This is a genomic window from Streptomyces sp. NPDC006544 (assembly GCF_040611715.1).
Lineage (GTDB): Bacteria > Actinomycetota > Actinomycetes > Streptomycetales > Streptomycetaceae > Streptomyces.
In genome coordinates this window covers 1-55,661 of sequence record NZ_JBEXOV010000005.1, presented here as the reverse complement: position 1 = coordinate 55,661, position 55,661 = coordinate 1, and the positions used below count along the sequence as shown (strand labels likewise).

49 protein-coding genes and 1 pseudogene are annotated in these 55,661 nt (G+C 73.0%); 21 read left to right on the top strand and 29 right to left on the bottom strand.

Annotated elements, in window-relative coordinates:
* Nucleotides 1-143 precede the first annotated feature (143 nt).
* Entirely contained in the window at nt 144-1,631 is a 1,488-nt protein-coding gene (locus tag ABZY44_RS03835) for an Ig-like domain-containing protein (RefSeq protein WP_356649960.1), read from the top strand.
* Nucleotides 1,632-1,703: 72 nt separating this feature from the next.
* Here ABZY44_RS03835 and ABZY44_RS03830 read toward each other — a convergent pair whose 3' ends face one another.
* The 6 genes from ABZY44_RS03830 to ABZY44_RS03805 form a co-directional block, all read right to left on the bottom strand.
* Nucleotides 1,704-2,585, bottom strand: coding sequence for a glycosyltransferase (locus ABZY44_RS03830; protein WP_356650075.1), 882 nt, complete (start codon nt 2,583-2,585; stop codon nt 1,704-1,706).
* A gap of 96 nt (nt 2,586-2,681) precedes the next feature.
* On the bottom strand, nt 2,682-3,641 hold the full coding sequence (locus ABZY44_RS03825) for an aldo/keto reductase (protein WP_356649959.1): 960 nt from the start codon (nt 3,639-3,641) through the stop codon (nt 2,682-2,684).
* A gap of 9 nt (nt 3,642-3,650) precedes the next feature.
* Entirely contained in the window at nt 3,651-5,663 is a 2,013-nt protein-coding gene (locus ABZY44_RS03820; protein ID WP_356649958.1) for a peroxidase, read from the bottom strand.
* A 268-nt stretch (nt 5,664-5,931) separates the two neighbouring features.
* Nucleotides 5,932-6,081: a hypothetical protein gene (locus ABZY44_RS03815; protein WP_356649957.1), complete on the bottom strand. Its 150-nt coding sequence runs from the start codon at nt 6,079-6,081 to the stop codon at nt 5,932-5,934.
* A gap of 3 nt (nt 6,082-6,084) precedes the next feature.
* Nucleotides 6,085-6,438 carry a hypothetical protein gene (locus ABZY44_RS03810; RefSeq protein ID WP_356649956.1) on the bottom strand — a complete coding sequence of 118 codons (354 nt, stop codon included), beginning with the start codon at nt 6,436-6,438 and terminating at the stop codon, nt 6,085-6,087.
* A 138-nt stretch (nt 6,439-6,576) separates the two neighbouring features.
* A complete protein-coding gene (locus tag ABZY44_RS03805; RefSeq protein WP_356649955.1) occupies nt 6,577-7,071 on the bottom strand; it encodes a GNAT family N-acetyltransferase in 495 nt (164 codons plus the stop codon).
* A 215-nt stretch (nt 7,072-7,286) separates the two neighbouring features.
* Here ABZY44_RS03805 and ABZY44_RS03800 point away from each other — a divergent pair, with 215 nt between their 5' ends.
* Nucleotides 7,287-8,108, top strand: a complete 822-nt coding sequence (locus ABZY44_RS03800; protein WP_356649954.1) for a hypothetical protein — start codon at nt 7,287-7,289, stop codon at nt 8,106-8,108.
* Nucleotides 8,109-8,220: 112 nt separating this feature from the next.
* Here ABZY44_RS03800 and ABZY44_RS03795 read toward each other — a convergent pair whose 3' ends face one another.
* Nucleotides 8,221-10,122, bottom strand: coding sequence for an ABC transporter ATP-binding protein (locus ABZY44_RS03795; protein ID WP_356649953.1), 1,902 nt, complete (start codon nt 10,120-10,122; stop codon nt 8,221-8,223).
* A gap of 392 nt (nt 10,123-10,514) precedes the next feature.
* Here ABZY44_RS03795 and ABZY44_RS03790 point away from each other — a divergent pair, with 392 nt between their 5' ends.
* Nucleotides 10,515-12,485 (top strand): bifunctional metallophosphatase/5'-nucleotidase, encoded by a 1,971-nt coding sequence (locus ABZY44_RS03790; RefSeq protein ID WP_356649952.1) that lies wholly within the window; start codon nt 10,515-10,517, stop codon nt 12,483-12,485.
* Nucleotides 12,486-12,630: 145 nt separating this feature from the next.
* Here ABZY44_RS03790 and ABZY44_RS03785 read toward each other — a convergent pair whose 3' ends face one another.
* A complete protein-coding gene (locus tag ABZY44_RS03785; RefSeq protein WP_356649951.1) occupies nt 12,631-14,058 on the bottom strand; it encodes a HAMP domain-containing sensor histidine kinase in 1,428 nt (475 codons plus the stop codon).
* Nucleotides 14,051-14,728, bottom strand: a complete 678-nt coding sequence (locus ABZY44_RS03780; protein ID WP_356649950.1) for a response regulator transcription factor — start codon at nt 14,726-14,728, stop codon at nt 14,051-14,053. The genes ABZY44_RS03785 and ABZY44_RS03780 overlap by 8 nt, the downstream gene beginning before the upstream one ends.
* Nucleotides 14,729-14,862: 134 nt before the next feature.
* Here ABZY44_RS03780 and ABZY44_RS03775 point away from each other — a divergent pair, with 134 nt between their 5' ends.
* Entirely contained in the window at nt 14,863-15,504 is a 642-nt protein-coding gene (locus tag ABZY44_RS03775; RefSeq protein WP_356649949.1) for a hypothetical protein, read from the top strand.
* 129 nt (nt 15,505-15,633) lie between these two features.
* Here the strand turns inward: ABZY44_RS03775 and ABZY44_RS03770 are convergent, their stop codons facing one another.
* Nucleotides 15,634-17,328 carry an AMP-binding protein gene (locus tag ABZY44_RS03770; protein ID WP_356649948.1) on the bottom strand — a complete coding sequence of 565 codons (1,695 nt, stop codon included), beginning with the start codon at nt 17,326-17,328 and terminating at the stop codon, nt 15,634-15,636.
* Between the two features lie 462 nt (nt 17,329-17,790).
* Between ABZY44_RS03770 and ABZY44_RS03765 the strand changes: the two genes are divergently transcribed.
* Entirely contained in the window at nt 17,791-18,420 is a 630-nt protein-coding gene (locus ABZY44_RS03765) for an RDD family protein (RefSeq protein WP_356649947.1), read from the top strand.
* Nucleotides 18,421-18,505: 85 nt separating this feature from the next.
* Here ABZY44_RS03765 and ABZY44_RS03760 read toward each other — a convergent pair whose 3' ends face one another.
* Entirely contained in the window at nt 18,506-19,021 is a 516-nt protein-coding gene (locus tag ABZY44_RS03760; RefSeq protein ID WP_356649946.1) for a DUF4188 domain-containing protein, read from the bottom strand.
* Nucleotides 19,022-19,110: 89 nt separating this feature from the next.
* Here ABZY44_RS03760 and ABZY44_RS03755 point away from each other — a divergent pair, with 89 nt between their 5' ends.
* Nucleotides 19,111-19,752, top strand: coding sequence for a MerR family transcriptional regulator (locus ABZY44_RS03755; RefSeq protein WP_356649945.1), 642 nt, complete (start codon nt 19,111-19,113; stop codon nt 19,750-19,752).
* 149 nt (nt 19,753-19,901) lie between these two features.
* On the opposite strand, the gene ABZY44_RS03750 is transcribed toward ABZY44_RS03755, so the two are convergent.
* The gene (locus tag ABZY44_RS03750) at nt 19,902-20,741 is read right to left on the bottom strand and encodes a serine protease (RefSeq protein WP_356649944.1); all 840 of its coding nucleotides are present in this window, start codon (nt 20,739-20,741) and stop codon (nt 19,902-19,904) included.
* Between the two features lie 459 nt (nt 20,742-21,200).
* Here ABZY44_RS03750 and ABZY44_RS03745 point away from each other — a divergent pair, with 459 nt between their 5' ends.
* The 6 genes from ABZY44_RS03745 (at nt 21,201) to ABZY44_RS03720 (ending at nt 28,696) form a co-directional block, all read left to right on the top strand.
* Complete coding sequence (locus ABZY44_RS03745; RefSeq protein WP_356649943.1) at nt 21,201-22,652, top strand: glycoside hydrolase family 16 protein; 1,452 nt, start codon at nt 21,201-21,203, stop codon at nt 22,650-22,652.
* Between the two features lie 290 nt (nt 22,653-22,942).
* Nucleotides 22,943-24,019 (top strand): LacI family DNA-binding transcriptional regulator, encoded by a 1,077-nt coding sequence (locus ABZY44_RS03740; protein WP_356649942.1) that lies wholly within the window; start codon nt 22,943-22,945, stop codon nt 24,017-24,019.
* A 177-nt stretch (nt 24,020-24,196) separates the two neighbouring features.
* Nucleotides 24,197-25,507 (top strand): extracellular solute-binding protein, encoded by a 1,311-nt coding sequence (locus ABZY44_RS03735; protein ID WP_356649941.1) that lies wholly within the window; start codon nt 24,197-24,199, stop codon nt 25,505-25,507.
* Nucleotides 25,504-26,412 (top strand): sugar ABC transporter permease, encoded by a 909-nt coding sequence (locus ABZY44_RS03730; protein WP_356650074.1) that lies wholly within the window; start codon nt 25,504-25,506, stop codon nt 26,410-26,412. The genes ABZY44_RS03735 and ABZY44_RS03730 overlap by 4 nt, the downstream gene beginning before the upstream one ends.
* Nucleotides 26,409-27,242, top strand: a complete 834-nt coding sequence (locus tag ABZY44_RS03725; RefSeq protein WP_356649940.1) for a carbohydrate ABC transporter permease — start codon at nt 26,409-26,411, stop codon at nt 27,240-27,242. Before ABZY44_RS03730 ends, ABZY44_RS03725 begins: the two co-directional genes overlap by 4 nt.
* Before the next feature lie 41 nt (nt 27,243-27,283).
* Complete coding sequence (locus ABZY44_RS03720; protein ID WP_356649939.1) at nt 27,284-28,696, top strand: GH1 family beta-glucosidase; 1,413 nt, start codon at nt 27,284-27,286, stop codon at nt 28,694-28,696.
* A gap of 3 nt (nt 28,697-28,699) precedes the next feature.
* Here ABZY44_RS03720 and ABZY44_RS03715 read toward each other — a convergent pair whose 3' ends face one another.
* The 3 genes from ABZY44_RS03715 to ABZY44_RS03705 are packed head-to-tail and all read right to left on the bottom strand — an operon-like array spanning nt 28,700 to nt 31,448.
* Nucleotides 28,700-29,560 carry a hypothetical protein gene (locus tag ABZY44_RS03715; protein WP_356649938.1) on the bottom strand — a complete coding sequence of 287 codons (861 nt, stop codon included), beginning with the start codon at nt 29,558-29,560 and terminating at the stop codon, nt 28,700-28,702.
* The gene (locus ABZY44_RS03710) at nt 29,557-30,213 is read right to left on the bottom strand and encodes a response regulator transcription factor (RefSeq protein WP_356649937.1); all 657 of its coding nucleotides are present in this window, start codon (nt 30,211-30,213) and stop codon (nt 29,557-29,559) included. Before ABZY44_RS03710 ends, ABZY44_RS03715 begins: the two co-directional genes overlap by 4 nt.
* On the bottom strand, nt 30,201-31,448 hold the full coding sequence (locus ABZY44_RS03705; RefSeq protein WP_356649936.1) for a histidine kinase: 1,248 nt from the start codon (nt 31,446-31,448) through the stop codon (nt 30,201-30,203). The genes ABZY44_RS03710 and ABZY44_RS03705 overlap by 13 nt, the downstream gene beginning before the upstream one ends.
* Before the next feature lie 175 nt (nt 31,449-31,623).
* Here ABZY44_RS03705 and ABZY44_RS03700 point away from each other — a divergent pair, with 175 nt between their 5' ends.
* Nucleotides 31,624-32,025: a hypothetical protein gene (locus ABZY44_RS03700; protein ID WP_356649935.1), complete on the top strand. Its 402-nt coding sequence runs from the start codon at nt 31,624-31,626 to the stop codon at nt 32,023-32,025.
* 77 nt (nt 32,026-32,102) lie between these two features.
* On the opposite strand, the gene ABZY44_RS03695 is transcribed toward ABZY44_RS03700, so the two are convergent.
* The 7 genes from ABZY44_RS03695 to ABZY44_RS03665 form a co-directional block, all read right to left on the bottom strand.
* Nucleotides 32,103-32,435, bottom strand: coding sequence for a TcmI family type II polyketide cyclase (locus ABZY44_RS03695; RefSeq protein ID WP_356649934.1), 333 nt, complete (start codon nt 32,433-32,435; stop codon nt 32,103-32,105).
* Nucleotides 32,436-32,458: 23 nt separating this feature from the next.
* Complete coding sequence (locus ABZY44_RS03690) at nt 32,459-32,938, bottom strand: SRPBCC family protein (RefSeq protein ID WP_356649933.1); 480 nt, start codon at nt 32,936-32,938, stop codon at nt 32,459-32,461.
* 1 nt (nt 32,939) lies between these two features.
* The gene (locus tag ABZY44_RS03685; protein ID WP_356649932.1) at nt 32,940-33,197 is read right to left on the bottom strand and encodes a phosphopantetheine-binding protein; all 258 of its coding nucleotides are present in this window, start codon (nt 33,195-33,197) and stop codon (nt 32,940-32,942) included.
* An 18-nt stretch (nt 33,198-33,215) separates the two neighbouring features.
* Nucleotides 33,216-34,451 (bottom strand): beta-ketoacyl synthase N-terminal-like domain-containing protein, encoded by a 1,236-nt coding sequence (locus tag ABZY44_RS03680; protein ID WP_356649931.1) that lies wholly within the window; start codon nt 34,449-34,451, stop codon nt 33,216-33,218.
* Nucleotides 34,448-35,722, bottom strand: coding sequence for a beta-ketoacyl-[acyl-carrier-protein] synthase family protein (locus ABZY44_RS03675; protein WP_356649930.1), 1,275 nt, complete (start codon nt 35,720-35,722; stop codon nt 34,448-34,450). The genes ABZY44_RS03680 and ABZY44_RS03675 overlap by 4 nt, the downstream gene beginning before the upstream one ends.
* Complete coding sequence (locus tag ABZY44_RS03670; protein ID WP_356649929.1) at nt 35,719-36,165, bottom strand: cupin domain-containing protein; 447 nt, start codon at nt 36,163-36,165, stop codon at nt 35,719-35,721. The genes ABZY44_RS03675 and ABZY44_RS03670 overlap by 4 nt, the downstream gene beginning before the upstream one ends.
* Before the next feature lie 73 nt (nt 36,166-36,238).
* Nucleotides 36,239-37,351, bottom strand: a complete 1,113-nt coding sequence (locus ABZY44_RS03665; RefSeq protein ID WP_356649928.1) for a SchA/CurD-like domain-containing protein — start codon at nt 37,349-37,351, stop codon at nt 36,239-36,241.
* 222 nt (nt 37,352-37,573) lie between these two features.
* On the opposite strand from ABZY44_RS03665, the gene ABZY44_RS03660 reads away from it, so the two are divergent.
* Entirely contained in the window at nt 37,574-39,208 is a 1,635-nt protein-coding gene (locus ABZY44_RS03660) for an FAD-dependent monooxygenase (RefSeq protein ID WP_356649927.1), read from the top strand.
* A 76-nt stretch (nt 39,209-39,284) separates the two neighbouring features.
* Here the strand turns inward: ABZY44_RS03660 and ABZY44_RS03655 are convergent, their stop codons facing one another.
* The gene (locus ABZY44_RS03655) at nt 39,285-39,560 is read right to left on the bottom strand and encodes a hypothetical protein (RefSeq protein ID WP_356649926.1); all 276 of its coding nucleotides are present in this window, start codon (nt 39,558-39,560) and stop codon (nt 39,285-39,287) included.
* A 253-nt stretch (nt 39,561-39,813) separates the two neighbouring features.
* Between ABZY44_RS03655 and ABZY44_RS03650 the strand changes: the two genes are divergently transcribed.
* Together ABZY44_RS03650 and ABZY44_RS03645 are read left to right on the top strand one after the other, a co-directional pair.
* Nucleotides 39,814-40,173 (top strand): DUF6204 family protein, encoded by a 360-nt coding sequence (locus ABZY44_RS03650; RefSeq protein ID WP_356649925.1) that lies wholly within the window; start codon nt 39,814-39,816, stop codon nt 40,171-40,173.
* A gap of 196 nt (nt 40,174-40,369) precedes the next feature.
* Nucleotides 40,370-42,181, top strand: a complete 1,812-nt coding sequence (locus ABZY44_RS03645) for a galactose oxidase-like domain-containing protein (RefSeq protein WP_356649924.1) — start codon at nt 40,370-40,372, stop codon at nt 42,179-42,181.
* Between the two features lie 205 nt (nt 42,182-42,386).
* Here the strand turns inward: ABZY44_RS03645 and ABZY44_RS03640 are convergent, their stop codons facing one another.
* The 3 genes from ABZY44_RS03640 to ABZY44_RS03630 form a co-directional block, all read right to left on the bottom strand.
* Nucleotides 42,387-43,001: a HutD family protein gene (locus ABZY44_RS03640; RefSeq protein WP_356649923.1), complete on the bottom strand. Its 615-nt coding sequence runs from the start codon at nt 42,999-43,001 to the stop codon at nt 42,387-42,389.
* 99 nt (nt 43,002-43,100) lie between these two features.
* On the bottom strand, nt 43,101-44,645 hold the full coding sequence (locus ABZY44_RS03635; protein ID WP_356649922.1) for an aldehyde dehydrogenase family protein: 1,545 nt from the start codon (nt 44,643-44,645) through the stop codon (nt 43,101-43,103).
* 360 nt (nt 44,646-45,005) lie between these two features.
* Entirely contained in the window at nt 45,006-46,607 is a 1,602-nt protein-coding gene (locus ABZY44_RS03630) for an MFS transporter (RefSeq protein ID WP_356649921.1), read from the bottom strand.
* A gap of 141 nt (nt 46,608-46,748) precedes the next feature.
* Here ABZY44_RS03630 and ABZY44_RS03625 point away from each other — a divergent pair, with 141 nt between their 5' ends.
* From ABZY44_RS03625 to ABZY44_RS03610, 4 genes are all read left to right on the top strand, one after another.
* Complete coding sequence (locus ABZY44_RS03625; RefSeq protein ID WP_356649920.1) at nt 46,749-47,192, top strand: MarR family transcriptional regulator; 444 nt, start codon at nt 46,749-46,751, stop codon at nt 47,190-47,192.
* Between the two features lie 81 nt (nt 47,193-47,273).
* Entirely contained in the window at nt 47,274-47,468 is a 195-nt protein-coding gene (locus ABZY44_RS03620; RefSeq protein ID WP_356649919.1) for a DUF5302 domain-containing protein, read from the top strand.
* 294 nt (nt 47,469-47,762) lie between these two features.
* Nucleotides 47,763-48,173, top strand: coding sequence for a rodlin (locus tag ABZY44_RS03615; protein ID WP_356649918.1), 411 nt, complete (start codon nt 47,763-47,765; stop codon nt 48,171-48,173).
* A gap of 190 nt (nt 48,174-48,363) precedes the next feature.
* Nucleotides 48,364-49,248, top strand: a complete 885-nt coding sequence (locus tag ABZY44_RS03610; RefSeq protein WP_356650073.1) for a glycoside hydrolase family 19 protein — start codon at nt 48,364-48,366, stop codon at nt 49,246-49,248.
* Nucleotides 49,249-49,287: 39 nt separating this feature from the next.
* Here the strand turns inward: ABZY44_RS03610 and ABZY44_RS03605 are convergent, their stop codons facing one another.
* The 3 genes from ABZY44_RS03605 to ABZY44_RS03595 all read right to left on the bottom strand — a co-directional run bounded on the left by ABZY44_RS03605 (nt 49,288) and on the right by ABZY44_RS03595 (nt 55,258).
* Nucleotides 49,288-52,068, bottom strand: coding sequence for a LuxR family transcriptional regulator (locus ABZY44_RS03605; RefSeq protein ID WP_356649917.1), 2,781 nt, complete (start codon nt 52,066-52,068; stop codon nt 49,288-49,290).
* A gap of 222 nt (nt 52,069-52,290) precedes the next feature.
* Nucleotides 52,291-54,069 carry a S8 family serine peptidase gene (locus tag ABZY44_RS03600; protein WP_356650072.1) on the bottom strand — a complete coding sequence of 593 codons (1,779 nt, stop codon included), beginning with the start codon at nt 54,067-54,069 and terminating at the stop codon, nt 52,291-52,293.
* A 451-nt stretch (nt 54,070-54,520) separates the two neighbouring features.
* On the bottom strand, nt 54,521-55,258 hold the full coding sequence (locus ABZY44_RS03595; RefSeq protein WP_356649916.1) for a DUF1838 family protein: 738 nt from the start codon (nt 55,256-55,258) through the stop codon (nt 54,521-54,523).
* A 216-nt stretch (nt 55,259-55,474) separates the two neighbouring features.
* Here ABZY44_RS03595 and ABZY44_RS03590 point away from each other — a divergent pair.
* Nucleotides 55,475-55,661 (top strand): annotated as a pseudogene (locus ABZY44_RS03590) (hypothetical protein); the annotation flags it as partial.

Sequence of the window (55,661 nt, the reverse complement as noted above, 5' to 3'; positions counted from 1 at the left end):
GGCCGCAGGGACGACGGATGCCACCGCGAAGGGGCCGGGTGTGCTCCGTACGAGTTCTCTTCGGCGCCCGTTCGGCCCCATCGGCCGAGTTCATGATCATCCGCTCGCCCGGAAATCGTTTTGATGCTGCCGTCCGGCCGTGGGTGAACTGGGAGAGCTACGTGGAGCAGATGCCGTCGACGAAGCGAGCACGAATGCGGCGACAGGGCAGGACCTGGACCGCGGCCGGGGTGGCGGCGGGGGCGCTGCTCGTCGTCTCCGCCGCGCCCCCACCGGACGGCGGGCAATCACCGGGCACCGACCCGACGGCCTCCGTGGAACTGCTGGTCGGCCGCGTCGTGGACAAGGGTGCCCAGCGGTGCGCGGTGGAGGCCTTCCGGGCCCAACTGTGCGGCGGACTGGAGCAGCGGCTGGTGCGGGCCACCGCGCGCGGCGCCGGCTCGGTGGTGCGCGACGCCTCCTCCCGCGGTGCGGCCGGGACGTCCGCGCACACGGTCCTGCTGCCCACCGACGCCGCCAGCCCCCTGGTCATCACCCTCGCCGGGCCGGGCCTGCTCACCTACGTCACCGTCCACGACGGGCACGGGCGCTACGTGGGCGGCGTGCTGGGGGCCAAGGGGCACCGCTGGGCCAACACCGAGCCGCTGCGGGCCGGTGAGTCCTACACCGTCCGGGTCGGCGCCCAGGACGCCGCGGGCACACCGGTCGGTGTGACCATGGCGTTCCGGACGGCTCCCCCGACACAGGACGGCAGGCTGACCGCCGAGTTCGGTCCGAAGCCCGGCACGTACGGTGCCGGGCAGATCGTCACCGCCTCCCTCAGTCACCCCGTACCCGCCAGCGACCCGGCCGCGCGGGCCCGGGTCGAGCGGGCGCTGCAGGTCACTTCGGAACCGGCGGTCGAAGGGTCCTGGCACTGGGTCGACGACTCGACGCTGCACTACCGGCCGCGTACGTACTGGCCCGCCCACGCCGAAGTGCGCGTACTGAGCGGCCTCGACGGGGTCGAGGTGGGGGAAGGGGAGTACGGCGGGCCTTCGGAGTCCCTGCGGTTCACCGTCGGGGAGCGGATCGAGGCGGTCACCGACGCCGCCACCCACGAGATGACCGTACGGCGCAACGGCAAGGTCGTCCGGACGATCCCGGTGACCACCGGAAAGGCCGGTTTCCTCACGCGCAGCGGGGTCAAGGTCGTCCTCGGCAAGGAGTACAAGGTCCGGATGCGCGGGGACACCGTGGGGATCAAGCGCGGCACGAGCGAGTTCTACGACCTCCCGGTCTTCTACGCGACCCGCGTGACGTGGAGCGGGGAGTACGTGCACGCGGCGCCCTGGTCGGTCGAGGCGCAGGGCGAGGAGAACGTCAGCCACGGCTGCACGGGCATGAGTACGGCCGACGCGGCCTGGTTCTTCGACATGGTGCGCGAGGGAGACGTGGTGGAGGTCCTGAACAGCGGCGGCGAACGGATGGCGCCGTTCGACAACGGCTTCGGGGACTGGAATCTGGACTGGGCGACGTGGCGGGCGGGCAGCGCCCTGGCTCGCGCGGCCGAGTCCCCGCTCGCGCCGCCGGCCCCCTCCGCGGTGTCCGCCTCGGCACACGGACCGTCGCGCCTGCGTCCCCTGACGTAGGAGCGGGATCGGGGGGAAGGGGCCGCCGGAGGTCGGCGGAGGTCGGCGGAGGTCGGCGGAGGTCGGCGGAGGTCAGAGGATCGGCGGCCGGCCCAGCCGGGTCATGCGCCACACCGTGCGCCACTTCATCGGTTCGCGCGGGCCGCACGGTGTCCGCATCCCCTCGACGAAGCCGCCGCACCACGCCTTCAGTCCGGGCACGGAGCGGATGCGTGCCAGGGTGAGCGAGATCCACACGCCGAGATAGACCGGAACCAGGGGGGCGGGGAGCCGGCGGCGGGCGAGCCACACCCGATTGCGGGCGGTGAACCGGTAGTGCACCGCGTGCCGGGCGGGCGACGTACGCGGATGCTGGAGGACGAGCTCCGGTTCGTACAAGATCTTCCATCCCGCGTCGAGCGCCCGCCAGGCCAGATCGGACTCCTCGTGCCCGAAGAAGAACTCCGCCGGCCACAGGCCGATCTCGTCGAGCATGGGCATCGAGAAGGCGTGTCCCCCGCCGAGGAACGCGGTCACGAGCCCACGGCGCATGGGATCGTCGGCACGGAGCCTGGGCACCCAGCGCCGCTCGGTGTGCCCCTGCGGGTCGGCGACCCGGAACCCCGTGATGCCGAGGCGGGCGTCCGCGGCGAACAGCTCCTGGACCGTGCGGAACACGTCGTCGGCGATGAGGAGGCCGTCGTCGTCCAGCTCGATGACGACGTCCACGTCACCCGAGGCCCGGAGCTCCCGAAGGCCGACGTTGCGGCCCCCCGGACAGCCCAGGTTGTCGTCGAGCGGGACCTTGACCACGTTCGGCGCTACGTCGCACGCGGTGAGAGGCGTCGCGTTGCCGACCAGTACCACTCTCGTCGCCGGCACGTCCTGCCGCTCCACCGAGGCGAGCAGCGCCCGCAGCTCCACGGGGCGCGTGCCCATCGTCACGATGACCACTCCGATGCGCGGCAACGGCATGTCGGCGAACTCCATGGTCGGAAGGAGAGGTTGATGTTGGCTGCGTGACCTGCCGGTCGAGGCGGGTCGGACCAGGTCCGTCCCGTCCCGTCCGCGCTACGGCAGCCGTTCGCCCCGGGCCGTCAGCCACAGGGAGTACCACTCCTCGTGGCTGAGGTCGGGGGCGCGCAGGGCCGCGTCGCGGCAGGCGCGGATGCGCTCCGGGCGGCCGGTTCCGAGGACGGGGGCGATGCGGGCCGGGTGGCGTTGCAGCCACCACAGCAGGATCGTCTCGGGTGTCGTGTCCTTGGCCTTCGCGAGCGCGAGCAGGAGCTCGGCGGTCGCGTGCTCGCTTTCGGTCTCCTGGCGTCCGGTGAACCGGCCCTGGGCCAGGGCGCCCCAGGCCTGGAGGCGGACCCCGTTGGCCACGCAGTACTCGACGGTGCCCGCCGGGAAGCCGACGGCCGCCGCGGCCCGGGTGTTCACGAGGACCCCGTCCTCGAGCCAGTCCCGCCGGTCCAGGCTCATCTCCAGCTGGTTGGCGACGAGCGGGAAGTCGAGGTGGCGCTGGAGCTGCGCGGTCTGCGCGGCGTTCATGTTGGAGACGCCGAACTCCCTCACGAGGCCCTGGCTCCGCAGCGAGGTGAGGGCCCCGGCGGTCTCCTGCGGATCGGCCAGGGGGTCGGGCCGGTGCAGGAGCAGGACGTCGATGACGTCGGTGCGCAGCCGCGCGAGGCTCTCCTCGACCTTGCGGGTGATGGTGGCGGCGCGCAGGTCGTAGATGCCGGGCCGGTCGCCGTCGGCGAGGCGGATCCCGCACTTGGTCTGGAGCGTGATGCGCTCCCGCAGACCGGGGGTGCGGGCCAGGACCTCGCCGAAGACGGCTTCCGCCTTCCCGTGCCGGTAGATGTCGGCGTGATCGAACATGGTGATGCCGCTGTCGAGGGCGGCCTCGATCGCAGCTTCGGCAGCGTCGATGTCCTCGGCCCCGTGCGGGCCGGGCTCCCAGCTTCCGCCGAGAGCCATGCAGCCGTAGATCAACCGGGTGTCGCCTGTCACTGATGCCGTGGTCGCCATGCGGTCACCCTACGAGGAGGACGCCTTCCACAGCACCCGGTCCCCCTCGACGACGGCCAACTCCCCGGAGGGCCGCAGCAGGAGGCGCGCCCGTGGATGGCCGGGGGTGCCGCTGGACCAGGCCGGGCGGCCCTGTGCCGTACGCAGGACCAGTTCGCCGTCCGCGGTGAACACGGCGTCGTGCCCGGCGCCGCCGGTGTCGGTGTGCCACGTACGACGGCCCTCGCCGTCGAGCAGGGCGAGCTCGCCGGCGCTCTCGAGGGTCAGGCGGACCGTGCCCGCGTCGAGTACGTCGCCCGGGCGCAGGACGGAACCGGCGTGGAATTCGATGGAGTCGTCGAGTTGCCCGGCGCTCAGGGCGCGCAGGACCGGAAGGGACGGGCTGAAGGCGTAGACGGAGCCCTCCGTGCGCACGTACCGGCCGAAGTACAGGGTGTCGGCCCGGCCGCCGCTCTCCGAGGGGGTTTCGAAGGCACAGGGGGAGTCCGGTCCGAGGACGGGGTCGGCGCCGGTGCGCGGGGTGCGGCCGGGGGGGAAGTCCGGCTCGTTCAGCCACTTGCGCGCCACGTGCTCGAACTGCCCGACCAGGTCGGCCTGGTGGCAGACGAAGAGCAGTCCTCGCGCGGCCTCCGGGCCGTGGTCGGGGCCGAGTTCGGGGTCGTAGACGGGACCGAACGGGATTCCGCGTCGCATCAGGCGGCGTCCGTCGAGCTCCGCCTGGGCCAGCGGGGGACGGCCCGGGGTGAGGACGAGGCCGCCGCGCGGGTTGCCCTTGCGGATGTGCGCGAACAGCGGCATCTTCCAGCCGTTCGGGTCCGCGCCGTAGTCGAGCCCGGCGTCGGGGTGCTCGCCGGGCCGTGGCAGCCGTTCGGCGGCGGGGCAGAGCGCGACGGGCATCCCGCCGGGCCAGCGGCCCATCAGCCGGGCCCCCAGCCACTCCCGTCCGGCGTCGGCGGGCGCGGAGCCGGCGCGCTGGAGTTCGGCGAGGCGCAGGGCGACCTGGGTCCACCAGCCGGGCACGTCCTGCGCGAGGCGGCGTACGACCTGGAAGGCCCCGCCGGTGGCCCAGGCGGGCAGGGCGGTGGGGCGCTGTCCGACCCGTTCGTGCCCCACCAGGAACTCGCCGGCGGGGATCAGCCGGGTGCCCGGTTTGCCGAGGACGGTGCTGCCGGTGGCCGGGTCGGGCTCGTCGAAGCCCCGTACGCCGGGCTGGCTGATGCAGTCGGCGAACCCGAAGTGCTCGTGTCCGCGCAGGGCGCCGGGGAGGGTGGCGCCGTCCTGCCGGAAGAGGACCGTCGCGCCGGCCCCGGTCGCGCCGTCGCGGTGTTCGGCCACCGCGGTGGCGAGGCGCTCGGGGTCGTCGGCGGCGAGCGTGAGGACGGCGTGCACCGCGCGCCCGGGTTCCTCGGCGCCGAACAGCCAGGACTGCGGGTCGCTGGTGCCGGTGTCGCCGAGTTGCCGCGCGCGGGCGGCCGAGCCCTGGGTGAAGGCCTCGGCGCTGGATCCGGGCGGGGCGGCGGGGAAGGGCTCCTTGCCCGCGAACAGGCGCAGGCCCGGATGGGTGAGGCTCAGTCCGGTCCACAGGCCGGACATGGATTCGGGGTCGGTGCCGCCGGCGCGCCGACGGGCCTTGCTGAAGGCCTTGTTGAACCGCGCCACTTCCTCGGTGGTGGAGATCGAGGGCAGCAGGCGGGTCAGCCATGTGCGGGCCTTGGCGGCGTCGCGGAAGTGGAGGAGGAGCAGGCAGGCGTGGTCCTTGCGGAATCCGGCGAGGATGTCGCCCTGGCTGTGGCGGTCGGTGCGCAGCGGGAGGGGGTCCGCGGGAGCGGCCCGTACGGGTTCCGCGGCCGGCGCCGCCGACGCGGCGGCTCCCACCGTGCCGGCCGGGGCCGGTGCGGCCCACGCCGTCGGGGCGAGGCCCGTGGTGATGCCCGCGGCGGCGAGGGCCGCGGCCTTGGCGACGGTCCTGCGGGCGGGTCCGGCGTGGGGGCAGCCCGGGGGCGGCAGCGGGGCGGAGGCCATGGGCTTGCTCCAAGGGGGAAGGGGTACGGGCAGGGCGGGTACGGGCAGGACAGGTACGGGCAGGGCAGGGGCCGCGGGCGGGACCGGACGGAGGGAAGGGCAGAGGCGGGAACCCCGGCGCGGCCGGGACGGGCGCCCCGGGGGAGGTGGGCGGGCTCGTGGATCCACGAGGGAGGTGGGCGGCGTGCGCCCCGTCGGATGATGTCGGCGTCGTCGGCGCGCCGCTGGCGCTCGTCTCGGTGGCCGTGGCGCGGCCGTCGGGGAAGGGCTAGTGCTGTGGGTGGGCGCCCTGGGAGCCCGTCACCCGGGCCCGGCGCCGCGCCGTCGGCCGGTCGACCGCGCCGCGCGGGTCGTCGACCGCCTCCGGCGGAGTCTCCGGAGGGACCTTCGCGACGGGTTCGCCGAGTCCACGGGCCACGGCTCAGCTCTCCTCGGCCGTGGCTCCGTGCCCCGTCCTCGGCCACTCGCGCCATGGGGTGACCGGGTGCGCGTACTCGGGGGAGAGGTCTATGAGGGCGCCGGCGCCGGCGCGGCCGCCCGTCCGGGCGACTGCCGGGTCCTGGGCCGAGCGCGCCGTCAGGCAGGCCGGGTTGGGAAAGCAGGATGAGCAGGATGAGGACGAGGAGGAGGAGTCGAGTCCGGTGGCGGCGACGGCCGGCCCGGCGTCCGGACTGCCCCGTGGGTGTGCGACGCGGCGGCCGGGCCGCACGGCACCCACGGCGATCAGAGCAGCTCCGACGACGGCGGCGACAGCGACGGCAACGGCGACAACCATGCGGTCGGGGACTCCTCGGTGCGGGGGCCGGCCGGCAGCGCGCGCTGCCGGTGATCAACACCCTCCGTGATCATCGCCTCCCGCGCGCGCCGGGCGCAGCGATGGGGTGACGCAGCGCGTCCTCCGGCCGAGCGGGCGTCAGCTCCGCGCGGTCAGCGCCTTCCGGTGGCTCAGCCCGGGCCGGCCGTCGACGGTGAGCTCCCCCACCACTTCGAAGCCGCTGCGGCCCAGGACCGCCGCGGAGGCCGCGTTGTCGAGGGTGGTGACGGCCGTGAGCGCGCGCAGCCCGTACTGCGAGGCGGCGAGAGCGCAGACCTTCGCGACGGCGGCCGTCGCCATGCCCCGGCCCGCGGAGCGTGCGCCGATGCGGTAGCCGAGTTCGGCGACGCCGTCCTCGGCGTCCACGAGGTTGACCCGCCCGGCGACGTCGCCGCCGGCCTCGTCGATCACCAGGTGGAAGTGGCAGGCACCCTCGTCCTGTTCGGCGAGCAGGGCCCGGTGCCGGGCGTCGAATTCCGCGAAGTAGGCGTCCCCGCGGTCCGGTACCGAGCGGGCGAAGTACTCCCTGTTCTCCCGCTCGAAGGCCAGCAGGCTGTCTCGGTGATCGGCCCGGAGCCGCTCCAGTCGCAACATTTCGGAAGCATATCCAGGGCGTACGGGACGGCTCGAAGGGATTTCCGGGCCCGGTCCGCGGGACCACCGTCCCGGTGGACCGCCCCGGGACGGTGGTCGGCGGAAGGAAAAGGACACCCGGAAAATCGTCAGGGCGTGCGAGCGTGGGAAGATGTCCGGCAGTCCAGGGGTGGACACCGGACACCGGTACCGGTATATGAGCAAGGGGTGGGGCAATGAAGGCAAGCAGGACGGCCACGGGCATCGCGGCGGCACTGGTCGTGACGGTCGGCGTGAGCGGCTGCGCGGTCGGCACATCGGTGGGCAAGAAGGCCGCCGATTCTGCGGAGACGCTCGTCGCGACGCTCGCGAAGGCCTCCGACGACGCCTCGAAGGCCGGCTCGGCCGACGTCAAGATGACCGTGACGATGCCCGACACGGGCGGCAAGCCGGTCCAGATGAACGGCGTCTACTCGTGGGGCAACGGCCTCGCGATGGAGGCGGAGATGCCGGCCAAGGACCTCGAGATGGAGGACCTGGTCGCGGACGGCACGATCACCTACCGGCTCGTCCAGGGCTCGTACTACTACGGCATCGACCCGGCGCCGGACGGCCCCTACAAGGGCAAGACCTGGCTGAAGCTCGACGCCTCGGCCGTGCTGGGCGACAAGGGCGTCGCGGCCATGGAGTCGGGGAACAACGACCCGACGGCCGGACTGAAGTCGCTGAAGTGGGCCAGCAACGTCACCAAGGTCGGCAGCGAGGACGTCAACGGCAAGAGCTCGGTGCACTACCGCGCCACGATTCCCTCGTCCAAGCTGGGCGACGCCGCTTCCGCGTTCGGAGCGATGGGCGGCAGCGGCTCCGACGAGCTCGTCGCGGACATCTGGGTGGACGACAAGGGCATGCCCTCGCGGCTGAACCAGGCCTACGGCACCATGAGCGTGAACGTGGACTTCCTGTCGTTCGGTGTGGCGAAGGACATCTCCGCTCCGCCGGCCGCCGACACCGCGGACATCACCGATCTGGTGAAGAGCGGCGGCGTGGGCAAGAGCTGACGTCCAGCGGTCCCGTACCTGAGGGACGGGAGTCGCGGATCCCGTACGCCGTCCCCCGCGTGGGGGCGGAGGGATCCGCGGCTCCGTGTCGCTCAGCGTCTTCGGCCGCCGCTCAGCGGTCCTGGGAGAGGCCGTACAGCTCGGCGAAGGTGCCGCCCAGGGAGGTCAGTTCGGCGAAGGTGCCGGATTCGGTGACGCGGCCCTTCTCCAGGACGATGATGCGGTCGGCCAGGCGGCAGTTCTCCATCCGGTGCGTGACGATCATGGTGATCCGGTCCTCCTTCATCGCCTGAAGCCCGGTGAAGATCTGGTGCTCGCCCCGTGCGTCCATCGCCGAGGTCGGCTCGTCCATGATCAGGAACCGTGGCTTGCGGTGGAAGGCGCGGGCGCAGGCCAGCCGCTGCCACTGGCCGCCGGAGGGTTCGTGGCCGCCCCACAGGGAGCGGGCCAGGAGCGTGTCGAGACCCTGCGGGTAGCCCCGGACGGCCTCGCGCATGCCGACCGCGTCGAGCGCCTGGGCCACGGCGTCGTCGCCGCGCTCGTCGGGCTGGCCGAGGGTGACGTTCTCGCGGGCCGTGAAGGGCCAGTGCGCGAAGGACTGGGCGACCAGACCGACGTGGGCCCACAGAGTGTGCTGGTCGTGCGCGCGCGTCGGGACGCCGTCCCAGTACACCTCCCCGTCGCTGGGCACCGTGAGGCCGGTCAGCAGCCGGATGAGGGTGGACTTCCCGGCGCCGTTCTCCCCGACGACGGCGATGATCTCGCCGCGGGACAGCGACAGGCTGACCGGGCCGAGCGCCGGGGTGTCCTTGCCCGGGTAGGTGTACGAGGCGTTCTCCAGGCTGACCTTCTCCGGCGGCTCCGCCTCCACGGAGCCCCGGGTGCCGGCCAGTTCGCGGGCCTGCTCCAGGAAGAGACGGTAGTCCTCGAGGTAGAGGGCGTGCTGGAACATGGCGGCCCCGTAGACCACGAGGCCGGACAGCGCGGACGCGGAGGTCCTCATGGCGACGATCGCGGTGCCCGCCGCCGCGAGGGCCATGGAGCCGGTGAGGACGAGCGCGGCGAGCGCGGCCCACGTGCCCAGCTGGAAGAGGCCGCCGAGCGCCGCGGCGAGGAGCGAGACCCTCAGGTGGCGGGGGGCGGAGCCGACGAGTTTGGCGTCGATGCGGGCGCAGACCGTGGCGTACCAGGCGTGCGCGTAGGGGCGCATGGAGTTGCAGCGCAGCTCGTCGCCGAGCTTGTGGGTGGTGAGGTACCAGCGCATCATCCCGCGGATGTTGCGGGAGGCGATCGTCTCGTTGTGGAGGGCGTAGTCCAGGCGGGCTGCGATGACGGCTCCCATGCCCCGCGGCACGACGGAGAGCAGGAGCAGCGGCATCAGGACGGGGTGGACGACGGCGAGGACCCCCGCGACCGCGAGGAGGTTGACCAGGCCGTTGGTGAAGGCCATCGCGTCCTTGACGAGCAGGGAGGAACGGGCGGCCCCGATCTCGGCTGCCTCCGAACGGTCGGAGAACGCGGGTTCGTCGTAGGCGGAGACCTCCACGTCCATGTGGGCGTCGACCATGTCCAGGTCGGCCGTCGTGGCCAGCCGCGGGGTGAGCCGGCGGGCCGCGCTGCCGGCGGCGATCTCGGCCGTCGTGCCGGCCCCGGCCGCGACCGCGGCGACGGCCAGCGGCCAGGCCGCGGCCCCGATGCGCTCGCCGGCGCCGCCGCCCGACAGGAGCGGGCCCATCGCGTCGGCGACCCCGGCGAGGGTGGCCGCCGTACAGGCTCCGGCGAGGACCTGGCCGGCCAGCAGCCAGGTCACGGAAGCGGGGTCGATCCGCCAGGCCATCCGCGCGGTCTGCGCGAGCGCGTCGGGCAGGCGGGCGGCCATCCTGCGGAGCGAGAGGTGCTCCATGGCCTCGTTGTGCCCGCCCCAGCTGAACGTGAACTCGGGCGGGTCGGCGGCCACCTGCCCGCCTGGTGCCGCCGGTTGCGCGGGCGCCCTCGATGCCTTCTCCTCAGCCACGTGCAGCTCCTTCACGTCGTCGTCGGACAGCGGCGGTCCACCGCTCCGCGGGACCGCTGAGTGAGGGAGTAGATCCGAGCGCGGGGGGCGGAGTAACCAGAACCGGCCTTCGTCGCGGGACCGCGGGAACGGGCGGGCGAGGCACTCGGGACCGGCCCTCCGGGAGCCGCCGGGAGGCGAGAACGGCCGGATACCGACGGGGCGCGGGGGAAATGTCGTGCACGCCCTGCGGTCGCGCCGGGGGCGCTCCACAGGATGGGCCTCCCGGACTTCCGCCCGACGGACGCACGACGCGAGACGGACGTACGACGCGAGACGGACGGGCGGCCCAGGCGCGCAGACTGCCCCGCGCGCGGCCGGAGCTGCCTCCACCAGGCGAAAGGCGAGCACCGATGGAAGAGTTCGGCCGACGCCGGTTCCTGGCCGCGGGGGCGGCCGCCGCCACCGGCGGCGCGGGGGCGGCCGCCGGGCCGTTCGGGGTCAAGGCGCTCACCGGTACCGCGGCGGCCGCCACCCGCGCGGGGCGCGATCCGGCGAGCGTCGCGGGCTACGTCGACGTGCAACTGCTGCACATCACCGATCTGCACGGCTACCTGTCCGCTCCCCCGGCCCGGGACTCCGTCATCACCGGCGCGGGCGGCCGTGCGTACACCGTCGGCGGCGTCGCGTACATGGCCACCCATCTGGCCCGGCTGCGGGAGGGGCGGGCCAACTCCTTCTTCTTCGCGCCGGGCGACCTCTTCTCCGGCTGGGAGTTCCCGGCGTTCACCCTCGCCGACGAGCCGACGATCGAGGCCCTCAACCGGCTCGGGCTGGACTTCGCGACGGCCGGCAACCACGAGTTCGACCGGACGCCCGGCTTCCTCGTCCGGCACATGGAGCAGGGGCTTCCCTACGAGGGGGCGGGGTGGACCAACAGCTTCCCGGACTCGGGCGGCGCCACCTTCCACGGCGCCGACTTCCGCTATTACAGCGCCAATGCCGTGTCCGCGGCGACCGGGGAGACCGTGCTCCCCCCGTACCACGTCGAATGGGTGGACGCGCCCGGCGGCCGGCGGCTGCCCATCGGCTTCATCCATCTGACGGCCCTCGGCAGCGAGTTCTTCGCGAACTCCTTCCAGCCCGGCCTCACGACCCTCGACGAGCTGTCCGCCGCCAACCTCTGCGCCGCCCGGCTCAAGGAGCTCGGGGTCCGCGCCATCGTGCTCAGCATGCACGACGGGGCGGTGGCGGGCAGCGATTTCGATTCCGGCGGCGAACCCAGCGGTCCGGCCTACGAGCTGGCGCTGCGTGCCTCCCCCGACATCGACGTGATCGTGACCGGGCACTGGCACAACGCCTTCAACATGATGCTGCCGGACCCGGACGGGCGGCCGCGGCCCTTCGTCGAGGCAGGCTGCCACGGGCAGATCGTCGGCGAGATCACCCTGCGCCTCGACCCCGGCACCGGTGCGGTCGTCCGCGCGCTCACCACCTCCGTCAACCATCCCAACACCCGTGACGTCGACCCCGATCCCGCGCTCCGGGAGGTCGTCGACCACTGGAACGGTCACGCCGCACGGCACGCCGCGACGGCCATCGGGCGCCAGCGCGCGTCCTTCCACCGCCGGCTGTCGCCCGCCGGGGAGAGCACCATGGGCAACCTGGTCGCCGACTGGGCGCTGTGGGCCGCCGCCCAGCCGCCGGACTCCTTCGACACCAGCCCCCGGCCGGAGCGGTCCGGCGCGGATCTGGCGCTCATCGCGCTCGCCCCGCGCGTCGGCCGGAGCGTCGTCAACACGGACCTGCCCGCCGGTCCCGCCCTGGACGACCCGGTCTCCTTCGAACGGGCCTGGCGGGCCGTCGGCTACGGATGCCCTCTGGTCAGCGCCGAGGTGAGCGGGCAGCAGCTCCACGACGCGCTGGAGCAGCAGTGGGCGCAGGACGAGGCCGGCGTGCTGACGTACGCGCCGCTCGCGGTGTCCGGCAACGTCCGCTACTCCTTCGACGCGGCCCGGCCGGCCGGGGACCGGGTCGCGCCGGGCGACGTGTTCATCGACGGCGCCGCGCTGCGCCCGGAGGGCGCGTACCGGGTGGTGACCACTTCGTACACGCTCACCGGGCAGGACGGCTGTCCCGCCCTCGGCGGGTACCGGGAGCCGGCCCGCCACCGGCGGGACGTGGAGAGCTTCCCCGCGTACGTCGCCGCCCTCGGCGTCCTGGAGGCCGTCTCCACGGGCCGGGTCACCGTCAAGGGCGCGTCGTTCGCCGTCGGCCGGGAGGGGCGGCTGACGGTACCCGCCGATCCGGTGCCCGGACTGCCGGCGCCGGTGGCGGCCGCCGAGGAGGCCGCCCGGGACGGGGGCCGCCGACCCGTCTGCTGATACCGGTGAGCGGCTCCCGGTGAGCTGGTACCGGTCCGCTCGATCCCGGTCCGCCTCACCCCGTCCCGCCCGGTACGCCGCACGGTCCGCCGTCCGGTCCGCCGTCCGGTCCTTCTGGCCGGCGCCAGGTCTCCCGGACCGTTCCTCAGCGGGCCAGCGGGAGCCGGGCCACCAGGCGGGCTCCCTGCGGGGAGTCGTCGACGCGCAGGGAGCCGCCCAGCCGGAGGGCGATGTCGCGGGCGATGGCCAGGCCCAGACCGGTGCCTCCCTCGTCGCGGGCGCGGGCGTCGTCGAGCCGGGTGAACCGCTCGAAGACCCGTTCCCGGTCGGCGGGGGCTATGCCCGCGCCGTCGTCGGTGACCTCCAGTACGGCTTCGCCCCGGACCCGGTCGGCGCGCAGCGCGAGTACGACCCGCCGCTCGGCGTGCCGTTGCCCGTTGTCCAGCAGGTTCGTCACCAGCCGGGACAGCCAGATGGTGCTGCCGCGCACCGTGATCCCCGGGGCGATGTCGGTGCGGACGGGGACCCGGTCGCCCCCACGCGCGCGGGCGGCGTCCCGGGCCACCTCCGTGAGGTCGACGTCGGTGGCGGGCGGCGGCTCCGAGGTGTCGAGGCGGGCCAGCAGGAGCAGGTCGGCCGCGAGGTCCTGGAGCCGTACGGTGTCCTCCAGCGCCCCGCTGACCAGTTCGCCCCACAGGGCGGGATCCGGGTGGGCCTGAGCGACCTCGAGCTGGGTGCGCAGGACCGTGATGGGGCTGCGCAGCTCGTGGGAGGCGTCCGCGATGAAGCGGCGCTGGCGGATCCCGGAAGCCTCCAGCCGGTCCAGGGTCTCGTTCATCGTGACGGCGAGGCGGGCCACTTCGTCGCGGGTGCGCGGTACGGGTACCCGGCGGTGGAGTTCGCGGTCGCCGATCTCGGCGACCTCGGCCCGGATCGCCTCGACGGGGCGCAGCGCCCAGCCCGTCACCCGCCAGGTGATCAGGGCCACGATGAGGACGAGCAGCGGGACCGCGATGAACAGCGCCGCCATGATGGTCTCGTCGGCGGTGTCGGCGTCCCTGAGCGAGGTCCCGGCGTAGACGGTGACCAGGCCGTTCGCGGTGACGGTGGTGACCTGGACGACCCGCTGCCGGTGGGCCTCGCGGAGCCGGACGCCCTTCCAGGTGTCCCGTACGGTGCCGGGGATGCGGGGAGGCGCCGGGGCGAGGGCCGGGCGGCCCGCGAGGTTGGGGCTGGCCGCGAGGACCCGTCCCTGCGCGTCCACCACCTGCACGAAGTCCGTTCCGCGGGCGGGGGGCGGTACGGAGTCCAGCCGGCCCGCGGCTGCTAGGGCGGCGATCGTGACGGCCTGCTGTTCGGCGTCGGCCTGGGCGGTGCGCGTCAGGTTGGTCTCCAGCGCTCCGAGCAGCGCGACGGAGGCCGCGCCGAGGGCCAGCGCCACCACGGCGGACGCGCCGAGGGTGGCCTGGGCGCGCACGGATCTGGGCCGCAGCCGGTACGCGGCTTCACGCAGCCGGACGAGAGCGGGGCGCGGGGACGGGCGGGCGGCACGGAGCTCGCGGGGCTCAGCCACCGTCGGCCGCCAGCCGGTAGCCGGCTCCTCGGACGGTCTCCACGGCGGCCCGGCCGAACGGCGCGTCTATCTTCCGGCGCAGGGCGCTGACGTGGACCTCGACGACATTGAGGTCCCCCTCGTAGTGGGCATCCCAGACGTTGTCCAGGATGTCCCGCTTGGGCACCACTTCTCCGGCGCGGCGGGCGAGGTGCACCAGGACGGCGAACTCGCGCGAGGTCAGCCGGGCTTCGACGCCGCCGCGGGTGCAGACCCGGCGGGCCGGGTCGATGAGGAGGTCGCCGAACTCCATGACCTGCGGGCTGCGCCGGCCGGTGCGCCGGATCAGGGCGCGCAGGCGGGCCACGAGGACGACGTAGGAGAAGGGCTTGGAGAGGAAGTCGTCCGCTCCCGTGTCGAGGGCCTCGGCCTCGTCGTACTCGCCGTCCTTCGCGGTGAGCATGAGGATGCCGGACTCGCAGCCCGCCGCGCGCAGCCGGGCGCAGACCCGGTAGCCGTTGAGTCCGGGGAGCATGATGTCGAGCACGATGGCGTCGTAGTCGTGTTCTCCCGCCATCCACAGGCCTTGCGGCCCGTCGTGTGCCGTGTCCACCGTGAAGCCCTCGGCCCGGAGACCACGTTGCAGGGCCGCGGCCAGTCGCCGCTCGTCCTCGACCACCAGTACGCGCATGAGGCAAGGTTCGCAGGTCGGGCCGCCGGCTTGCTGAAGGGTTCTTCAGCCGGCTTCAGCAGAGCTTCAGGCTCGTGCTCGCACGATCGGCCGAGAGCCGGGCGCGTCGCCCGGAGAACGCGAGGAGCACACAGATGACTCAGTCCAGTCCCCAGCCGCCCGCCTATCCGGCGGGTCCGGGCGAGGGAGGCGAGGGCGCCGCCGCGGACGCGACCGGCAAGGCCCCGGGGCGCGGTGCCCGGATCGTACGGTTCACCCGTGAAGGCCGGGCCCGCTGGGTGGCCCTCGGGCTGGTCGTCGTCGCGGCGGCCGGCACCGCGGGGGCCGCGGCGGTGGCGGTGGCGGACCACGACCACGTGCGGCGCACCCGTGCGGAGCGGGTCTGGGACCGGTTCGACCTCGAGAGCCGGGGCGGCGGCCCCGAGGCGGCTCCGCTTCCCGGCCGGCCCGGCCCGCGGGCCGACAAGGGCGGCCGGCCGGGCATGGAGGGGCCCGGGAAGCCGGGACGCGAGGAGGGGAAGGTCGTCGACCGGCCGGACCACGCACCCGTGCCGCTTCCCGCGCTGGCGGCCGCCCAGGCCCTGGAGAAGGCGGAGGCGGCCGTACCCGGTGGCAAGGCCGAAGGGCTGCGCGTGATCGCCCAGGAGGGTGGCGGGAGCGCCTGGCGGGTCGTGGTCCTCGGCTCCGACGGGGTCCGCCACGCGGTGACCCTGGCCGGCGACGGCGCGGTCACGGGCAACACCGTCGCGGGGAAGGGCGCCAAGGCGGCGCGCTGAGCGACGGCACGGCCCGCCCGGTGTCCGGCCCGCCGAGGGTGGTCGGACACCGGACAGCGGCAGCCACCGGTGGGGCGGGGGCCCGGTGGCCGATGACCGAGGCCCGTTGACCAGTGACCGGTGGCCGTCCTACGGGCTCGTGGGCGGGTGCAGCAGCCGGACCGCCATCTCCCGCATCTCGATCTTGCGGATCTTGCCCGTCACCGTCATCGGGAACTCCTCCACGACGTGGACGTAGCGCGGGATCTTGAAGTGGGCCAGCCGGCCCTCGCAGAAGGCCCGGACGGCCGGCGCGGTCAACGGCTCCGCACCCTCGCGCATCCGTACCCACGCCATGAGCTCCTCCCCGTACTTCGGGTCGGGTACGCCGATCACCTGGACGTCCATGACGTCCGGGTGCCCGTGCAGGAACTCCTCGATCTCGCGCGGATACAGGTTCTCGCCGCCCCGGATCACCATGTCCTTGATCCGGCCGGTGATGCTCAGGTAGCCGTCGCCGTCCATGACGGCGAGATCGCCCGTGTGCATCCAGCGCGCCGCGTCGACGGCCTCGGCGGTCCGCTCGGGCTGGTCCCAGTAGCCGAGCATGACCGAGTAGCCCCGCGTGCACAGTTCGCCCGGTTCGCCGCGCGGGACGGTCCTGCCGGAGGCCGGATCGACGACCTTGACCTCCAGGTGCGGTCCGACGCGGCCCACGGTGGAGACCCGGCGCTCGACCGAGTCGTCCACCCGGGTCTGGGTCGAGACGGGCGAGGTCTCCGTCATCCCGTAGCAGATGGACACCTCGCGCATGCCCATCCGGTCGATGACCTCCTTCATCACCTCGACCGGGCAGGGCGAGCCGGCCATGATGCCCGTGCGCAGGCTGGAGAGGTCGTAGGACTCGAAGTCCGGATGGGCCAGCTGGGCGATGAACATGGTGGGGACCCCGTAGAGCGAGGTGCAGGACTCCGCCTGTACGGCCGCGAGGGTGGCCCCCGGTTCGAAGGCAGCCGCGGGGATGACCATGGCCGCGCCGTGGCTGGTGCAGGCGAGGTTTCCCATGACCATGCCGAAGCAGTGGTAGAAGGGGACCGGGATGCAGACCCGGTCGAGCTCGGTGTACCCGCACGTCTCGCCCACGAAGAAGGCATTGTTCAGGATGTTGTGGTGCGAGAGCGTCGCGCCCTTGGGAAAGCCGGTGGTCCCCGAGGTGTACTGGATGTTGACGGGGTCGTCCGGGCTCAGTGCGGACTGGGCACGGGCGAGGTCGGCCCGGTCGCCATGGCGGCCGCGCTCCAGCAGGGAGTTCCAGAGCGGCCCGTCCAGCAGGGCCACGAACTCCAGTGCCGCGCAGCGCGGCCGGATCTCCTCGACCATGGCCGCGTAGTCGGAGGACTTGAACCGGTCCGCCGCCACCAGCAGCCGGACCCCGGACTGGCACAGGACGTATTCCAGCTCGTGGGAGCGGTAGGCCGGATTCACGGTGACGAGGATCGCCCCGATCTTGGCGGTGGCGTACTGCACGAGCGTCCACTCGGCCCGGTTGGGGGCCCAGATGCCGACTCTGTCCCCCTTGACGATGCCCAGGTCCAGCAGTCCGAGGGCGAGGGCGTCGACGTCGGCGCCGAACTGCGCGTACGTCCACCGACGCCCGGTCGCCACCTCTACGAGGGCGTCCCGGCCGGGGAACCCGCGGACGGCTCGGTCGAGGTTCTCCCCGATCGTGTCACCCGACAACGGCACTTCGCACGCCCCTGACGCGTAGCTCGACTCGACGGACGGCACATGGACCCCCTGGGCTCGGTGGCGTGCCGGAGCCCCTTCGCCCCGACGTCTCCTCATGATCCCCACGGCACGCGCCGGGGGCCAGACCCCGGCGGTGCCGGCCGCCTTCGGGACGCGGGACGCCACGAGGTCGCCGCAAGGCGGTGACCGCGGAGGCCTCCGGTCGTTGTAGGTGGCGGTCAGCGAAGTGGCCCCGGGAGTCCCGGACCCGTTGTCAGGGTCCGGGACTCCATGCCGTTCCGGGGGCTTCGCCCTCGCGGGCCGTTGCGCCCTCGGTCCCGGTCCCCCGAGGCCCCGCGCGTGCGCGCGCACGACCGCACAGGACCGCGCTTCACGGCTGGTGGGCAAGTAGCGGCGCCCCGTCGGGTCATGGGCTCGTCAATTGGACAAGTGGCCGATCTTACTAACACGATGGCCCCGCAAGTTCGCGGATTGCGCAGGGGGGGCGGACCCGCTCAGGTCATGGCGTCCCTCCACGCGTGCCGCTCGTCCCCGTTACACCCCTGGAGAGACTTCGCCATGAGCTTCGGCGACCCGAACAACCCCTACAGCCAGCAGCCCCCGCAGGGCCAGCCCGGCTACCCGCAGCAGGCGCCGCAGGGCGTTCCCCCGCAGTACGGCTACCCGCAGCAGCCCCCGGTGGGCATGCCCCCGCAGCAGCCGTACGGCGCGTACCCGCCTGCCGGGATGCCGGGCATGCCCGCCGGAATGCCCGGCGCCGGGATGCCGCCCCTGGCTCACTGGGGTCTGCGCGTCGGTGCGCTCCTGCTCGACGGCCTGATCACCGTGGCCCCGATGTACGCCCTCGGCCTCATCGACCTCGCCATGAGCGACGACCCGGCGACCGCGGGCCCCGGCGTCTTCTTCACGATCGGCGTCCTGTACACGATCGGCATGAGCATCTTCCAGCTGTACAAGGAAGGCTCGACCGGACAGACGATCGGCAAGAAGGCCCTGGGGATCAGCCTGCGCCGCGCGGTCGACGGGAGCGTCCTGGGCTTCGGCATGGCCTTCGTCCGCAGGCTCGCGCACTTCCTGGACTCCGTCGCCTGCTACCTCGGCTGGCTCTGGCCGCTGTGGGACGAGAAGAAGCAGACCTTCGCCGACAAGGTGTGCGGCACCGTCGTCGTCAAGGTCCCCAAGAACTGATTCCACCGCCCGTCCGGTGCGCGAGCACCGGCCGCCGCGACGAGGGCCCGTCCGGAGGATCCGGACGGGCCCTCGTCGCGTGCGCTCAGCCTTCCGGAACGGCCGGAACGGAACGGTGCGCCAGGCGGTCGGCAGCGCCGCGGCCGCGGGCTTCGAGGGGGAGCACGCCGGTGGCCGCACCCAGCCCGAAGGGCGGCATGTCCGCGTAGATGGACTCGTACGAGCCCTCGGGCACGATGTACGTCTCGTGCCACAGGCCCACGTGCTGGCGCGCCTTGCCGGTGAGCTCCTTGCGGTTCATCATCGCCCAGGCCTTGCGGTGGAGCATGTCCGGCGCGGCCGCGTAGGCGTACAGCTTCTCCTTGGACTCCCAGTACTGGACGACGTAGTACGTCCGGGGTGACGCGGTGAGCAGGACGTGGTTCAGGAGTCCGCGGCCCTCGTCGCGGGCCAGCTCGCGGAGCATGCGGGGCATGGCCAGGAGGACCGGCAGCCAGTGGTGGACGGCCCAGAAGTGGTTGATGCGCATCCCTATCAGCAGGACGACCACGTCGCCCTCGACGGCGGCGGTGGTACGGCCCGGTAACGGCTTCGCGGACACACGGCCTCCAGGTGGCCTGATTGGATGACGGCACGGCACTGTCCAGCGCCCGGTTGGATAGTGACACTCTCCAATGGAAGGTTCAAGAGATGCGGCTGGCGGAGCTGAGCGAACGGAGCGGCCTGCCCACCGCGACCATCAAGTACTACCTGCGCGAGGGCCTGTTGCCCGCGGGGCGCCGCGTCGGCGCGACGACCTCGGAGTACGACGAGGGACACGTGCGGAGACTGCGCCTCGTGCGCGCGCTCATCCAGGTGGGGGGCCTGTCGGTGGCGAAGGTCCGGGAGGTCCTCGGCCACGTCGACGACGAGTCGCTCGGCCGGACGATCCGGCTCGGCGCGGCGCTCTGGGCACTGCCGCAGGGGCCGGAGCCGGACGAGGAGGACGGGGCGGTGGCGAGCGCGCGGCTCGAGGTGGACCGGCTGCTGCACTTGCTGGGCTGGTCGACCGCCCGGGAGCTCGGCGCCCTCTCGCCGGTCCACCGGTCGCTGGTGGTCGCCGTGGCCACCTTGATCCGGCTCGGCTATCCGTGGGACGCGGAGCTCATGGCTCCGTACGCGGAGCTCATGCACCAAGCGGCCGTGCGCGACCTGGACTTCGTCGAGACCCACCCTTCCGAGACGGAACAGGTGGAGACCTCGGTCGCCGCGACGGTCCTCTTCCAGCCGGTACTGAAGGCCCTGCACCGGCTGGCACAGGAGGAGGAGTCCGCCCGGCGGTACGGCTTGTAGCCGACACGGACGGGACGGGACGGGCGGGACGCGACGGGACGGGCAGGACGCGGCGGGGTGGGGCGGGCGGGACGGACAGGGCCGCCGGACGGGCGAGTACGGGTCCGCCGGCGGGGGCCGCGGAGGACCCCCGCCGGCGGACCTGAGCGCTACGGCTTCGGAAGGGTGCAGCCGGCGCGGGCCAGGTCGATCTTGTTACCGGGACCCACGCAGGGGACGATGATGTACGTCTGCTGCGCGTAGTTGATGCCCTGGCGGACCGTCACGGCCCCGCCCTGGTCCACCTCGCACGGGTTGTTCACCGTGCAGCGCCCGCCGTCCTCGTTGCCCGTGTTGTTGACGGCGACGACCTTCCCCGTCGTCGTGTCGATCACCGGCGAGCCAGAGGTGCCGCCGATGGTGTTGCAGGCGGAGGTGTAGCGCAGCGAGTCCTTCCAGGTCCACTCACCCTCCTTGAGGAGGTAGCTGAAACCGTCCGCGTTGCAGCTGTAGGTGCGCTTCCAGTACCCGGACACCACTTTGATCGCGGTGCCCTGTACCGGGTGGGCGTCGTTCAGGGTAAGCGCGTTGATGCCGTACTGGCTGCTGATCTGCGCGTACGTCTTGGTGAGCTGGTAGATCGAGATGTCCGTGTCGGTCATCGTCGCGTACGAGATCTTGCTCGCGCGCAGCGTCGCGACCTTGGAGCCCGAGGCGTTGAGCAGCGAGAAGGAGCGACTGGACGCCTTGTCCTTGATCACCTGGCCCGCGGCCGGCATGCCCGATTCCAGACAGTGACCGTTGGACAGTACGAGCGCGGGATCGGTGGGCAGCGAGTCGGGCACGCGGACGACCGAGCCGGAGCAGTTGCTGAGCGCGACCGTGCCCGCGTAGGTGACCGCGACGGCCTGGGTGGCCGCACCCTCCCTGGTGGACTGGGCCACGGCCGGGGCCGCTGCCGCTCCGGTGAGGAGCAGAGCGAACGCGGCGGCGGCGAGAGGCTTGTTCATGTGGGGGTTCCCCTCTGGTGACAATGCGACCGAAGATCCTTCGGTTGTCATGCGCATTGTTGATACCTCTCCCTCAACTCACAAGAGGGCCTACTCAGTTGAGGTCTCAGCGAGAAAAGGCCGTATCCCCACTTGCGCCCGCGGCCGGGGCCCCTGTCCGGGCGCTCGCGCGACGCGCGACCGCCCGGACGGCCCGGGAGCTTTCCCGTCCGATCCCTTGACGGCCCCTGGGGCGGGGAGCACAGTGGCCACCGACCCCCGCTTGAGAGCGCTCTCACGCGCCGGTTCGACCCACCCCCGGGGTGCCTCGCTCCGCCCGTCCTCCCCGCGTCCCCCGCGCTTCTCCCTGATCCCCCGCGATCCCCGCTGTCCCCGCTGTCCCCGCTGTCCCCGCTGTCCCCGCTGTCCCCGCTGTCCCCGCGATCCCCGTTCCCCCACACCCCCTCAGAGAGGGCACCCATGCCCCAGACACCCGGCAGAGAACGGCGGTCGGTCCGACGGGCCGTCATCGCCGCACTGAGCACAGTGGCGGTGGCGGCCGCGGCCGCCGCCGTCGTCAGCCTGCCCGCCAGCGCCGCCGCCCCGGCGGTCCCCACGGGCTGGTCCCAGGTCTTCGTCGACGACTTCGACGGGGCCTCGGGCTCCGGCGTGAACACCGCGAACTGGCAGTACACCACCGGCACGAGCTACCCCGGCGGCCCGGCCGGCTTCGGCACCGGCGAGGTCGAGACGATGACCGCGAACGCCTCCAACGTCTCCCTCGACGGCTCCGGTCACCTGCGCATCACCCCGCGCCGGGACGCGGCGGGCAACTGGACCTCCGGCCGCGTCGAGACCAGGCGTTCCGACTTCCAGCCCCCGGCGGGCGGCAAGCTGCGCACAGAGGCCCGTATCCAGATGCCCGACGTCACGGGCGCCGCGGCCAAGGGGTACTGGCCCGCGTTCTGGATGCTGGGCGCGCCCTACCGCGGCAACTGGTGGAACTGGCCGGGCATCGGCGAGCTCGACATCCTGGAGAACGTCCAGGGCATCAACAACGAGTGGGCCACCATGCACTGCGGCACGAGCCCCGGCGGCCCGTGCAACGAGAAGTCCGGCATCGGCGGCCAGCGCGTGTGCGCCGGCACCACCTGCCAGGGCGGCTTCCACACCTACGCGGTGGAATGGGACCGCTCCATCGCCGTGGAGGAGATGCGCTTCTACCTCGACGGGGTCAACTTCCACACCGTCCGGTCGAACCAGATGGACGCCACCACCTGGACCAACGCCACCCACCACGGCTACTTCATCATCCTGAACGTGGCCATGGGAGGGGAGTTCCCCGCGGCCTTCGGCGGCGGACCCGACGCGGGGACCCAGCCGGGCCACTCGATGGTCGTCGACTACGTCTCGGTACTCCAGTCCACGGCCGGTACGACCACCCCGCCGACCACCCCGCCCACCACTCCCCCGGCCACGCCTCCGACGACACCGCCCAGCACCCCGCCGGCGGGCGGCCGCGACGCCTACGCCCCCGTCCAGGCCGAATCCCACGACGCCCAGGCCGGCACGGCGAGGGAGACCACCACGGACACGGGCGGAGGCCAGGACCTGACGGGCCTCGGCAACGGCGACTGGGCCCTCTACAAGGGCGTCGACTTCGGCTCCGGCGCGCCGGCGACGCAGTTCCACGGCCGCGTCGCCAGCGGCGCGGCCGACGGGGTGAGCGGGCTCGTCGACGTCCGGCTCGACAGCCGGACCGGCCCGTCGATCGGCGGCTTCGCCGTGGCGGGCACCGGCGGCTGGCAGAGCTGGCGGACCGTGCCGGCGAACATCTCGGGCGTCACGGGCACGCACGACGTGTACCTGACCTTCACCAGCGGCCAGCCGGCCGACTACGTGAATCTCAACTGGTTCGACTTCGGGCGCTGAGCGGACCCCGCACCGGCGCATTCCTCCGTCCTGCGGAAGCCGTCCTCGTCGGACGTCGCGGCCCGCGCGGGCACGCCGGCCGGGGTCGACGACGCTGAGCGGCAGCTCGCCGCCGGAGGAGCGCGCGCCGCGACCGGCCTCACAGCGCAATCGGCCGAGGAAAGGGGCCCGTACGGCCGGGAGCGCTCTCAGTGCCCCGGCCGCACGGGTTACCCTGCTGTCCGGCAGGGCCCACCCGCGGCAGGGCCCGGGGCACCCGCCCCGCCGCCGGACCCGCATGAGGAGCGCCCGTGGCCGAACAGCTTCCCGCAGACCGGCCCACCCTGGAGGCGGTCGCGGCCCGCGCCGGGGTGTCCCGGGCCACCGCGTCCCGGGTCGTCAACGGCGGCGACGGCGTCCGCCCACATCTGGTGGACAAGGTCCGCACGGCCATCCGGGACCTGGGCTACGTACCGAACCACGCGGCGCGCACGCTGGTGACCCGGCGCACCGGGGCGGTCGCCGTGATCATCGCCGAGCCCGAGGTCCGGATCTTCTCCGATCCCTTCTTCTCCCGCCAGATCCGCGGCATCAGCAAGGAACTGACGGCGCACGACATGCAGTTGGTGCTGCTCCTGGTGGAGGACCGCGGCGACTACGACCGGATCGAGCGGTACCTGGCGGGCGGCCACGTGGACGGCGCGCTCGCCTTCTCCCTGCACACCGACGATCCGCTGCCCGCGATCACCCGCCGCATCCAGATGCCCACCGTCTACGGAGGCCGGCCCGGCTGGACCGGGGGCGCCGGAGATTCCGCGGCCCCCTGGGAACACGGCCCGGTGGCCTTCGTGGACGCCGACAACCGCGGGGGCGCGCGCGAGGCCGTACGGCACCTGCTGTCCCTGGGGCGGCGGCAGATCGCGCACATCGCCGGTCCGCTGGACCAGACGTCGGCGACCGACCGGCTCGACGGGTACCGGGACGTGCTGCTCGACGCCGATCCGGCGCTGATCGCCGAGGGCGACTTCACCGCGGCGGGCGGGGCCCGCGCGATGGCCGAGCTTCTGGACCGCTGCCCGGGGCTCGACGCGGTGTTCGCCGCGAACGACCTGATGGCGACGGGTGCCCTGGGCGTCCTGCGCGAGCGGGGCCGCTCCGTGCCCGGCGACGTGGCCCTGGTGGGCTTCGACGACGCGGAGCTCGTGGCGGAGGGCACCGATCCGCCGCTGACGACCGTGCGCCAGGACATCGAGGGCATGGGCCGGCTCATGGCCCGGCTGCTGCTGCGGACCCTGGACAAGGCGCACGGCGCGGGCCGGCAGGGCGGCCCCGGCGTACCGGGCTCGGTGATCACCCCGACGTCGCTGGTACGGCGCGGATCGGCCTGAACGGCGCCCGCCTCGCGTTACTCCCGGGGTGAATGGGACGAATCACGCCGTCGCGCGCAGGACCCTTGACGGGGCGCGGGTGCGGGGTGCACGCTCCACTCGCGTTCTGAGAGCGCTCTCAATACTCTCGGGACCCGCTCGGAAGAGTCGCACCCGCCAAGCCCAGGAGGCCGCACCATGTCCACCCCCCGAGCCGCCGGAAGAGCCGCGCTCCGCCTCGGCGCCGTCACCCTGGCCGGAACCCTGCTGGCCGCCTGCGGATCCGACTCCGACCCCGACGCGAAGTCCACCGGGGGCGCCGGCCGCCACGTCACCCTCACCATCGACCTGTTCGGTGCGTTCGGCTACCAGGAGGCCGGGCTCTACGCCGAGTACGAGCAGCTCCACCCCAACATCAAGATCAAGCAGACGGACACCGAGGACGAGCAGGACTACTGGAAGGCTCTCCAGACCAGGCTCGCCGGAGGCGGCGGCCTGGCGGACGTCCAGGGCCTCGAGGTGGGGCGCATCGCCTCGGTGACGCAGAAGCAGGCCGACAAGTTCTCGGACCTGAAGGAGTTCGGGGCCGGCGCCCTCCAGAACGAGTTCGCCGCTGCCAAGTGGGCGGCCGCCACGACCAAGGACGGCAAGGTGCTCGGCCTCGGCACCGACGTCGGGCCCGAGGCCATGTGCTACCGCAGCGACCTGTTCAAGGCGGCGGGCCTGCCCACCGACCGCGCGGAACTGGCCGCCAAGTGGGCCACCTGGGACGGCTACCTGGAGCTCGGCCGCCAGTACAAGGCAAACGCCCCGGCCGGCAGCTCCTGGCTGGACAGCGTGGGCAGCCTGAACGCCGTCATGGTCGGCCAGGCCGAGGAGCGCTACTACGACGCCTCGGGCGCGCTCGTCTACGAGAACAGCCCCGCGGTGAAGTCGGCCTGGGACGCGTCGGTCACGGCCTCGGCGGACGGGCTCAGCGCCAAGCTGGACCAGTGGTCCCCGCCGTGGAACCAGGCCTTCACCTCCGGCTCCTTCGCCACCATGCCCTGCCCGGCCTGGATGCTCGGCTACATCAAGGGACAGGCCGGCGACGCGGGCAAGGGCAAGTGGGACGTGGCGAAGCTGCCCGGGGGCGCGGGCAACTGGGGCGGCTCCTACCTGGCGGTCCCCCGGGCGGCCCCGCACAAGAAGGAGGCGGCCGAGCTGGTCATCTGGCTCACCGCGGCCGAGCAGCAGACCAAGCTCTTCCGCAAGCAGGGCAACTTCCCCTCCGCCGTCAAGGCCATAGGCCAGGTATCGGACGCCAAGGACCCGTACTTCTCGGACGCGCCGATCGGGCAGATCTTCGGCGACGCCGCCGAGAAGGCCCCCGTCCAGGTGCTGGGGGTGCACGACAAGGACATCGCCGACCAGATCAACAACGCGCTGAGCGAGGTGGAGCGCAAGGGCACGTCGCCGGAGACGGCCTGGTCGAACGCCAAGAAGGCCGTCAAGAACGCCCTGGGCTGAGCGGCGTGACCCGTACCGCCCGGCGGGGCGTCGCCCCGTACGCCTTCGTCGCCCCGTTCCTCACCCTGTTCGCCGCCTTCGGGCTGTTCCCCCTCCTCTACACGGCGTACGTCTCCGTCTACCGCGTCGAGCTGCAGAACCCCGGGGAGATGGAGTGGAGGGGCCTGGACAACTACACCGCCCTGTTCACCGATCCGTTCTTCTGGACGGCGCTGCGCAACACCTTCACCATCGGCGTGCTCTCCACGGTGCCGCAGCTGCTCATCGCCCTGGGCCTGGCCCACGTCCTCAACTACAAGCTGCGCGGCCGGACCTTCTTCCGCACCGCGCTGCTCCTGCCGTACGCGACGTCGGTGGCCGCCGCCTCGCTGATCTTCGCCCAGCTCTTCGGACGGGACTTCGGGCTCGTCAACGACGTGCTGGGGGTGGTCGGTTTCGGTCCGGTGGACTGGCAGAGCGGTACGGCCGCCTCGCAGATCGCCGTCTCGTCCATCGTCGTATGGCGATGGACGGGCTACAACGCCCTCATCTATCTGGCGGGCATGCAGTCCATACCCGGCGAGCTGTACGAGGCGTCCGAGGTCGACGGGGCGTCCCGATGGCGGCAGTTCCTCCATGTGACGCTGCCCGGTCTGCGTCCCACCATCGTCTTCACCGTGGTGGTGTCCACGATCGGCGCCACCCAGCTCTTCGGGGAGCCGCTGCTCTTCGAAGGGTCGATCTCCGGGGGCATCTCGCACCAGTACCAGACCCTGGGCCTGTACATGTACGAGCAGGGCTGGGGCTTCTTCCACCTGGGCCGGGCGGCGGCCATCGCCTGGGTGATGTTCCTGCTGATCGTGGCGCTCGTCGGGGTCAACGCCCTGCTCGTGCGCCGCCGTTCCCTCAAGGAGGCCGGCCGATGAGCTCCCCCTCCACCGCCGGGCGCGGTGGCCGGCTGACCTATGCGGTACTGGGCCTCGCGGTCGTGGTCTCCGCGTTCCCCCTGTACTGGTCCCTGGTCGCGGCGAGCCGCTCCAACGCCGATCTGGCACGGCCGATGCCCTCGCTGCTGCCCGGTCCCCGGCTTCTGGTCAACCTCCAGGCGGTCCTGGAGGAGGCGGACATCGGCAAGGCCCTCCTCAACTCCCTGATCGTGTCCAGTGCCATCACCGTCGGCACGGTGCTGTGTTCCACGCTGGCCGGCTTCGCCTTCGCCAAGCTGCGGTTCCGGGGACGCGGCGCGCTGCTCGGCGCGGTCGTCGCCTCGATGATGATCCCGCCGCAGCTGGGGGTGATCCCGCTGTTCATGCTGATCGTGGAACTGCACTGGGTGAACCAGCTCCAGGCCGTCGTCCTGCCCGGACTGGTCTCCGCCTTCGGCGTGTTCTTCATGCGGCAGTACCTGGCGCAGTCCCTGCCGGACGAGCTGATCGAGGCGGCCCGGGTCGACGGGGCCTCGTACGCCCGTGTCTTCTGGTCGATCGTGGTGCCGGTGGCCCGGCCGGCCATGGCCGTGCTCGGGCTGCTGACCTTCATGACGGCCTGGAACGACTTCTTCTGGCCGGTGGTCGCCCTGTCCTCGTCGGAGCCGACCGTGCAGGTCGCGCTGCGCCAGCTGGGCGGCGGCTACGTCCACGACCAGTCCGTGATCATGGCGGGCACCCTGCTCGGGACGCTGCCCGTGCTGCTGGTCTTCGGCCTGCTGGGCCGGCAGATCGTCGGCGGCATCATGCAGGGCGCCGTCAAGGGCTGAATCCGCCGTCCTCCCTCCTCACCTCTCCCTGGAGTCCTCCCATGACCAGTGTCGACGCGTCCCCCGCCACGGGGACGGCGCTCCGCTTCCCCCCCGGTTTCCGGTGGGGCACCGCGACGGCCGCGTACCAGATCGAGGGCGCAGCCGCCCTGGACGGGCGGACGCCCTCGATCTGGGACACCTTCAGCCATACTCCCGGCAAGGTGCTGGGCGGCGACACCGGGGACACCGCCGCCGACCACTACCACCGGATGGCCGAGGACGTCGGCCTGATGAAACGGCTGGGCGTGAGCGACTACCGCTTCTCGGTGGCGTGGCCCCGGGTGCAGCCGACCGGACGCGGGCCCGCCGTACAGCGGGGGCTCGACTTCTACCGGCGGCTGGTGGACGCGCTGCTGGAGGCGGGGATCCGGCCGGTGGCCACGCTCTACCACTGGGACCTGCCGCAGGAACTGGAGGACAGCGGCGGCTGGCCCTGCCGCGACACGGCCGAGCGGTTCGCGGAGTACGCGGGCCTCGTCGCGGGGGCGCTCGGGGACCGGGTGGCGAGCTGGACCACCTTCAACGAGCCGTGGTGCGCCGCCTTCCTCGGATACGCCTCCGGGGTCCACGCCCCGGGCCGCACGGAGCCCGAGGCCGCGTTGCGGGCCGCCCATCACTTCAACCTGGCCCACGGGCTGGGCGTGCGGGCGCTGCGCGCGGCCCTGCCCCGGTCGGCGGAGGTGTCGCTGACGCTCAACCTGCACGCGGTGCGGTCGCTGACGGACTCGGCCGCCGACCGGGACGCGGCGCGGCGGATCGACGCGGTGGGCAACCGGATCTTCCTCGATCCGGTCTTCCACGGGCGCCTTCCGCGGGATCTCGTCCGGGACACCGCCGCGCTCACGGACTGGTCGTTCGTCCGCGACGGTGATCTCGCGGCGGCCAGCGAGCCGATCGACTGGCTGGGCCTGAACTACTACTCCCCCACGGTGGTCGCGGCCGCGGAGCCAGGTCCTCCCGGCACCGAGGCGTCGCCGTGGCCGGGTGCGGAGGGGCGCGTACGGTTCCTGCCCGCACCCGGTCCCCGTACGGCGATGGACTGGCCGGTGGACGCGGACGGACTGTACGAGCTGCTGACGCGGCTGCGCGACGAGCTGCCCGGGGTGCCGCTGCTGATCACCGAGAACGGTGCGGCGTACGCCGACTGCCCCGATGCGCGGGGAGCGGTGCACGATCCGGAGCGGATCGCGTACCTGCGGGGTCATCTGGCGTCCGTGCACCGGGCCATCGAGGACGGGACGGACGTACGCGGATACTTCGTGTGGTCGCTGCTGGACAACTTCGAGTGGGCGTACGGCTACAGCAAGCGGTTCGGGATCGTCCACGTGGACTTCGCCACGCAGCGGCGTACGCCCAAGGACAGCGCGCGCTGGTACGCGGAGGTCATCGCCCGGGGCGGGCTCGCGCCGTGAGGCTCAGCCCAGCAGGTCCAGGTACCGGGCGTCCGCGCGGCCCGAGCCGACGGTCAGGTCCAGGGTCCGCGGGGAGGCCGGGTCGGACAGCCCCGCTCCGAGGTCGACGCGGCCCCAGCCGGTCCGGGAGGTGACCCGGAACGTGGTGGCGTCGGGGACGGTGAGGGCGAGCCGGCCCGATCCGATGTCGGCGGTGACCTTCCCCGGCGGGGCGACGCAGTCGACGGCGGCCCGGCCCGAGCCCATGACGAGTTCGATCTCGGGTGAGGTGAGGGCCGTGGCGGCCACCCTGCCGGAGTTCACGCGGGCCCGGACCGGGCCGCGCAGCCCGGTGAGCCGGACCTCGCCGGAGTCGACCCGGGCGTCGACGGCGCCGCCGAGGCCTCCGATGTCGATGCGGCCGGAGTCCGCTTCGACCGTGACCGGCAGGCCGGCGGGCACGCCGACGCCGAGCTGGACGGAGCAGGAGGGTTCTCCGGTCGGCCAGGAGTCCTCGTCGGGACAGCGCGGCGTCAGCGTGAGGGTGCCGTCCTGCCAGCTCTCCTCGACGACGGGCTTCTTGCGCGACCAGGCGACCTCGGCGCGGTAGCCGACCTCTTGGTCCCCGCGCGGGCGGACCGTGATGTCCGCTCCGCCGCCCTCGATGCGCAGGGCGGTCACCGGATGGCCGGCGCTGCCGCCGTGCAGGGTGCCGGTGCGGGTGACCCCGTAGACCCCGGCCTGCCACGCGGCGGGCAGGGCGACGAAGACCGCGCCGAGCAGGGAGGCCAGGATCCAGGGGATGCGGTGGCGGGGGCGTGCCGGCGGGGCGGTCTCCGCCGGGGAGGGGGCCCGGGTCTCGGCGGGGGTCCCCGGCGGGGTCACGGGGCGCCGTCCAGGAAGCGCAGGACGGCGAGGACCCGGCGGTGGTCGCCGTCGGCGACGGGCAGGTCGAGTTTGGCGAAGATGTTGTTGATGTGTTTGGCCACCGCGCTCTCGCTGACGACGAGTTCGGCGGCGATGCCGGCGTTGGAGCGGCCTTCCGCCATCAGGGCCAGTACCTCGCGTTCGCGCGGGGTGAGGCGTTCGAGGGGGTCGGGGCCGCCGCGGCGGCGCAGCAGGAGCTGGGCGACGACCTGCGGGTCGAGCGCGGTGCCGCCGCCCGCGACACGGCGCAGGGCGTCGATGAACTCCTCCACGTCGGCGACGCGTTGTTTGAGGAGGTAGCCGATACCGGCGCCGCTCTGGGTGGCGAGCAGGTCGGCGGCGTAGCGCTCCTCCACGTACTGGGAGAGGAGCAGGACTGCGGTGCCGGGGCTCTGCTGGCGGATCATGAGGGCTGCGCGGACGCCCTCGTCGGTGAAGCCGGGCGGCATGCGGACGTCGACGAGGGCGAGTTCGGGCTGGTGCTCCTCGACGGCGGCGAGCAGGGACTCCGCGTCGCCGGTCTCGGCGGCCACCTCGAATCCGGCCATCTCGAGGACTTTGACCAGTCCGATGCGCAACAGGACGGAATCCTCGGCGATCACAGCCCGCACGGCAGCTCCACAGTCACGGTGGTCGGGCCCCCGAGGGGGCTGTCGATCATGATGGTTCCGTCGACCGACCCTACGCGCTTGCGCAGGCCGGTCAGTCCGGTGCCCCCGGCGGGGTCGGCGCCGCCCACCCCGTCGTCGGTGACGGTGAGGCGCAGCACGTCGGCGGCGGTCCGGGCCACGTGGACCCGACAGCGCTTCGCGCGGGCGTGTTTGGCGACGTTGGCGAGGGCTTCGGAGACGACGAAGTAGGCGACGGCCTCCACCGTGGGTCCGGGGCGGACGGCGAGGTCCACGGTCAGTTCGACGGGCAGGGGGGCGCGGGCGGCGATGCCGGACAGGGCCGCGTCGAGCCCCCGGTCCTCCAGGACGGCCGGGTGGAGGCCGCGGACGAGGCTGTTGAGTTCCTCGATGGCCTCCTTCGCCTCGCGGTGGGCCTCGTCTATGACGGCCTTGGCCTCGGGGGCGAGTCCGGGCAGGGTGGCGCGGGCTATGCCGAGGTTCATGGCCAGGGCGACCAGGCGTTGCTGGGCTCCGTCGTGGAGGTCCCGCTCGATGCGCCGGCGTTCGAGGTCGGCGGCGTCCAGGACCCCGGCCCGGCTCTCGGCGAGGTCCTCGACGCGGCGCTCCAGTTCGCGGGCCCGGTTGGGGCCCAGGAGCGCGAGGGCGGCGCCGGCGTCGAGCCGGGCGAGGAGCAGGGCGAACCAGGGTGCGGCGAGCAGCAGCAGGCCGCCGAGCGTGGTGAGCACGTCGTACTGCCGGCTCCAGCCGGGTCCGACGGTCTCGGGCAGCGCCCAGGACCATGCGTAGACGGTGGCGCAGACGGCGCCGGCGGCCCAGGTGAGGACCAGCAGTCCGCCACCGAGGGCGGCGAGCGGGCTGACGAGGAAGTGGTAGCCGTACTGCCGCCAGGTCGCCTCGGAGCGCAGCCGTTCGGTCAGGCCGCGGACGCTGCGCCAGGGATGCGTGCGGACCACGGGCGGTATGTCGACACCGAGCAGGGACCAGCAGCGGTTGCGCTGGAGGGCGGTGAGCAGCGGTGACAGCGCGACGACGAGGAGCAGCGGGACGGGGCTGTGCCCGGGGGCGGTGAGGAGGAAGACGAAGCCCGCGGCGAGGGGCAGGGCGGGTGGGATCGCGGCGGTGGTGAAGGCGGTGTTGCGCCAGGCCCAGGCGGACCAGGGCGCGTGCGCCATGGTCCAGGTGTATGTACGCCGCAGCGCGCCGGAACTTGCCATGTACGTACGGTAATCGCCCTGGCCAAGGGGTTGCCATCTCCCTGGTGCCCGGTCGGGGGTGTAGCTGGCACCACCCCCGGTTCGGAACGTGGGGCTACTGATTCGGGCGGCCCGGCGGACGAGTCTTGTGGTGTGCCCGGCGGACGGACCGCGGGGCGGAAGGAGACGCGCAGCCATGGCCCTTGTCGCACCGCAGGTCCTCACCCGTTCGGCCGGCCGGACCGCTCCCCGCACGGCGACGGTGATGACCGGGGCCGGTCTGGCGCTGGTGCCGTGGATGGTGGTGCTGGCCAGGACGCTGCCGCAGAGCGCCGAGGTCTCCCACTGGGCCACCGCGTGGATAGGCCTGGACGTGATGCTGGCGGCGGGGCTGACGGGGACGGGGCTGCTGCTGCGCCGCCGGGACAGCCGGGTGGCCCCGGTCGCGGCGGCGACGGCCGCGTTGCTCGTGGCGGACGCCTGGTTCGACGTCACGACCTCGGCCGGCGGCGAGCAGGTGGTGGCGCTGCTGCTCGCGGCCGGGGTGGAGCTGCCGCTGGCCGCGCTCTGCGCGTCGGTGGCGGCCCGCCGGGCGTGAGCCGCGACGGTGGCGGGCCCCGCACCAGGTGGGTGCGGGGCCCGAGGCCTGCCGGTCGCGCGGTGCGCCGCGTACGGCTATCCCGTACGGGGGCGCTCCCAGCGGTAGAACTCCTGGGCCATGGCGTCCTTGGGGCTGCGCCAGGTCTCCGGGTCGTGCGGGCTGATGTAGGCGGTCAGCCGGTCGCTGAGGTCCCGGAACTCGGGGTGGTCGGTCACCTGGGCGATGGCCGGGCCCGGGGGGCGGTCGGAGTCGATGAGGTGCATGTACACGTCGCCGAACTGGAAGAGGCTCCGGCGGGTGACTCCGACGAGGTGGGGCAGTTCGCCCGCGTCCGACGCCGCGAAGAGTTCGGCGATGTCGGGGGCGGACTGCGGCGCCATGCGGGCGACGATGAGGGCGCGGTGCATCGGGAGTGACGCTGCCTTTCTTCTCAGACGCGGGTGGCGGCGGGCGCGCGGCTCTCGCGTTCGCGCTGTTCGATCTTGTCCCGGATCAGTTCCAGCTGGATCTTGGAGTTCTGGTTGATGCGCTCGGTCATACCGGCGTCGTCGACGGGGGCCTGGGGCTTCATCGCGAAGTCCTGGGTCCACACCATCCGGGTGCCGCCCGGCACCTCGAAGTACTGCCAGTGGATGTCCATGTGCTCGAACGGGCCGGTCTCGACGCGGCGGGCGCGCACGGTGCGGGTGACGGGATCGGGGGTGCGCTCGGAGACCCAGCTCCACACCGTGCCGTTCTCGTCGGGGTGCATGGTCAGGCGGAAGCGGGTGGTGAGCCCGTCCTCCTCCAGGATCTCCAGCGAGGCGTACTCGCTGAACAGGCTCGGCCAGGCGGAGAGATCGTTGGTCATCTCCCAGACCGTGTCCATGGGCGCGTTGACGGTGATCTCGTTCTTGGTGTGCCCTGTCATCTCAAGCTCCTGTCATCAGGCTGGCGTTGACGAGTTCGAGGAACTCCTTGGGGGTCTTGCAGCGGTCCGCGTCGGTGGGCAGGGCCCGGCCGCGCTGGTTCTCCAGCAGGCCCACGATGCCGAGCAGGCCCAGCGAGTCGAGGCCGAAGTCGTCGAACTTGGAGTCCGGGCGCCTCGTCATCTCGGCCGGGTCGACGGTGATGCCGGCGCCGGACTTCATCAGGGCGGCCAGTTCCTCGACGGTCAGTCGTTCGGACATGAGCGGCTCCTTCTGTCTCTAGGAGGGTTTACGGATCACGAGCGCGGCGTTGGAGCCCATGAGGCCCCGGCTCAGGACGAGCGCGGTGCGCAGCCGCGCGGGGCGGGCGCTGCCGGTCACCACGTCGAGGTCGTGGCACACGTCGAAGACGTTCGGCGTGGGCGGGACGACGCCGTGTTCCAGGGCGAGGACCGCGGCGGCGGTGTCGAGTGCCGGAGCCGCGCAATAGGCCCGGCCGGTGCCCGTCTTGGGCGCCGTGACCGGGACGGTGCGCCCGTGTCCTCCGAGGGCGGAGAGGATCGCGGCGGCCTCGGACCGGTCGGCGTCGGGGGTGCCGATCGCGTCGGCGAAGACCACGTCCACCTCCTCGGGGGCGCAGTCCGCGTCCCGCAGGGCGCCCCTGATGGCGTGGGCGAGTCCCTCGCCGCACTCGTCCTCCGTCTCGTGGTGGTGCGGGCCGGTGAAGGTTGCCGCGTGCCCGGCCAGGACGGCCCGGACGGAGGCGCCGCGGTGCAGCGCCGCCTGTTCGTCCTCGACGAGGAACATCGCGCCGCCTTCGGCGGGTACGTAGCCGCAGGCCTTGTCGGTGAACGGCCGGTAGGCCCGTTCGGGGTCCTCGTGGGTGCTCAGCGCTTCGTATCCGAGCTGGCAGACGATGGAGTAGGGGGCCAGGGGCGCTTCGGTGGCTCCGACGAGCATGGCCCGGCTGCCCTGCCGGATCGCCCGGGTGGCGTGCGCGAAGGCGTCGAGACCGCCCGCCTCGTCGGCGGCGACCACCCCGCACGGGCCCTTGAGGCCCCGCCGGATGGAGATCTGCCCGGTGCTGGCGGCGTAGAACCAGGCGATGGACTGGTAGGGGCCGACGTAGCGCGGTCCCTGCTCCCACAGGTGCTGCAGTTCCCGCTGCCCGAACTCGCCGCCGCCGGAGCCGGCCGCGGTGACCACGCCGACCGAGAAGGGGTCGTCCTCGTAGTCGGCCCGGCCGAGCCGGGCGTCCTCCAGGGCCAGGTCGGCCGCGGCGAGGGCGTGGTGGGTGTAGCGGTCCGTCTGGACGAGGAAGCGTTCCTCGACCACGGAGGCCGCGTCGAAACCGCGTACCTCGCCCGCGATGCGCAGCGGCAGGTGCTCGCAGCCCTCCCGGGTGATCCGGCCGAGGACCGAGGTGCCCGACTGGGTGGCCTTCCAGAAGGCATCGGCGCCGATGCCGTTGGGTGCGACGACCCCGATGCCCGTGATGACGGTGCGCGCGCTCACGAGACCACCTCCTCCTTGGGCCGGGTCATGACGACCGCGGACTGGAAGCCGCCGAAGCCGCTGCCGACGGAGAGCACACTGCGCAGGGTGCGTTCGCGGGCGACGCGCGGGACGTAGTCCAGGTCGCATTCGGGGTCGGGGGTCTCGTAGTTGGCCGTCGGCGGGACGACCTGGTGGGTCATCGCCAGGACGCAGGCGGCCAGTTCGATCGCCCCGATCGCGCCGAGGGAGTGCCCCACCATGGATTTGATGGAGGTCATCGGCGTCTTGTAGGCGTGGTCGCCCAGGACCCTCTTGACCGCCGCGGTCTCGTGCCGGTCGTTCTGCTTGGTGCCGGAGCCGTGCGCGTTGACGTAGTCGATCTCGCGCCCGTCGATCCGGGCCTGCGCGAGGGCGGTTTCGATGGCGCGGGCCATCTCCAGGCCGTCGGTGGTCAGCCCGGTCATGTGGTGGGCGTTGCCGAAGGTGGCGTAGCCGCCGATCTCGCAGTAGACGGTCGCGCCGCGGGCGCGGGCGTGTTCCAGCTCCTCGAGGACGAGGACGGCTCCGCCTTCGCCGAGGACGAACCCGTCGCGGTCGGCGTCGAAGGGCCGGGACGCGTGGGCGGGGTCGTCGTTGTTCGGGGAGGTGGCCTTGATGGCGTCGAAGCAGGCCACGGTGATGGGCGAGACGGGTGAGTCGGAGGCGCCGGCGATGCACACGTCCATGCGGCCTTCGGCGATGGAGTGGACGGCGTACCCGATGGCGTCGAGCCCGGAGGTGCAGCCGGTGGAGACGGTCTGGACCGGGCCCCGGGCTCCCGTCTTCTCCGCGACGGCGGAGGCCAGGGTGGCCGGGGTGAACGCCCGGTGCAGGTGGCGTCCGGCGAGCCGGTGGTCCACGTCCCACCAGGCCCCGGACTGGCTGACGGCCACGTAGTCGTGCTCCAGGCGGGTGGTGCCACCCACGGCGGTGCCGAGGGAGACTCCCGTGCGCCAGGCCTCGTCGGTGGTGAGGTCGAGTCCGGCGTCCCGCAGTGCCTCGCCGGCGGCGACCAGGGCGAACTGGATGTACCGGTCCGCCCGGGCCGTTTCCTCGGCGCCGAGGCCGTGCTCCGCGGGATCGAAGTCGACCTCGGCGGCTATCCGTGAGCGGAAGCCGGCCGGGTCGAAAAGGGTGATGCCTCGCGTCGCCGTACGGCCGTTGGCCAGCAGGTCCCAGAAGGCGGCGGTGCCGATCCCGCCCGGGGCGACGACGCCGACCCCGGTGACGGCCACCCGGCGGCGGGTCACGACACCACTCCGGCCCGGTCCGGCGGCCGCTCCCAGGCGGTGCCCTCCGGGTGGACGGCCTCCTCGGTGTCCACGTGCCCCAATTTCGGGTCCGGGGCCAGCGGGCCGAGGTGGAAGACCATGCGCGCCTCGGTGTCCCCGACGTTGCGGAAGCGGTGGCGCACGTTGAGGGGGACGAGGAGGCCCTGGTCGGTGCGCAGCGGGTGGGCCTCGCCGTCGAGGTCCACTTCCAGCGTCCCGCTGACCACGTACACGAACTCCTCGGAGTACGGGTGCAAGTGCTCGGCGATGTGCTCGCCGGGGGCCATGATGGCCAGACCCATGAAACCGCTCGTGCAGCCCACCGAGGTCGGGGTGAGCACGGCCCTCAGGTCGCCACCGCGCCTGGTGTTGGGCTGGGTGTCACTGAGGTCCACGATGTGCGGTGGGTGTCGTCTGGTCATGGCGGTGTTCCTCCTGGCGGTGGGGAGCCTGGACGGGGCTGGCGGGTGGGGACCGGGGTGGCGCCGCTGCGCGTCAGTGCTCGGCGGGGGCCCGGCGGTCGGTGATCAGGCGCATGGTGTGGCGGACGGCGGACGCGGAGCCGCAGTCGTCGGGGGAGAGCATCAGTCGGGCGAGGACGGCCGCCTTGCGCGGTCCGCGGACACCGAAGGCGGTCTCCAGTCCGGAGCCCTGCGAGCCGCGCACGTCGATGAGGCGTACGACGATGTCGTCGCGCTGGAAGATGCTGCTGCTCACCGTGGGGGCGTCGGGCCGGTGGGCGGCGGCCTCGTCCTGGCGGGCCAGGAACTTGGCGAGCGCCGGGCCGCAGCCAGGCTTGGCGGGGTAGTAGAGCGCGTGCCTGCGCACGTCGGAGCGGTCCTCCGCGCCGGCTTCGCGCGCGGCGACGTGGTGGACGGCCGGGAGCGCGGCCCGCATGAAGAACATCCGGGCGGACTCGGGGTCGCCGAGGTCGCGGTCCTGTTCCAGGTACGGGTTGATGGCCTCTTCGACGGCCCGTACCTCGGGCTGTTCGGAGACGTGCCGCAGGGCCGACATCAGGTCGCCCCGCACCTCCACCGTACGCACGACGCGGTTGCCGTGCATGAACAGCGAGGTCCGGCAGAGCCGGGTGTGGCCGTCGACGTCGGCGGCCGGGGAGGCGTAGCTGGCCAGGAGCTCGGCCACGGCTTTCTCGCTGCCCGGCTTGACCGTGAAGGTCAGGGCGTGGCGCACGAGGTCGGCGCCGAGCCGCGGCGCTTCCTGCAGCCGTGCGCCGACGGCCCGGCGGTCGTCCCGGTAGCCGCGGCCGGTCTCGCGCAGGACCGTGTACTTCAGCGGCCGCATGGTGCGGGCGCAGGCGCCGAGCGGGCGCACCTGCTCGGCGTGGTGCTCGCTGTTGACCCAGGCGAGGTACTGCGGGGCGCTCTCCCACTCGCTGGTGATGAGCCACTGCGAGGGGTTCTCGAAGGACTGGCAGAGCTGGTCGCTGATGTGGCCCGGTTCCGAGGCGATGTCGTGGCGCAGCTGCTCGTAGGCCTCGAAGAAGCGTTGCTGGGCTCCTTCGTGGAGGTCCATCAGCAGGACGACGCGGAGCATCGAGCCGTCGAAGGCGGACTGCGACACCCGTTCGGACAGCGTGGTCGTCATCTGCTCGCTCCTTCGTGAGAGGCCCTTCGTCGAGGGCGTTGAGTTCCTTCGCGTGCGAACCCTCGTCCGGGGCTCCGCTGTCGCTCATCGTCATCCCGTGGCGCACGGACCGCTACATCTCCGGATCAAGCGGGTGACAACCGGCGGATCTCCCGGGCCCGGCCGCCGATCGGGGGCATAAAAGAGTCCCCTCCCCCCACAGAAATCAGGAGCTCGCAGCTGATGGAACACACCGCAGATGTCCGCGTACCGGTTCTCGTCGTGGGCGGCTCCCTCGTGGGCCTGTCCACCTCGCTGTTCCTGAGTCGCCACGGCGTCAGGCACCTGCTCGTCGAGAAGCACGCCGGCACCTCCGACCACCCGCGTGGGCGGGGCATCAACGCCCGGACCATGGAGCTGTTCCGCACGGCCGGGGCGGAGGCCGAGATCCGTCGGGCCGCCTCCGTGCTGGAGAACAACATGGGCATCATCCAGACGGAGTCGCTGACGGGCGGCGACCACAAGTGGCTGGTCAAGGCCATCGACCCGGACGGGGCGCTGAGCAAGTTCAGTCCGACCGGCTGGTGCGTGTGCAGCCAGAACAACATCGAGCCGATCCTCGCGGCGCAGAGCCGCGCGCAGGGGGCCGACGTCCGGTTCTCCCACGAGCTGATGAGCTTCGACCAGGACGCGACCGGGGTGAACGCCCTGGTCAAGGACCGGGAGACGGGCGAGCACCTCACCGTGCGCGCCGACTTCCTGATCGCGGCGGACGGCCCGCGCAGCCCCGTGCGCGAGCAGTTGCAGATCCCCCAGACGGGCAGCGGCGAGCTGTTCCACAACGTCAGCGTCACCTTCCGGTCGCGGCAGCTCGTCGAGGTCCTGGGCGACCTGCGGTTCATCGTCTGCTACCTGATGAAGCCGGGCGCCGACGGGGCGCTGCTGCCGGTGGACAACGACACCCAGTGGGTCTTCCACCTCCCCTGGCACCCGGACCGGGGCGAGACCCTGGAGGACTTCACCGAGGAGCGCTGCACCGCGCAGATCCGGGCCGCGATCGGCGTCCCGGACCTGGACGTGGAGATCGGCGGCAAGGCGCCGTGGCACGCGGCCGAACGGGTCGCCGAGCGGTACTCCTCCGGCCGGGTGTTCCTGGCCGGCGACGCGGCCCACGAGATGTCCCCCACCGGGGCGTTCGGCTCGAACACCGGTATCCAGGACGCTCACAACCTGGCCTGGAAGATCGCGGCGGTCCTCGACGGATCGGCCGGGATCGGGCTGCTCGACACCTACGGGGTCGAGCGTCTTCCGGTGGCACTGGCGACCGCCGAGCGCGCCTCGGCCCGGTCGGCGGAGCACAGCCACCCGGGGTACGCGCCGCCGCCGACCATGGGCGGCGGACCGGGCAGCGGGGTCCTGACGACGGCGATGGCGTACGCGTACCCGCGCGGGGCGGTCGTCGGCGCCGACCCGGACCGGCCGGTCATCCCCGAAGGGCTGCGGATGAAGGGCGATGTCGGCACGCGCGCCCCGCACCTGTGGCTGACCCGGCGCGACGGTGAGCGTGTTTCCACGCTGGACCTGTACGAGCGCTCGTTCGTGCTGCTCAGCGGCGCGGACACGCCGTGGCAGGCGGCCGCGCGGCAGGTGGCCGAAAAGCTGTCCGTGAAACTGGACGCCTACACGATCGGCTCCGCTCCGGACTGCGACCTCGTGCAGGCGGCGGAAGCCGACTGGACCGCGGTGCACGAGCTGACGGAGGCGGGCGCCCTGCTGGTGCGGCCGGACGGGTTCGTCGCGTGGCGTTCGCAGGGCGCGGTGGCCGATCCGCGGGCCGCGCTGCTCGAGGCGCTGTCGACGGTGCTGCGCCGGGCCTGAGCGGCGGATCGACCGGATGGTCCCCCTGCCGCCGGCCCGTGAGCGGGCCGGGGGCAGGGGCGTTCGCGGGGGCTCGTCAGCCGCAGGCCCAGCAGCCCGCCCAGCAGCCGGAGCCGTGGTGGGCGGGGCGCCGGCGGCGGGCGGTGGCGGTACCGGTGGCGGTGGCAGTACCGGTGGCGGTGGCGGTACCGGTGGCAGTACCGGTGTCGGAGCCTTGTCGGCCGCCGGTGGAGTTGCGGCGGGCGAAGCAGGCGACCACCACTGCGATGGCGGCGAGTTCCTCCGGGGCGGCCACACCCTTCTCCACACGGATCAGGCTGGCCATCGGGGCTATCGGTGCGTCCTTCAGCATCGGCTCGGCCTCTCGCACAGACGGATCGCAGGACCCAGGAACCCCTCCCGCGATCACCAGGACTCCGGACGTAGCCGACGCTAGCGGCGGGCAACTCGCCCGGCATGCCGGGCGATGCGCGACCGCCCAGGTCAGGGGCGCGGCGGCCGCCCGGTGACGGGGCTGTGACCCCCGGCGGGCGTTGAGCCGTCCGGGTGGCGGCCACCGCGAAATCCCGGTGCGCGGGGCGAGGGGCGCCGCCTAGGCTGACGGGATGAGCACCCGCACCTTCCGCATCACCGTCCGGGGGTCCTTCGACGGCCTCGACGACGAGCAGCGCGCCGAGCTCCTCGCGGACGCGGCGCAGCACGACATGCTGAGCGCGAGGTTCACCCCCGAGGGGAACCTCACGTACGACCTGGCCGCCCGGCCCTTCTTCACCTTCCGCTTCCTGGCCGAGGGTGAGGCCGAGGAGGACATCCTGGACGCGACGGCGCATGCCGAGCTGGCGGCCGAGAGCTGGATGACCGAGCGCGGGTACGGCTTCAAGCGACTGACCTCGCAGGCCCAGGACCTCACGCTGGCCCCGCTGAGCAAGCGGCAGCGGCAGGCGGCCGCGCGGGAGAGCTCCTGAGCCGGAAGGTTCATGAGCGGGAGGTCTCCTGAGCGGGAGGGCTCGAGCGGCCTCCCCCGGCGGCCGGCCGCCGGGCCGGCGGGCCGGGCAGCCGAATGGCTCAAGGGCCGGGCGGCGACCGCGTCGAACGGCCTGTTTCGCTCGGGTATTTCCTAAGATGACCACTCCGCCGGAACCGCCCGCGCCGAGGAGTCCCATGCGCCGCCCGCAACGGTCCGCCCTGCTGTCCGCGGCCGCACTCGTCTGCGCCGCGGTCCTCACGACCACCCCCGCCGCAGCGCACGACGCCGGCGGCGGGAGCGACCCCGGTGAGGCCGCCGTCATCGGCGCGGACCACGCACGGGCGCACGCCGAACTGCGCCGCGCCGCCAAGGGCACGTCGGCCTATCCGCAGGCGCGGCGCACGGAGAGCCTGGAGGCGCTGCGCCTCTCGCAGCGCGAGGCGAACTCCGCCTTCGACGCGGCGCTCTCGGGCCGGTTCACCGACTACTTCCCCTCGCCCGACTTCGGCGTGCACGTCGCCCAGCTGCCCACCGGAAAGGTGCTGCTCTTCTCCTTCTCGCGGGTGGAGACCGACCCCACCAAGGAGACCGGCCCCACCGACCGGATCGGTCCGACCAACGCGGGTCGCGCCTTTCTGTGGGATCCGGCGAAGGGGACCGGACCCGGGGCGTTCAAGAAGGTGACGCCGCCCGTCGTGCTGATGCCCGACGGTACGCACGCACCGCGCCCCGCGCCGTTCTTCTGCGCGGGCCACTCGTTCCTGCCCAACGGGATGCTCGGGGTGTTCGGCGGCAACACGGGCGGCAAGGGCGGCAGCGGCGCGAAACTGTCCTTCGTCTTCGATCCGTGGACCGAGGGCTGGTACCGCAACCGCGACATGGCGGTGGGCCGCTGGTACCCGTCGGTGGTGACCGGCGCCGACGGCCGCCAGATCATCATGTCCGGCCAGTCCGAACGCGGTACGGGGACCCCGACCCCGGTCGTGGAGCGGTTCCCCGCGCTCGGGCAGCCGGTGCCCTGGCGGCCGTTCGACATCCCGCTGGACATCGCCTCGCAGCGGCTGCGCACCGACGCCCCGTTCCGCAACGACTATCCGCACCTCTTCTCGCTGCGCGACGGCATGGTCTACGGGCTCGGGCGCGACGCCGACCAGCAGTGGCTCTTCGACCCGCGCGCGGAGACCCGTACGAATCTGCCCAGGCGGCCCGCCGACTTCCGGGGCTACGGGTCCGCGGTGCCCTTGCCGGCCGGCTTCCGGGGCCCGGACTCGGTCCTGGTGCTCGGCGGCGACCCGCGCGACCCGCACACATACCGGCTGTCGGGCGGGGCGGCCGGCCGCTGGACCACTCAGGAGCCGCGCGCCTTCGGGCGGACCCAGGACGACACGCTGATCCTGCCGGACGGGAAGCTGCTGACCGTCAACGGGGCGCTGGACACCCGGAACTACGGTTTCGGGCCGTTCAATCCGAAGGCCGACCTGAAGTACCGGCAGACGGAGCTGCGCGGCGCGGACGGCCGGTGGCGGCTGGGGCCGGCCCAGCGGCTCCCCCGGGGGTACCACTCCAACGCCCTGGTCCTGCCGGACGGCCGGGTGATGGTCACCGGGGACGAGCTGCAGCAGATCGCCAACGATCCCGACATCGACGACGGCATGGACGGCTCGATCGAGATCTACGAGCCGCCCTACCTGCACGCGGGCGCCCGGCCCGCGCTCGACCGGGTCCCGGCGGGCGAGCTCGCCCACGACGCGGAGTTCTCCGTCGAGAGCGCTGACGCCGCAGGGGTCCGGCGCGCCGTGCTGCTGGCGCCGACCACCGTCACGCACGCGGTGAACACCAGCCAGCGCCATCTGGAGCTGCGGATGACCGGCGTCCGCGGCCGCACGATCGGGCTGCGGGCGCCTGCCACCGCGGCCGACGCCCCGCCCGGCTACTACATGCTGTTCCTCCTCGACGCGAAGGGCGTTCCCAGCGCGGCGAGGTGGGTCAAGCTCGGCAAGCGGTGAACCGCACCGCTCCCGGGCCGTCTGGTGCCGCGTCAGGCAATTCAGCAGTCCTTCGTGCCGGCCTGCCGCAAACTTGCAGATCGTTCTCTGTCTTTTGAGTGATCCGATCGCGTCACGCGGCCATCGCGGCACAGGTATCTAGCAGAGGGCGGCTTTGTCAACGCTCCGGGCCCACAGGGGCGCGGGGGCCGCCCCCGTCGCAGGGCTACGCGGTCTGAACGGGGCCGTCGGCCGCCGGGTGCGGGGCCAGCCGGACCACCGCCGTGCGCCCGGAGCTCCGGAGCACGAGCTCCCCGGCTCCCGTCACCAAAGCGGCGTCGTACGCGGCGAGTTCGGCGCGGAGTTCGGCGCCGCCCACCACCTCGGCCGTCCCCTCCAGGACGACGACCAGCAGGGTCTCCGCGGGCCGGACGGTGAGCGCGAGGTCGCCCCGTACGACGGCGGTGTCGGTGGTCACCACGCCTCTGCGGTACATCACGTTGAAGTTGACCACCGGCCCGCCCAGCAGCCGGCAGTCGGTCGGTTCGTCCCCGGGGAACCGCTGGGGCTCGAACCGCCGGTCCACGAGGCGCCGTACGCCCGCGATCCGCAGGTCCATGCCGGCGCCCTCGGCGAGGGTGAGGGTGCGCTCGACGCCCGGGAAGACGGAGAAGGGGCCGTCGGCCACGACCTCGGCCAGGCTGACCCGCCAGCCGAACGCGTCCATCCCGGCGCCCTCGGGCCCGGCGGCGATCTCCCGGGTGACTCCCCCACCGTTCTTCCACCCGGCCGCCGCGCGGTCGGCCGCCCGCAGGACACGGATCGCTGCTTCGCTGGTCATGACACCCTTCCGGGCCCGGGGAGGTGCTTCCCGGGCCCGGACGAGCCTATCCAGTCGAGCGCGCGGCCGCTGTGCCGGGCGGGGCGGCGCCACGGGCCGTCACGGCATCAGCTGGTACTCCGGGAAGTTGCCCGGGATCCGCTCGCCGTCGGGGCCGTCGGTGACGGCGTGGACGAGCAGCTCGCCTCCGACGAAGGCGCCGCGCCAGGAGGCGCCGAAGCCGCCGAAGAGCTCTTCGCGGTCACCGCGTGAACGGGGCTTGCCCTGGCCGATCTTGAAGGCCCGGATCTGCGGGGCGAGGCGGTTGAAGGTGGCGGGGTCGTCGGTGGAGAGGGTCGCGACGAGTGCCCCGTTGGAGGCGTTCATCGCCGCGAGGAGCTCGGCCTCGGTGTCCACGAGGACGATGGTGTCGACCGGCCCGAAGGGCTCCGCGTGGTAAAGCGGTGAGGACGCGGGCGGGCTGAGCAGGGTCAGCGGAGCCACGTAGGCCGAGGTGTCCTGGCCCGGCAGGAAACGGGCCGGATCCAGAGCGCCCCGGAAGAGCGGGACCGCCCCGTGCCCGACGGCCTCGGCGGCGTGGTCGGTGAGCTCCTTGGCCTTCGACGCGTTGATGAGGGGCCCGAAGTCCAGCTCGGGCAGCGGGTCGTCGGGGTGCGCCACCGCGAGGGGGTGGCCGGTACGGACCGAGGCGACGGCCGGCAGGTACGCGGCGAGGAAGGCGTCGAAGGCGGTGCGCTGGACGACGAAGCGCGGGTAGGCGGTGCAGCGTTGCTTGCCGTAGTCGAAGAGCTTGGGGATGACCGCGCCGAGGGACGCCCAGTCCGTGTGCTCCCAGATGCCCCAGGTGTTGAGGCCCTCTTGTTCCAGGACGTGCCGCTTGCCGAGGTCGGTGACGGCCGTGGCGATGCGGGCACCCGTGTCACGGCCGCCCACGAAGGAGACACAGCCGATCTCCGGGGACCGGACGAGGGCTTCGGACAGCTCGCCGCCGCTGCCGCTGATCAAGGTCACCGGGATGTTCTCGCGGTGGATGAGCGCGCAGGCCAGGGTGAGGCAGGCGAGCCCGCCGTCGGTGGGGGTCTTCGCGATGACGGCGTTGCCCGCCAGCGCCTGGACGAGCATCGCGTGGACCAGGACCGACATCGGGTAGTTCCAGCTGGCGATGTTGGAGACGGGACCTTCGAGCGGGGTCCGGCCCTCCAGCATGCCGTCGATGTTCTCCACGTACCAGCGCACACCCTCGATGGCACGGTCCACGTCGGCCTGCGCGAGCCGCCAGGGCTTTCCGATCTCCCACACCAGCAGGAGGGAGAGCAGCTCGCGGTGCTCGACGAGGGCGTCGAGGGCCGCGGTGACGCGGGCCCGGCGTTCGGGCAGCGGTACCCGGCGCCAGGCGCGGTGCTGGTCGAGGGAGGCCCGCACGGCACGGGCCGCGGTGGCGGCGTCCAGCCGCGGCGGCCCCGCGATGGGGCTGCCGTCGACGGGGCTGGTCGCGGGCAGCGTGCGGCCGTCGCTCTGCCAGGCTCCGCCCCACAGGTTCAGGACGCGGTCCTCGCGGAAGGCCTCCGGGGCCACGGCCAGAGCGCGCCGCCAGGCATCCGACCAGGCCGTGCCGGGCTTGAGGACGAGGGTGGGCTGTGCCATCTGTGAATCTCCGCTCAAGGGGTGGGCGGGGCGGGGAGCCGGCACGCGTCCGGACGCCCGCGCACCGGGGCTGCCGCACGCCGGGGCTCCGGGACGTCTGGTCCGACCGTGTGTACTGCTGTGCGGGACGAACCATTCCACCCGGCAACGGCGCGTCGCTCGAGGACCGGCAGGGCGGCGTCGGAGGCATGGCGGAGAGCCGGCGGTGGGATGACGGGGCGCCGGCGGAGGGAAGACGGGGACCGGCCGTGGGCACGGCAGCGGCCGGCCGGAACGGCGAGGCGCCCTGTGCCCCCGCGGGAACGGGGGGCACAGGGCGCCTGGTGCCGGGCGGGCGGGCCCGGCGGAACGACGGATCGGTCAGACGGCCGGGACCTGTCCGGCCGGCTGCTGCGCCGCCGCACCGGCCCCCTTGGAGGCAGCGTCCTCCTGGGTGGCCGCCGTCGGAGTGGCCGTGGTGGCCGTAGCCGTGGTGGCCGCGGCCGGGGTGCCCGCCGGCACGGAACCGTCGGTGGCCCGGGGGCCCTGGCGGCCGCGCAGGCCCAGTCCGCTGATCAGCGCGACCAGGCCGAAGGCCACGGCGCCGATGGTGAAGGTGAGGGTGAAGCCGGATTCGGCCGGCAGCGCGGGAACTCCCGGCGGGAGGTGGTCGATCGTCTTCGACGCCAGGATGGTGGTGACGATGGCGCTGCCGATCGCGCTGCCCGTGGAGCGGGAGATCGAGTTGATGCCGTTGGCGATGCCGCTCTGGTGGTGCGGAACGCTGGCCATGATGACGGCGGGCATCGCCGCGTAGCCGAAGCTGACGGCCGCGCCGACGATGAGACCGGCGCCGATCACCGAGGCGGTGTGGCCGTGGTCCAGGGCCAGCCAGCCGAAGCCGGCGGCGCCGAGGGCGGCGGCCATGGCCAGGGCGACGCGCGGGCCGCGGTGGCGGACGATCTGACCGCCGATCGGGGAGGCGAGCAGCGAGACGATCGCGCCGGGCAGCAGGAACTCGACGGAGGCGCGCAGGATCGAGGCGTCGAAGCCGTAACCGGTCAGGGCCTTGGGCATCTGGACGAGGTAGGAGACGCCCAGGAAGTTCGCGAACATGCCGAAGCCGACGAGGATGCCGGCCAGGTTGGCCATGAGGACCGGACGGTGGACGAACATCCGCATGTCGACGAGGGGCTCGCGGACCTTGAGCTCGGTCAGGACCCACACCGCGGTCATGACGACGGCGCCGGCGAAGCTGCCCAGCGTGCGGCCGGAGGCCCAGCCCCACTCGTGGCCCTGGGAGATCGGCAGCAGGAGCAGCAGCAGGGCGATGCCGAGGGTGAGCGCACCGAGGAAGTCCGTGCGTCCGCCGGTCTTGTGCCGGGTCGCGGGGACCAGGAAGACGACGGCGAGCAGCGCGAGCACCGCGAAGCCGGTGGCCATCCAGAAGGCGTTGCGGTAGTCGGCGCCGGCGCCCGAGGTCAGCAGCCCGGTGGCGACGAGCGCGAGCCCGCTGCCGAACGCGAGCGTGCCGCTGACCAGGGCCATCGCGCCGGGAAGCTTCTGCGGGCGGACCTCTTCGCGCAGGACGGAGAGGGCGAGCGGGAAGATCGCCGTGGCGGCGCCCTGGAGGACCCGCCCGAGGATCAGCAGCGGCAGCGAGGAAGCCAGCGCGGCGACGACGGACCCCGCCACCATGACGCCGAGCACGGCCACGAGCGTCGGCTTCTTGCCGTGCTGGTCGCCGAAGCGGCCGAGCAGCGGGGTGAAGACGGCGGCGGACAGCAGAGTGGCGGTGGTCACCCAGCTCACGTTCGCGGTGGTGGTGCCCAGGTCGTTGCGGATCAGGCCCAGGATCGGGACCGGCAGCGTCTGCATCATCGACACGACCATGGCGGCCAGGCTCAGGGCGAAGACGATGACCGTCTCGTTCCGGTGCCCGCCGGCCTGTGCGGTGGCGGAGGCGGAGGGGGTGGGGCTCATCAGGGAGAACCTTCTCAGTGCTTCAGATCACAGATGTTTGACGTCATCAACTACTTCGACTGCATCAGACGGTAGATCTCAATAGTTCAGATGGTCAAGTAAAAGGTTGATAATATGAAACACCTTGAGTACGCTCGTTGCATGAGCGCCACCACCGATCACGCCGTCCCGACCAAGCTGGAGCTCCTGGAGCTGCTCGCCGCCATCGGCACCGCCCAGTGGCGCGACTTCGCCGCGGCCGCCGCCCATTACGGGCTCACCTCCACCCAGGCCAAGGTCCTCGCCCAGCTGAACGGCCCCCTGCCGATGCGCGGCCTCGCCGCCCTGCTGGTGTGCGACGCGTCGAACGTCACGGGCATCGTGGACCGGCTGGAGGCCCGCGAGCTGGTGCGCCGCGAGCCCGACCCCGTCGACCGGCGCGTCAAGAACGTCGTGGCCACGGACGCCGGCCGTGACGTGATCCGCCGCGTGCGCGAGGAGATGCAGGCCACGCACGGCGCCCTCGACGTCCTGGACGACACCGAGAGCGCGACGCTCCACGCCCTGCTGGAGCGGCTCCGTCCGACCCTGGAGAAGGACGCCTGAGACCGCTCCGCCCGAACGCGCTGGCCAGGGGAAACGTCACCTGACAGACTGCAACGGCTTCAGCACACTCCAGGAGGACACATGTCAGAAGAAACCGACACCCCGCAGAACGAATCGCCGGCCGAGGAAGCCAAGCGAAAGTTCAAGGAGGCCCTGGAGCGCAACGCCGCCAATGCCCAGTCCCAGCAGTCGCACCAGAGCCGGGCGAAGATCCAGGGTTCCGGCGGCAACGGCCCCGGTGGCAAGAACAAGAAGGTCCGCCGCAAGACCGGCTGACCGCAGCGCGGCCGCTCCGACGCGGCCGCGCGACAGCCGGCCTCGACGGGGTCAGGGACCACACGGTCCCGATCCGGTCGAGGGCGGCTTCCAGGGGAGCGCACGCACGCGCCCGGGGATCGCGCCCCGGCCGGCGGCCTTGAGTCAATCGGCCGATACCGGATGTCACCTGCGGAGTGGACTGTTGCGCCAGTCGGGTGACGGGCGATAACCCTCTGTGTCCACGGCAGTTGAGCAGCTCGTCCCGCCGAGGGCAGCTATCTCATGCGACCGTGCGACAGAAGAAGGATCCCCATGCTCAAGAAGTTCATGGCCACCGCAGCCGCCACCGCAGCCGTTCTGGGTGCCGGTGCCGCCGTAGCCTCCCCGGCGATGGCGATCGGCAACGACCACGGTGTCAACACGGTCAACGGCAACGAGGCTTCGCAGATCTACGGCAACCAGGAGACCAGCGGCAAGATGAGCCCGCAGCTGTCCGCCATCCAGGGCTCGCTGAACAAGCTCTGTGTCGGCCTGCCGGCGAAGGTCAACGCCCAGTCGATCCTGGCCGCGATCAACGTCGGCGTCCAGGACATCAACGTCCTCGCCAACCCGCAGAACCAGCAGTGCGCCGAGAACTCGACCCAGGCCAAGGGCGACGACTCCGCCTCACACATCCTCGACAACATCCCGGTCCTCTCCGGCAACCTCTCCGCCGGCAGCTGACCCACGGCGAACCGCGCCCGCGTCCCACCCTCCCGGGTGGGACGCGGGCGCGTTGTTTTGGTCTAGACCTTGACAGGTTCAGACCATTCTCGATTCAGTGGCCGTAGTTGTCCCCACGACGACGCACGACAACTCCCCCCGCTGAAGGAGCACTTCCGTGATACGCACCCTGCGCCACCGCGCGCTCTCGATGGCGGCCGCCGCCGCCGTCACCCTCGGCCTCGCGATCGCCCTGCCCGCCTCCCCCGCCGCCGCCGCTCCGGCCTGCGCCGGCGCGTGGGCCTCGTCCGCCGTATACACCAACGGCATGAACGCCTCGTACAGCGGCCACAACTGGCAGGCGAAGTGGTGGACCCAGGGCGAGACGCCCGGGACCACCGGCCAGTGGGGCGTCTGGGCCGACCAGGGGGTGTGCGGCGCCGGAGGTCCGGTCGACCCGGACCCGGGCAACCCCTCCGGATTCGTGGTCAGCGAGGCCCAGTTCAACCAGATGTTCCCGAACCGGAACTCCTTCTACACCTACAACGGCCTGGTCGCGGCCCTGTCCGCCTACCCCGCCTTCGCCCACACCGGTGACGACACCGTCAAGCGGCGCGAAGCGGCCGCCTTCCTGGCCAACGTCTCGCACGAGACGGGCGGCCTCGTCCACATCGTCGAGCAGAACACCGCCAACTACCCCCACTACTGCGACACCAGCCAGCCGTACGGCTGTCCGGCCGGGCAGGCCGCGTACTACGGGCGCGGTCCCATCCAGCTGAGCTGGAACTTCAACTACAAGGCGGCCGGGGACGCGCTCGGCATCAACCTCCTCGCCAACCCCTACCTGGTCGAGCAGGATCCGGCCGTCGCCATGAAGACGGCACTCTGGTACTGGAACACCCAGAACGGCCCCGGCACGATGACGGCCCACGCGGCCATGGTCAACGGGGCGGGCTTCGGCGAGACCATCCGCTCCATCAACGGCTCCCTGGAATGCAACGGCGGCAACCCGGCGCAGGTCCAGAGCCGCGTCAACTCCTACCAGGGCTTCACCCAGATTCTGGGCGTGACCCCGGGCAACAACCTGAGCTGCTGAGGCCGGCGTACGGGACCGCGGCGCCGGCGGGCCACCGCGTCAGCGCGCACGCAGCGTGGTGGCCAGCTGGGCCCGGGACCGGACGTCGAGCTTCTGGTAGATCCTCGTCAGGCGGGCCTCCACCGTCTTCACGCTGACGAAGAGCTTCGCGGCCGCCTCCTGGTTGCTCGCGCCCTGGGCGACGAGCAGCGCGAGGCGGGTCTCGGCCTCCGTGAGGGCCGCCAGGGCCGGCGTCCCCCCGTCCTCGCCCGAGGACGGGGACGGGGCGGGCGACGGCTCGCGCGCGAGCTCCGCCCAGGGGGTGGCGCCCGCCTCGGCGAAGGCGTCGGCGGCTGCCCGGAGCGCGGCGCGCGCGGGTGCCCGCCGGCGCCGGCGCCGCTCAACCCGGGCCAGGGCGAGCAGCGTTCGGGCGCGCTCCAGCGGGAGCTGGAGGACCGCGAACCGCTGGGCGGTGGCCTCCAGCAGGGCCACCGCCTCCTGTGCCTCGCCCTGCGCGGACAGGCACAGCCCCAGGGCCCGGTCGAGGGCGGCGATCACGCTGGTGCGGCCGAGCGCCAGGGCCGTCGTACGGACCCGGGCCTGCAGCTCGGCGGCCTCCTCGAGGGCGTCGGCGGCGACCAGGGCCTCGGCGAGCTCCCCGTGCCAGCGCAGGATCGAGGGGTCCACCACCTGCTGGGCGGCCTCCAGTTCGGCGACCCGGCGCAGGGTGGCCACGGCCTTGGCGGCCTCGCCGGTGGCCAGTTCGACCAGTCCCAGCGCGTGCAGGCTCCGCGAGAGGAAGACCTGGTCGTGTTCCTCCTCCGAGGCCTGGATGCCGCGCCGGGCGTATCCGGCGGCTCGTGCGAAGCCGCCGCCCATCGCCTCGGCCATCGCGGTGACGTACCAGGCGGGGCCGGGCGAGAGTCCCGCCTCGATGGTGAGTTCCAGGGCGTCGCGGGCGTGCGTGCGGGCGGCCGCGCACCTCCCGCCGCGCAGTTCGACCTCGGTGAGGCTGCGCAGCACCTCGAAGACGTCCTCGGCGGATCCGGTGCGCCGCACGGCGGGCAGCAGCACGAGCAGCTGGCGCCTCGCGTCGGCGAGCCGGTCGTCGAACAGGGCATGGCGGACGGCCAGGTACTGCGGGGCGTTGCGCATGCCGAGCGGTACCTCGGGCGCGGGCAGGGCGAGCGCTTCGGCGAGGATCTCCTCGGCGTCGGGGTCCCCGAGGATCCGGCCCATGCGGGCCCGCACCGTCAGGGCCATGGCTTCGGCGACCTGGTCGCCTCCGGCGGCGGCCAGTACGCCGGCCTCGGCGGCGGCGTCCCGGGAGCGGACGGGGTCGCCGTCGCTGAGGTTGTGCTTCCAGGCGGTCCGCAGCCGGACGGCGGCCTGCAGCGCGGGATCGCCCTCGGCGTCGGCGGTGGCGTGGGCGAAGGTTTCGTCGAGGGCGCCGAGGGCCTGTCCGGCGGCGTCGATGACGGCGAGCCGGGCGCGGACCCGGTCGGCGGGCGAGGAGTCCCGGGCCAGTACGGCGCGCGCGGCACGGCGGGCCAGGTCGGCGCGGCCGGCCCAGCCCGCGTCCTCGGCGGCCCCGACGAGCCTGGCCAGCTCATCGCCGGGCAGGTGGCAGGGGGTGCGGTCGGCGGCGAGCAGGCCGAGTTCGGCGGCGAGCACCCGCTGGCCACGACGACGGCAGACCGTGGCGGCCTCGGCGATCTCGGCGGCGAGCCACTGGTCGGGGGTGTCCACGGCGAGCGCGCGGTGGCGCAGGGCCTGGACGGGGTCGTCGACGGCGGCGGCGAGCGCCGCGTGCCCGGCGGCCCGTCCGGCCCAGCCGGCGTCGGCGGCCAGCGCGGTCGGCAGGGCCCCGGCCGTGAACCGGACCGCGCCGTCCTCCTCCACCGTGACGAGCGCGGCCCGTTCTGCCACGGCGAGCTCGGCTTCCGCGTCGGGGCGTCCGGCCCGGCGCAGCAGGGCGGTGGTGGGGCGCGCGGCGAGGGCCGCGAGGAGCAGGGTGCGGCGGGCCTGGGCGGGTACGACGCCGAGGAGCCTGCGGGCCACGTCGCGGGCCTGGCCGGAGACGGGCAGCGGATCGGCGTGGTGGGCGCCGCCGTCGCGGGTCCCGGCGGCTTCGGCGAGGGAGTGGCCGAGGGCCAGGGCCAGGCGCGGATTGCCGCCGCTGGCCTGGTGGATCCGGCCGGCGAGGCGGGCCGGGAGGCCGCGGCGGACCAGCAGTTCGGCGATCTCGTCGGTGGCGAGCGGAGGGACCCGCAGGTGGGGGGCGCCGGGTCCGCACAGCGGTTCGGCGAGGGGGGCTCCGCCCTGGACGCACTCGGCGGCGAGGACCCGCACGCGCGGCGGGGTCAGGCGCAGCGCGAACCGGAGCAGGTCGGTGCTCTCGGCGTCGAGCCACTGGGCGTTGTCGAGCGCGAGGAGGACCGGGCCGCGGGCGGCGAGGGTGCGCAGCACCTCGACCACGGCGAGGCGCAGGGCGACGTGGTCACGGCCGGCGCGGGGTGCGTCGGTCTCCCGGCGCAGGAGGGCGATGGCGGTGCGCTGGGGTCCGGAGAGCTGCTCGAGGGCGGCGGCGGGGACGGATGCGAGGAGGGCCGCGGCGGAGGCCTCGGGTATCCACCGGTCGGTGGCCTCGGGGGCGAGGAGGAGCACGGTCTCGTGGCGGAGCACGGCGGCCTCGGTGAGGGCGCGCACCACCTCGGTCTTGCCCGCGCCGGCGGGTCCGGTGAGCAGGGCGCGTCCGTGCGTGGTCAGAGCGCGGTCCACCGCCTTGATCAGTTCACCGTGCCCGACGGTCGTGTCAGCGTGCCCCGTCGCCGCCACCACGCGCAGCCACCAGCCTCTCGGTCCCCGTTTCTGTGCCCTTCCTGTGAGACGCGACAATACGAGGTCGGATGCCCGGCGGGCCCGGATTGTGACGCAGAATTCAGCCGGCCGACGGGAAAACCCGCCGGACCTGCCGATACGAGGTGTATCGGCAGGTCCGACGGGCTGCTTGGTCCGTACTATCGCCCTGTCAGGGCGCGTGGGTGTGCGGAATCCGGGGGCTCAGAAGCCGAGGCTCCACGCGTCGATCTTGCCGGTGTCCCCGCCGGCGTTGTCGTTGACGCGCAGCTTCCAGGTGCCGTTCGCCACCTCGGAGGAGGCGTTGACGGTGTAGGTCTGGTTGATGTTGTCGGTGCTGCCGCCGGCGCGGTTGTGGAGCGTGTACACCGTGCCGTCGGGGGCGACGAGGTCGACCTTGAGGTCACCGATGTAGGTGTGGACGATGTTCACGCCGACCTTGAGGGCGGCCGGGGCGTTGCCCGTGACCCCGGTGACGGTGATCGGGCTCTCCACCGTCGTGTTGTCGCCGATGGCGACGTCCGCGGTGTTCTCGAAGGCCGGGGTGGCCGGGGTGGAGGTCACCGCGGTCACCGTCGCGGCCGCGTCGGCGAGGCCGGAGCCGCAGCCGCCGGTGCAGGTGCCGGCCAGCGGGCGGGCGTTCGCCTTGATGGCCGCCTCGATCTGCGCCGGGGTCAGCGAGGGCTTCGCGGCGGCGAGGAGCGCGGCGAGGCCGGCGACGTGCGGGGCGGCCATGCTGGTGCCCTGGTAGGGCTTGTAGATCTCGGCGCCGGGGGTGGTGGTGCCGGAGTTCAGCGAGGAGAGGATGCCGTTCTCGGGGGTGGTGACGGTGCCCGGCGTGTCGGTGGCGCGGCGGGTCTCGCCGCCCGGGGCGGCGACGTCGATGATCGCGCCGAAGTTGGAGTAGAAGGAGCGGTCGCCGGTGCGGTTGCTTGCGGCCACGTTGATCACGTTGTTGCAGCTGGCCGGGGTGAAGCCGGCGGCGTCCGCGTTGCTGTTGCCCGCCGCCACGACGACGGTGGTGCCGCGGCCGACGGCGGCGTTGATCGCGTTCTGGTAGCTGCTGGTGCAGGCACCGGATCCGCCGAGGGACATGTTGATCACCTTGGCGGGGGTGGCGTTCGCCGGGACCCCGGCGACGGTGCCGCCCGATGCCCAGGTGATGGCGTCGACGATGTCGGAGGTGGCGCCACCGCACTTGCCGAGGACGCGGACGGGCTGGATCTTGGCGTTGTACGCGATGCCCGCGACGCCCTTGGCGTTGTTCGCCGCGGCCGCGATGGTGCCGGCGACGTGGGTGCCGTGCCAGGAGGAGTCACTGGCCTTGGAGCCGGCACCGCACTCGTCGGCGGCGCTCCAGTCGCCCTGGTCGGCCGGGTTGTTGTCGCGGCCGTTGCCGTCGCGGGCGGCGCTGGAGGTGGAGATGAAGTCGTAGCCGGCGACGATGTTCGCGGCCACGTCGGAGTGGGCGACGTAGCCGGTGTCGATCACGGCGACGGTGACGCCGGAGCCGGTGGACTTGTCCCAGGCGGCCTGGACGTTCATGCCGGCGACGGGCTCGAAGAGGTCCCACTGCTTGGCGTACTCGGTGTCGTTGGGAGCGACGGCCAGGGCGTACGCGCGGGAGTCGGGCTCGACGTAGGCGACGTCGGGGTCGGCGCGGAACTGGTCCATGACGGCGGCCGCGTCGGCGGGGGCGGTCGCACCGCCCAGGCTGACGAGGGCGGCGCCGGTACCGAGGCGGCGCTCGAACTTCGCCTTCTTCGACGCCTTCTTGCCCTTGGCGGTCGCGTCGTCGGCGGCCGCGGCGTTGGAGCCGGCCTCGGCGGCGGAGGACTTGTACCCGACGATGAGGTTCTCGACGGGCGCGGCTCCGGCGGGAGCGGCCGGGGCGATGGACGTCTGCGCGGCGCCGGGGGCGGGATCCGCGGTGGACAGCGCCATGGAGGTGGTGGCGGATCCGGCGAGCAGGGTGACGGACATCGCCACCACGGATATGAGCCTGCGTCTGGATGCGAGCACGGTGTTCCCCTTCGCGGGCCGCCGCGGCCGGCGGGCCGCGGCGACCGGTTGGTGCAGTGTGGGAGGTGTACGTACCGGCGGCGGCGGGACCGGAACGGGCTTGGTCGAACCCGCCCGGCCACCGCTGCTCACCACGTTGCCCGCCGCGACGTCGGGGCGGGGCAACGACGGTTCCGGCGACGTTCCGACCGCGCGCCTTCGCACCATGTGGGGTTGGCACGGGGGCAGTTGGGACGGGGAGGATCGCCGGTGGGCAGACAGTAGGCAACGCGGGGGTGAACTCGATACGGGGAAAACCCTTGTCCGTCCCCTCCCGGACCCCTGCCCGGCCCCTCCCGGGCCCCTGACCAGGCCCCTTCCGGACTCCTCCCCGGCCCCCGTACCGCCGCCCGGACGGCCCTCCCCGGCCGGGTCAGACCGGCGGGTTGAGCTTGCGGAAGTAGGTCCAGCTGGTCTCGTTCGGCTCGGTCCACTTCTCGGGCGCGTGGGCGAACTCCGGATGGTGGGCGGCGACGTACGCGCGGGTGCGGTCCGGCACCTCGTCGTAGGAGGCGAGTTTGCGGCCGCGGCAGTGGAAGGTGAGTCCGCCCGGGCGCGGGCCCTGTTCCATCCAGGGCAGCCAGGGCGACATCCGGGTCCAGGACATGCTGGACGCGACGCCGGGCGCGTCGGTGGTGAGCACGGAGGCCGGGGCGAAGAACTGGAAGAGCTCCAGGGCGCGGTAGGTGTCGTCGGCCGAGTTCTCCGGGTACTGCTCGACGGGGAGCGGGGAGGGGTAGGCGAGCGGGATCTCCAGGCTGAAGCAGACCTGGTCGCCGAGTTCGATCATGGGCACCGGGAAGGGGCGCCAGCGTTGGTTCGCGGGATCGTTCCAGACGTGCACCACCGGCTTGTCCTGCCAGGTCTCCAGGATCTCGCGCGTCTGCGGGTCCAGGTAGAACGCGGCCTCACGCGTGAGCAGTCGGTAGGTTCCGGGGCCTTCGTCCTCGACCAGCCGGGCCACGTTCAGACCCTCGAAGCCGAAGAGGCGCCGGTAGGGCTCGCCGGGGGCCCAGGAGTAGACGTCGCCCGTCCACCAGAAGGTGACCTCGCTCCCGTCGAGGGAGGCACGGGTGCGGGCGAGGGCCTGGAGGAGATCTTCAGGAGTCATACCGGGAACTGTGCGCGGTCCGCCCGTGCCGGGCAAGGACCCGGTCGGCCATGCCGCATGACGGGGGCCTGACCCGGGCCGGACGGACCGTGCGGCACCTTCACCCTGCGGGCGGCGGCCGGGACCGGCAGGGACCGGCAGGGACCGGCCACGATCCGCGCCCGCCCCGCGGACGCAGGTTGACGGACGCGGGGCGGGGCGGCGACGGTGACCCGCATGGGGAACGAACGCCGCCTGCTCACGCTGCTGATGTGCCTGGTCCTGGGGGGCGGGCTGACCGCTGCCGTGCTGGGGGCCGCGCGGGCGGGCGCGGCGCGGGAGCCGGCGGCGGAGGCGGCTGGCCTTGGGCTTCACGCAGGTGATGCCGGGGATCCGCGTGAGCAGGTCGTACGCCGTGTCGCGC

Coding starts and splice junctions, on each gene's coding strand:
- ABZY44_RS03720 (WP_356649939.1), top strand. CDS start 27,284: ATGACCAGTGTCGACGCGTCCCCCGCCACGGGGACGGCGCTCCGCTTC.
- ABZY44_RS03670 (WP_356649929.1), bottom strand. CDS start 36,165: ATGACCAGACGACACCCACCGCACATCGTGGACCTCAGTGACACCCAG.
- ABZY44_RS03655 (WP_356649926.1), bottom strand. CDS start 39,560: ATGCTGAAGGACGCACCGATAGCCCCGATGGCCAGCCTGATCCGTGTG.
- ABZY44_RS03700 (WP_356649935.1), top strand. CDS start 31,624: ATGGCCCTTGTCGCACCGCAGGTCCTCACCCGTTCGGCCGGCCGGACC.
- ABZY44_RS03765 (WP_356649947.1), top strand. CDS start 17,791: ATGAGCTTCGGCGACCCGAACAACCCCTACAGCCAGCAGCCCCCGCAG.
- ABZY44_RS03600 (WP_356650072.1), bottom strand. CDS start 54,069: ATGTCCGTCACCCTGCTCGCCGGATCCGCCACCACCTCCATGGCGCTG.
- ABZY44_RS03645 (WP_356649924.1), top strand. CDS start 40,370: ATGCGCCGCCCGCAACGGTCCGCCCTGCTGTCCGCGGCCGCACTCGTC.
- ABZY44_RS03685 (WP_356649932.1), bottom strand. CDS start 33,197: ATGTCCGAACGACTGACCGTCGAGGAACTGGCCGCCCTGATGAAGTCC.
- ABZY44_RS03830 (WP_356650075.1), bottom strand. CDS start 2,585: ATGCCGTTGCCGCGCATCGGAGTGGTCATCGTGACGATGGGCACGCGC.
- ABZY44_RS03690 (WP_356649933.1), bottom strand. CDS start 32,938: ATGACAGGGCACACCAAGAACGAGATCACCGTCAACGCGCCCATGGAC.
- ABZY44_RS03695 (WP_356649934.1), bottom strand. CDS start 32,435: ATGCACCGCGCCCTCATCGTCGCCCGCATGGCGCCGCAGTCCGCCCCC.
- ABZY44_RS03610 (WP_356650073.1), top strand. CDS start 48,364: ATGGCGGCCGCCGCCGCCGTCACCCTCGGCCTCGCGATCGCCCTGCCC.
- ABZY44_RS03625 (WP_356649920.1), top strand. CDS start 46,749: ATGAGCGCCACCACCGATCACGCCGTCCCGACCAAGCTGGAGCTCCTG.
- ABZY44_RS03705 (WP_356649936.1), bottom strand. CDS start 31,448: ATGGCAAGTTCCGGCGCGCTGCGGCGTACATACACCTGGACCATGGCG.
- ABZY44_RS03805 (WP_356649955.1), bottom strand. CDS start 7,071: ATGTTGCGACTGGAGCGGCTCCGGGCCGATCACCGAGACAGCCTGCTG.
- ABZY44_RS03820 (WP_356649958.1), bottom strand. CDS start 5,663: ATGGCCTCCGCCCCGCTGCCGCCCCCGGGCTGCCCCCACGCCGGACCC.
- ABZY44_RS03750 (WP_356649944.1), bottom strand. CDS start 20,741: ATGAACAAGCCTCTCGCCGCCGCCGCGTTCGCTCTGCTCCTCACCGGA.
- ABZY44_RS03775 (WP_356649949.1), top strand. CDS start 14,863: ATGACTCAGTCCAGTCCCCAGCCGCCCGCCTATCCGGCGGGTCCGGGC.
- ABZY44_RS03725 (WP_356649940.1), top strand. CDS start 26,409: ATGAGCTCCCCCTCCACCGCCGGGCGCGGTGGCCGGCTGACCTATGCG.
- ABZY44_RS03635 (WP_356649922.1), bottom strand. CDS start 44,645: ATGGCACAGCCCACCCTCGTCCTCAAGCCCGGCACGGCCTGGTCGGAT.
- ABZY44_RS03640 (WP_356649923.1), bottom strand. CDS start 43,001: ATGACCAGCGAAGCAGCGATCCGTGTCCTGCGGGCGGCCGACCGCGCG.
- ABZY44_RS03650 (WP_356649925.1), top strand. CDS start 39,814: ATGAGCACCCGCACCTTCCGCATCACCGTCCGGGGGTCCTTCGACGGC.
- ABZY44_RS03735 (WP_356649941.1), top strand. CDS start 24,197: ATGTCCACCCCCCGAGCCGCCGGAAGAGCCGCGCTCCGCCTCGGCGCC.
- ABZY44_RS03615 (WP_356649918.1), top strand. CDS start 47,763: ATGCTCAAGAAGTTCATGGCCACCGCAGCCGCCACCGCAGCCGTTCTG.
- ABZY44_RS03660 (WP_356649927.1), top strand. CDS start 37,574: ATGGAACACACCGCAGATGTCCGCGTACCGGTTCTCGTCGTGGGCGGC.
- ABZY44_RS03595 (WP_356649916.1), bottom strand. CDS start 55,258: ATGACTCCTGAAGATCTCCTCCAGGCCCTCGCCCGCACCCGTGCCTCC.
- ABZY44_RS03770 (WP_356649948.1), bottom strand. CDS start 17,328: ATGAGGAGACGTCGGGGCGAAGGGGCTCCGGCACGCCACCGAGCCCAG.
- ABZY44_RS03665 (WP_356649928.1), bottom strand. CDS start 37,351: ATGACGACCACGCTGTCCGAACGGGTGTCGCAGTCCGCCTTCGACGGC.
- ABZY44_RS03790 (WP_356649952.1), top strand. CDS start 10,515: ATGGAAGAGTTCGGCCGACGCCGGTTCCTGGCCGCGGGGGCGGCCGCC.
- ABZY44_RS03630 (WP_356649921.1), bottom strand. CDS start 46,607: ATGAGCCCCACCCCCTCCGCCTCCGCCACCGCACAGGCCGGCGGGCAC.
- ABZY44_RS03745 (WP_356649943.1), top strand. CDS start 21,201: ATGCCCCAGACACCCGGCAGAGAACGGCGGTCGGTCCGACGGGCCGTC.
- ABZY44_RS03825 (WP_356649959.1), bottom strand. CDS start 3,641: ATGGCGACCACGGCATCAGTGACAGGCGACACCCGGTTGATCTACGGC.
- ABZY44_RS03810 (WP_356649956.1), bottom strand. CDS start 6,438: ATGGTTGTCGCCGTTGCCGTCGCTGTCGCCGCCGTCGTCGGAGCTGCT.
- ABZY44_RS03620 (WP_356649919.1), top strand. CDS start 47,274: ATGTCAGAAGAAACCGACACCCCGCAGAACGAATCGCCGGCCGAGGAA.
- ABZY44_RS03755 (WP_356649945.1), top strand. CDS start 19,111: ATGCGGCTGGCGGAGCTGAGCGAACGGAGCGGCCTGCCCACCGCGACC.
- ABZY44_RS03800 (WP_356649954.1), top strand. CDS start 7,287: ATGAAGGCAAGCAGGACGGCCACGGGCATCGCGGCGGCACTGGTCGTG.
- ABZY44_RS03780 (WP_356649950.1), bottom strand. CDS start 14,728: ATGCGCGTACTGGTGGTCGAGGACGAGCGGCGACTGGCCGCGGCCCTG.